The organism is Chitinophaga sp. W2I13 (assembly GCF_050434005.1).
Lineage (GTDB): Bacteria > Bacteroidota > Bacteroidia > Chitinophagales > Chitinophagaceae > Chitinophaga.
The window spans coordinates 1,555,907-1,613,577 of the sequence record NZ_JBNPWD010000001.1; the positions used below are offsets into that span (position 1 = coordinate 1,555,907).

General features: G+C 47.3%; 47 protein-coding genes (2 of these 47 running past the window's edge). 17 read left to right on the forward strand and 30 right to left on the reverse strand.

Going from position 1 to position 57,671, the window contains the following annotated elements; translation table 11 throughout:
- The 5 genes from QFZ48_RS06210 to QFZ48_RS06230 all read right to left on the reverse strand — a co-directional run.
- Nucleotides 1-186, reverse strand: partial view of an enoyl-ACP reductase FabI gene (locus tag QFZ48_RS06210; protein WP_079469311.1) — the 5' portion only. Its footprint begins 627 nt before the window's first position; the window shows 186 of its 813 coding nt (coding positions 1-186); it begins with the start codon at nt 184-186; the stop codon falls past the left edge of the window.
- 144 nt (nt 187-330) lie between these two features.
- Nucleotides 331-1,986, reverse strand: coding sequence for a DNA repair protein RecN (gene recN / locus QFZ48_RS06215; RefSeq protein WP_429061608.1), 1,656 nt, complete (start codon nt 1,984-1,986; stop codon nt 331-333).
- Nucleotides 1,987-2,018: 32 nt separating this feature from the next.
- On the reverse strand, nt 2,019-3,506 hold the full coding sequence (locus tag QFZ48_RS06220; protein WP_429044899.1) for a tetratricopeptide repeat protein: 1,488 nt from the start codon (nt 3,504-3,506) through the stop codon (nt 2,019-2,021).
- A gap of 282 nt (nt 3,507-3,788) precedes the next feature.
- Nucleotides 3,789-4,541, reverse strand: a complete 753-nt coding sequence (locus QFZ48_RS06225) for a zinc ribbon domain-containing protein (protein ID WP_370909391.1) — start codon at nt 4,539-4,541, stop codon at nt 3,789-3,791.
- 3 nt (nt 4,542-4,544) lie between these two features.
- Entirely contained in the window at nt 4,545-5,639 is a 1,095-nt protein-coding gene (locus tag QFZ48_RS06230) for a Nif3-like dinuclear metal center hexameric protein (protein WP_429061610.1), read from the reverse strand.
- 60 nt (nt 5,640-5,699) lie between these two features.
- On the opposite strand from QFZ48_RS06230, the gene QFZ48_RS06235 reads away from it, so the two are divergent.
- The gene (locus QFZ48_RS06235) at nt 5,700-7,211 is read left to right on the forward strand and encodes a carboxypeptidase M32 (protein WP_429061612.1); all 1,512 of its coding nucleotides are present in this window, start codon (nt 5,700-5,702) and stop codon (nt 7,209-7,211) included.
- 67 nt (nt 7,212-7,278) lie between these two features.
- On the opposite strand, the gene QFZ48_RS06240 is transcribed toward QFZ48_RS06235, so the two are convergent.
- Nucleotides 7,279-7,971, reverse strand: a complete 693-nt coding sequence (locus tag QFZ48_RS06240) for a rhodanese-like domain-containing protein (protein WP_429061614.1) — start codon at nt 7,969-7,971, stop codon at nt 7,279-7,281.
- Nucleotides 7,953-8,552, reverse strand: a complete 600-nt coding sequence (locus QFZ48_RS06245; RefSeq protein ID WP_429044891.1) for a methyltransferase — start codon at nt 8,550-8,552, stop codon at nt 7,953-7,955. The genes QFZ48_RS06240 and QFZ48_RS06245 overlap by 19 nt, the downstream gene beginning before the upstream one ends.
- A 131-nt stretch (nt 8,553-8,683) precedes the next feature.
- Between QFZ48_RS06245 and QFZ48_RS06250 the strand changes: the two genes are divergently transcribed.
- From QFZ48_RS06250 to QFZ48_RS06270, 5 genes are all read left to right on the forward strand, one after another.
- Nucleotides 8,684-9,199 (forward strand): PKD domain-containing protein, encoded by a 516-nt coding sequence (locus QFZ48_RS06250; RefSeq protein WP_429061616.1) that lies wholly within the window; start codon nt 8,684-8,686, stop codon nt 9,197-9,199.
- Nucleotides 9,120-13,556, forward strand: coding sequence for a PKD domain-containing protein (locus QFZ48_RS06255; RefSeq protein WP_429065475.1), 4,437 nt, complete (start codon nt 9,120-9,122; stop codon nt 13,554-13,556). Before QFZ48_RS06250 ends, QFZ48_RS06255 begins: the two co-directional genes overlap by 80 nt.
- Nucleotides 13,557-13,718: 162 nt before the next feature.
- A complete protein-coding gene (locus tag QFZ48_RS06260) occupies nt 13,719-16,574 on the forward strand; it encodes a PKD domain-containing protein (RefSeq protein WP_429061618.1) in 2,856 nt (951 codons plus the stop codon).
- Nucleotides 16,575-16,594: 20 nt separating this feature from the next.
- The gene (locus QFZ48_RS06265) at nt 16,595-17,626 is read left to right on the forward strand and encodes a PorP/SprF family type IX secretion system membrane protein (RefSeq protein WP_370909384.1); all 1,032 of its coding nucleotides are present in this window, start codon (nt 16,595-16,597) and stop codon (nt 17,624-17,626) included.
- Between the two features lie 188 nt (nt 17,627-17,814).
- Nucleotides 17,815-18,168 carry a T9SS type A sorting domain-containing protein gene (locus QFZ48_RS06270; RefSeq protein ID WP_370909383.1) on the forward strand — a complete coding sequence of 118 codons (354 nt, stop codon included), beginning with the start codon at nt 17,815-17,817 and terminating at the stop codon, nt 18,166-18,168.
- An 81-nt stretch (nt 18,169-18,249) separates the two neighbouring features.
- On the opposite strand, the gene QFZ48_RS06275 is transcribed toward QFZ48_RS06270, so the two are convergent.
- Nucleotides 18,250-19,422: a class I SAM-dependent rRNA methyltransferase gene (locus QFZ48_RS06275; protein ID WP_429044886.1), complete on the reverse strand. Its 1,173-nt coding sequence runs from the start codon at nt 19,420-19,422 to the stop codon at nt 18,250-18,252.
- 206 nt (nt 19,423-19,628) lie between these two features.
- Between QFZ48_RS06275 and QFZ48_RS06280 the strand changes: the two genes are divergently transcribed.
- The 3 genes from QFZ48_RS06280 (at nt 19,629) to QFZ48_RS06290 (ending at nt 22,589) form a co-directional block, all read left to right on the forward strand.
- Nucleotides 19,629-20,135: a nucleotide exchange factor GrpE gene (locus QFZ48_RS06280; protein ID WP_429061620.1), complete on the forward strand. Its 507-nt coding sequence runs from the start codon at nt 19,629-19,631 to the stop codon at nt 20,133-20,135.
- 112 nt (nt 20,136-20,247) lie between these two features.
- Complete coding sequence (dnaJ, locus tag QFZ48_RS06285; RefSeq protein WP_370909380.1) at nt 20,248-21,423, forward strand: molecular chaperone DnaJ; 1,176 nt, start codon at nt 20,248-20,250, stop codon at nt 21,421-21,423.
- A 224-nt stretch (nt 21,424-21,647) separates the two neighbouring features.
- Nucleotides 21,648-22,589 carry a class I SAM-dependent methyltransferase gene (locus QFZ48_RS06290; RefSeq protein ID WP_429044883.1) on the forward strand — a complete coding sequence of 314 codons (942 nt, stop codon included), beginning with the start codon at nt 21,648-21,650 and terminating at the stop codon, nt 22,587-22,589.
- Between the two features lie 4 nt (nt 22,590-22,593).
- Here the strand turns inward: QFZ48_RS06290 and QFZ48_RS06295 are convergent, their stop codons facing one another.
- From QFZ48_RS06295 to tgt, 15 genes are all read right to left on the reverse strand, one after another.
- On the reverse strand, nt 22,594-24,339 hold the full coding sequence (locus QFZ48_RS06295; RefSeq protein ID WP_429061622.1) for a YfbK domain-containing protein: 1,746 nt from the start codon (nt 24,337-24,339) through the stop codon (nt 22,594-22,596).
- 45 nt (nt 24,340-24,384) lie between these two features.
- A complete protein-coding gene (hpt, locus tag QFZ48_RS06300; RefSeq protein ID WP_370909377.1) occupies nt 24,385-24,930 on the reverse strand; it encodes a hypoxanthine phosphoribosyltransferase in 546 nt (181 codons plus the stop codon).
- Between the two features lie 50 nt (nt 24,931-24,980).
- Nucleotides 24,981-26,417, reverse strand: coding sequence for a glucosaminidase domain-containing protein (locus tag QFZ48_RS06305; protein ID WP_429061623.1), 1,437 nt, complete (start codon nt 26,415-26,417; stop codon nt 24,981-24,983).
- A gap of 24 nt (nt 26,418-26,441) precedes the next feature.
- Nucleotides 26,442-27,083, reverse strand: a complete 642-nt coding sequence (locus QFZ48_RS06310; RefSeq protein WP_429061625.1) for an O-methyltransferase — start codon at nt 27,081-27,083, stop codon at nt 26,442-26,444.
- Nucleotides 27,084-27,244: 161 nt separating this feature from the next.
- The gene (locus QFZ48_RS06315; protein ID WP_370909374.1) at nt 27,245-27,943 is read right to left on the reverse strand and encodes a TIGR00730 family Rossman fold protein; all 699 of its coding nucleotides are present in this window, start codon (nt 27,941-27,943) and stop codon (nt 27,245-27,247) included.
- Between the two features lie 339 nt (nt 27,944-28,282).
- Complete coding sequence (locus QFZ48_RS06320; protein ID WP_429061627.1) at nt 28,283-29,428, reverse strand: TIGR03364 family FAD-dependent oxidoreductase; 1,146 nt, start codon at nt 29,426-29,428, stop codon at nt 28,283-28,285.
- Between the two features lie 21 nt (nt 29,429-29,449).
- Nucleotides 29,450-30,127, reverse strand: coding sequence for a phosphonatase-like hydrolase (locus tag QFZ48_RS06325; RefSeq protein WP_429044876.1), 678 nt, complete (start codon nt 30,125-30,127; stop codon nt 29,450-29,452).
- Between the two features lie 289 nt (nt 30,128-30,416).
- Nucleotides 30,417-30,998, reverse strand: coding sequence for a hypothetical protein (locus tag QFZ48_RS06330; protein WP_429061629.1), 582 nt, complete (start codon nt 30,996-30,998; stop codon nt 30,417-30,419).
- Between the two features lie 41 nt (nt 30,999-31,039).
- Nucleotides 31,040-32,449, reverse strand: coding sequence for an FAD-binding oxidoreductase (locus QFZ48_RS06335; protein ID WP_429061631.1), 1,410 nt, complete (start codon nt 32,447-32,449; stop codon nt 31,040-31,042).
- A 46-nt stretch (nt 32,450-32,495) separates the two neighbouring features.
- Nucleotides 32,496-33,521 carry a PorP/SprF family type IX secretion system membrane protein gene (locus QFZ48_RS06340; protein ID WP_370909369.1) on the reverse strand — a complete coding sequence of 342 codons (1,026 nt, stop codon included), beginning with the start codon at nt 33,519-33,521 and terminating at the stop codon, nt 32,496-32,498.
- A gap of 6 nt (nt 33,522-33,527) precedes the next feature.
- Nucleotides 33,528-37,154, reverse strand: a complete 3,627-nt coding sequence (locus QFZ48_RS06345; protein ID WP_429061633.1) for a PKD domain-containing protein — start codon at nt 37,152-37,154, stop codon at nt 33,528-33,530.
- A gap of 246 nt (nt 37,155-37,400) precedes the next feature.
- Nucleotides 37,401-39,539 (reverse strand): ATP-dependent DNA helicase RecG, encoded by a 2,139-nt coding sequence (recG, locus tag QFZ48_RS06350; protein ID WP_429061635.1) that lies wholly within the window; start codon nt 39,537-39,539, stop codon nt 37,401-37,403.
- A 65-nt stretch (nt 39,540-39,604) separates the two neighbouring features.
- On the reverse strand, nt 39,605-40,930 hold the full coding sequence (locus tag QFZ48_RS06355; RefSeq protein ID WP_370909366.1) for a citrate (Si)-synthase, eukaryotic: 1,326 nt from the start codon (nt 40,928-40,930) through the stop codon (nt 39,605-39,607).
- A 1,241-nt stretch (nt 40,931-42,171) separates the two neighbouring features.
- The gene (locus tag QFZ48_RS06360) at nt 42,172-43,251 is read right to left on the reverse strand and encodes an LptF/LptG family permease (RefSeq protein WP_370909365.1); all 1,080 of its coding nucleotides are present in this window, start codon (nt 43,249-43,251) and stop codon (nt 42,172-42,174) included.
- Nucleotides 43,252-43,289: 38 nt separating this feature from the next.
- Entirely contained in the window at nt 43,290-44,420 is a 1,131-nt protein-coding gene (gene tgt / locus QFZ48_RS06365; RefSeq protein WP_429061637.1) for a tRNA guanosine(34) transglycosylase Tgt, read from the reverse strand.
- A 140-nt stretch (nt 44,421-44,560) separates the two neighbouring features.
- Between tgt and QFZ48_RS06370 the strand changes: the two genes are divergently transcribed.
- Nucleotides 44,561-45,697 carry a glycosyltransferase gene (locus QFZ48_RS06370; protein WP_429044861.1) on the forward strand — a complete coding sequence of 379 codons (1,137 nt, stop codon included), beginning with the start codon at nt 44,561-44,563 and terminating at the stop codon, nt 45,695-45,697.
- Between the two features lie 53 nt (nt 45,698-45,750).
- Nucleotides 45,751-46,380 carry a 16S rRNA (guanine(527)-N(7))-methyltransferase RsmG gene (rsmG, locus tag QFZ48_RS06375; RefSeq protein ID WP_429044859.1) on the forward strand — a complete coding sequence of 210 codons (630 nt, stop codon included), beginning with the start codon at nt 45,751-45,753 and terminating at the stop codon, nt 46,378-46,380.
- Here rsmG and QFZ48_RS06380 read toward each other — a convergent pair.
- Nucleotides 46,370-47,254 (reverse strand): cation diffusion facilitator family transporter, encoded by an 885-nt coding sequence (locus tag QFZ48_RS06380; RefSeq protein WP_429044857.1) that lies wholly within the window; start codon nt 47,252-47,254, stop codon nt 46,370-46,372. The two genes, rsmG and QFZ48_RS06380, sit on opposite strands and share 11 nt — an antisense overlap.
- A 119-nt stretch (nt 47,255-47,373) precedes the next feature.
- Between QFZ48_RS06380 and QFZ48_RS06385 the strand changes: the two genes are divergently transcribed.
- The 5 genes from QFZ48_RS06385 (at nt 47,374) to QFZ48_RS06405 (ending at nt 50,408) form a co-directional block, all read left to right on the forward strand.
- Complete coding sequence (locus tag QFZ48_RS06385; protein ID WP_429061639.1) at nt 47,374-47,931, forward strand: RNA polymerase sigma factor; 558 nt, start codon at nt 47,374-47,376, stop codon at nt 47,929-47,931.
- Between the two features lie 15 nt (nt 47,932-47,946).
- Entirely contained in the window at nt 47,947-48,378 is a 432-nt protein-coding gene (locus QFZ48_RS06390; protein ID WP_429044855.1) for a hypothetical protein, read from the forward strand.
- 13 nt (nt 48,379-48,391) lie between these two features.
- Complete coding sequence (locus QFZ48_RS06395) at nt 48,392-48,601, forward strand: hypothetical protein (RefSeq protein WP_079469342.1); 210 nt, start codon at nt 48,392-48,394, stop codon at nt 48,599-48,601.
- A gap of 195 nt (nt 48,602-48,796) precedes the next feature.
- Complete coding sequence (locus QFZ48_RS06400; RefSeq protein ID WP_370909358.1) at nt 48,797-49,363, forward strand: DinB family protein; 567 nt, start codon at nt 48,797-48,799, stop codon at nt 49,361-49,363.
- Nucleotides 49,364-49,400: 37 nt separating this feature from the next.
- Entirely contained in the window at nt 49,401-50,408 is a 1,008-nt protein-coding gene (locus QFZ48_RS06405; RefSeq protein WP_429061640.1) for a patatin-like phospholipase family protein, read from the forward strand.
- Between the two features lie 63 nt (nt 50,409-50,471).
- Here QFZ48_RS06405 and QFZ48_RS06410 read toward each other — a convergent pair whose 3' ends face one another.
- From QFZ48_RS06410 to QFZ48_RS06435, 6 genes are all read right to left on the reverse strand, one after another.
- Nucleotides 50,472-52,361: a M1 family metallopeptidase gene (locus tag QFZ48_RS06410; protein WP_429061642.1), complete on the reverse strand. Its 1,890-nt coding sequence runs from the start codon at nt 52,359-52,361 to the stop codon at nt 50,472-50,474.
- Nucleotides 52,362-52,450: 89 nt separating this feature from the next.
- The gene (locus QFZ48_RS06415) at nt 52,451-53,521 is read right to left on the reverse strand and encodes a winged helix DNA-binding domain-containing protein (RefSeq protein WP_429061644.1); all 1,071 of its coding nucleotides are present in this window, start codon (nt 53,519-53,521) and stop codon (nt 52,451-52,453) included.
- Between the two features lie 79 nt (nt 53,522-53,600).
- A complete protein-coding gene (rsmI, locus tag QFZ48_RS06420; protein ID WP_370909354.1) occupies nt 53,601-54,269 on the reverse strand; it encodes a 16S rRNA (cytidine(1402)-2'-O)-methyltransferase in 669 nt (222 codons plus the stop codon).
- A 102-nt stretch (nt 54,270-54,371) separates the two neighbouring features.
- Nucleotides 54,372-54,617, reverse strand: a complete 246-nt coding sequence (gene purS / locus QFZ48_RS06425; RefSeq protein ID WP_142683702.1) for a phosphoribosylformylglycinamidine synthase subunit PurS — start codon at nt 54,615-54,617, stop codon at nt 54,372-54,374.
- A gap of 46 nt (nt 54,618-54,663) precedes the next feature.
- A complete protein-coding gene (locus QFZ48_RS06430) occupies nt 54,664-55,431 on the reverse strand; it encodes a CDP-alcohol phosphatidyltransferase family protein (RefSeq protein WP_429061646.1) in 768 nt (255 codons plus the stop codon).
- 119 nt (nt 55,432-55,550) lie between these two features.
- Entirely contained in the window at nt 55,551-56,846 is a 1,296-nt protein-coding gene (locus QFZ48_RS06435; protein WP_429044845.1) for an aminopeptidase P N-terminal domain-containing protein, read from the reverse strand.
- A 323-nt stretch (nt 56,847-57,169) separates the two neighbouring features.
- On the opposite strand from QFZ48_RS06435, the gene pckA reads away from it, so the two are divergent.
- Nucleotides 57,170-57,671 carry the beginning of a phosphoenolpyruvate carboxykinase (ATP) gene (pckA, locus tag QFZ48_RS06440; RefSeq protein ID WP_429061648.1) on the forward strand. It continues 1,100 nt past the right edge of the window, so the window shows 502 of its 1,602 coding nt (coding positions 1-502); it begins with the start codon at nt 57,170-57,172; the stop codon falls past the right edge of the window.

A 57,671-nucleotide genomic window follows, 5' to 3' on the forward strand; every position in this document is an offset into this window, starting at 1 on the left:
AACAGGTGCCTTACAGGTTTCCGCCAGTTTGTTGATCTCACCCATACGCAGGGCAATAGGGGCATTGGTAAGCACAATTTCAGCGCCTTCTTCCACGCAACGCAGTGCAGTTCTCCAGGCAATAGACTTGTCGTCCAGTGCGCCAAAGATGATACCTTTCTTCCCTTTTAATAAGTTATGAGCCATTTGGTCAAAAATTAATTTCGGCAAAAATAGTCGTTATAGTTGAAAAAAAAAGCTGTTAGCTGTCAGCGACCAGCATTTAGACGGTTAGTCTTTAACTAAATGCAGCCTGCTAAAGGCTAACAGCTATTATGAGATAGCAGTTTATTAATGTACGGCCAGCATTTCGCGGGCGTTCTCCAGCGCAGCGGCAGTAGGCCGTTCTCCACTCAGCATCTGGGCAATTTTATTCACCCGCTCGTCCTGCGACAATAAACGTACGCTGGTAGTTACTTTATCCGCTTTAGCGTCTTTATATACAAAGTAATGTGCATCTGCTTTCCCGGCTATCTGTGGCTGATGGGTAATACAGATGATCTGGTGTGATTTGGCCAGATCTTTCAGAATAACACCCACCTGGCGGGCAGCTTCTCCTGAAATACCGGTATCAATTTCATCAAAGATCAGGGTAGGCAGCGCTACCGACTGGGCTACCAGCGACTTGATGCATAACATGATGCGGCTCAATTCCCCACCGGAGGCCACTTTGCCCACTGGTGCAAACTGGTTGCTCTTATTAGCGTCAAACAGGAATTCGATGGTATCCTGTCCGTATGAATTGAGTTCTCCGGGTATGATGTCTACTTTCAGGCGGGCGTTAGGCATACCTACCTGCGCCAGTAAAGTGTTTACATGTTTTTCAAAAGGACCGGCCTGCTCCTGGCGATGCCCGGTGATGACGGCGGCCGCTTGCTGCAGGCTTTCTTTCAGCCGGGTTTGTTCCTGCTCCAGTGATGCCAGCTGTTCGTCCAGGTTCAGTACATCCTCTACTTTCTGTGTCAGCACTTCTTTGATGGCCAGCAATTCGGCAGTGGTATGCACCCCATGTTTCTTGAACAAACGGTAACCCAGCGCCATTCTTTCATTCACCAGTTCTATCCGTTGCGCATCATATTGTACATGGTCGTTGATGCTTTCCACCTCACCGGCAATATCCTGCAGTTCGAGATAAGTGGACAATAGCCGTTCAGATACCGCGGGCATCTCTTTATGGAAGGCAGATAAGGCCTGCAGCGATGACTGCAGCTGTTTCAGCTGTTGAAGAATGGGTTGTTCATCTTCCTTCAGCTGGAAATAAACCCGGTTCAGGGTGTTCTTTATTTCTTCTGCGTGACTCAATGTTTGCAGTTCTGCTTCCAGTTCTTCTATTTCGTTGGCGTTGAAGCCTGCTTCCGCCAGTTCATCAAGCAGGAAGCGGTTATAGTCCAGCTCTTTGTTGGCATTGTCGCGGTTATCCAGCAGCTGTTTATATTTCTTCTGTACCTGTGTGTACTGAACAAATCCCTGGTGGTACTGTTGCAGTTCCGTTGGTTTGTTTACCAGGGCATCGATCACTTCGCGCTGGAAATCGGCGTTACCGAGCGCCAGTGTATCAAATTGTTGATGGAGGTCTACCAGGTATCCGCTGAGTTCAGCCAGCTGGGAGATGTTCACCGGCGTATCATTTACAAACGCCCTTGATTTACCGGCAGCACTCACTTCTCTTCTTATGATCAGCTGATCTTCCAGATCCAGCTCATGCTGCTGGAAGAAGGCCGCCACCTGTGATTTCTTTACTTTAAAGAGCCCTTCTATGATGCATTTGCCGGTTTTATCGAACAATACTCCCGGGTCTGCTCTTTCTCCGAGTATCAGGGAAAGGGCTCCGAGGAGGATAGATTTACCTGCACCGGTTTCTCCGGTGATCACATTCAGGTTCCCTGAGAAGTCTACTTCCAGGTGATCGATAATTGCGTAGTTCTTGATGGTTAGTCGCTGTAACATAAGTAAGGAAATTCCTTTATGATGTTGAAAGCTCAGGTTCCGTTTACCCGCTGCATGCCTGCTTTGGCGCGCTGGTCAAGGGAATTCTTATAATCGTGGCCTTTCATGTTCAGACAACGCTGATAACATTCTATGGCTTTGGCTTTTTCGTTTCTCTTTTCATAAATGTAACCCATTTGGAGGGAAGCCCGTGCCGCATAATATTCCGGCCTGTTGCTGCCCACTTTCACGGTTACCTCGTACATGGCAATGGCCTGATCATCCTGCCCGCTTTCATCATATATGCGGCCCAAACGGTAGGCATATTCCAGCTTATCTTCCATTGCAGGGAATTCAGCCGCTTTTTTGGTAAGCAGCAATGCCAGCGCTTTATTGAAATATCCGCCATCGCTCAGTAAACGTACGCGCAACAGGAATGGGTTGGGCCATTTACCGGTTTTGGCTTCTTTCAGTGCCTGTTTGTCGGCGTCCGTTTCCAGTCCCCCTTTTGTGAGGATCAGGGCGCGGTATTTATCTGCCGCAGCCTGGTTTCCTTCCAGGTAATAATACCAGCTGAGTCGCTGCAAACACTCCTTCACATAAAACTTGCCTTTAAAATTACTGACAAACCGCTCCAGGTAAATATGTGCATCCGGATCCAGCCGTGTTAATTTCAGTAATCCCATTACATAATTGTAATACTGCATGTCCGCATACTCCGCTGTATCATTCCGTTCCTGCAACACTTTTATGCCGGTAGCTGCCCTTTGGTTGTTTAAAGAAAGGTTCGCCACCATTAAAGCAAACAGGTAGTTATTTTTAGTATCCAGTTGTTTTTTTTGTAAGAATTCCCACGTTTCTTCCGGTTTATTCACAATAAACAACATCAGGTAGCAATAATAGTAGTAAGATTCTTCCCGGAACATTCTGGCTTCGGGCGCATTGCTCTCAATGAACTTATTCACATTCGCCATCCCTTCTTTCATACTGCCCTTAAGGCCAAGGATATTGGTGATCCACTTATAGCCTTCCGGAATAGTGCCGAATACGGTTTGCATGGCGCCCAGCAGCAGGTTGTTGGGAACAAAGCCCGGAAACCGTTGCTGGTTTTCTTTCAGCATGATATATGCTTTCCGGATCTCCCAGGTCGCATCCCATTTTTCATCAAACTTTATTTTGATCAGGGCCCACTGGAATTTGATGGCCGCCTGTGTGTACAGGTAATAAGGCGAGTCCGGGGAACCTTCTGCCATTTTATTCAGCCGGAAGGAACGCAGACTCCTTTTCTTTGAATACTCTGCAGGGTCTTCATTAAAGAAGAGTGGGAAAAAATCTGCATAGTTATCCAGGAAATAGGGCGCCAGATTATCCGGATGCTCTTTTTTTTCTGCTTCCAGCAAAGCCTTACCGGTGTTTAACCTCAGCTGCATAATGGCATCATATGCCTGCTCGCAGCGGGTGTTAAAATCAAATACTTTCTGCCTGGCACTCACGTTAAATCCTACACTCAACAATAACAACAAAGAAAAAATAATACGCATACGGGGAAAAATTCCAAAATTAAAGGCCAAATCTCTCATAACATCCTCCAAATCCCAAATAACACTTCACATTTTTTAAAGTTGCATTGTTTTAGCTAAATCCCTGCCACAAAATAAAAGAACTACTACGCAAGGTACCTGCGCAACGGCAATGTACACAAAGCTAATATAATTAGTAAAACAAAACTAAATAAATTAGTATATTTTTTTATGCACATACACCAATAGAAAAAGGACATCCGGAGATGTCCTTTTAAATACTTATTGCTGAGGGACTATATTTTAGATAGTCACAGTCGCTTCGAGATCGTTATCCACCAGGATACGTCCGCAGTGCTCACAAACGATGATCTTTTTGTGCTGACGGATTTCTGCCTGACGCTGAGGAGGGATCGCATTAAAGCACCCACCGCAGGAATCACGCTCTACAGTTACTACAGCCAAACCGTTGCGGTAGTTCTTACGGATTTTTTCGTAAGCCTGCAATAAGCGGGGATCTACCTTGGTTTTAGCATCTTCACTTTCTTTGCGGAATGCTCTCTCTTCTTTATCTGTTTCGCCGATGATCTTTTCCAGTTCGCCTTTCTTGTGCTTCAGGTTCGCTTCTTTATCTGCCACCGCTTTCTTGGCTACTTCCAGTACGCGGCTTTTTTCCTTGATCTCTTCGTTAGCGTCCTTGATATGCTTTTCAGCCAGCTTGATTTCCAGCGCCTGCATCTCCATTTCTTTGGTGATGGCTTCAAACTCACGGTTATTCTTCACATTATCCTGCTGCTTCTCGTACTTCTTGATCAGCGCTTCCGCTTCTTTGATGGCGTTTTTCTTGCTGGCAACAAAGTCTTGTATACCTTTCATTTCATTCTCAATGTGAGACTGACGTGTGTTCAGGCCTTCGATCTCGTCTTCCAGGTCTTTTACCTCCATCGGCAACTCCCCTTTCAACACCTGGATCCCATCCAGCTTGGAATCGATCTTTTGCAATCTGAGTACAGACGCTAATTTTTCTTCAACGGAGTATTCTTTTACGGTTGCCATGTATTATAAATAATTTACCGGGTTTGTTTTAATCGTAGATTTAAGAGGCGCAAAATTACGGAATTTTTCGGTCAATATATGATAAAATAATTCCACTGTGAACTGCTCACTCTCAAAATGTCCGATATCTGCTATAATTAATTGATTGTCAGCGTCAAAAAATTCATGATACTTGAAATCAGCCGAAATGTAGGCATCTGCCCCGGCCGATATTGCCTGTTTCAACAGGAAACTGCCCGCTCCACCACACAACGCCACTTTTTTTACGGGACGCCCTCTCAAAGGAGTATATTTCACACAACCAGTCCGGAACTGCTCCTTTACAAACTGTAAAAATTCCAGCTCTTCCATTGCCTCCGGCAAAGTACCTATCAATCCCGAACCTACCTGCTGATAAGCATTTTCCAGGCTTACTATGTCATAAGCCACCTCTTCGTAGGGATGGCTGCTCAACAGCGCCTGTAAAATTTTTCCTTCCAAATATACCGGAAAAATTACTTCCAACTTTATTTCGGCTTCAAAATGTCGTTTTCCGGGCGTACCTACGTAAGGATCAGTGCCTTCCGCCCCTTTAAACGTGCCTTCCCCCGCGCCGTTGAAGCTGCATTCACTGTAATTGCCAATATGGCCGGCGCCCGCTTCAAACAAGGCAGCCCTTACCGTTTCTACATCTGCCGAAGGCACAAATGTGAATAACTTTTTTAATAATCCCCGCTTAGGCTGCAATACCCGCGTTTGCTCCAGCCCCAGTTTAGCCGCCATCTGCGCACATACCCCGTTCCGTACATTATCCAGGTTGGTATGCGCTGCATACACGGCAATATCATGTTTAATGGCTTTAATAGCCACCCGTTCTACATAATTCTTCCCATTAATCTTCTTCAATCCCCCGAAAACAATGGGATGGTGGGCAATCACCAGGTTACATCCGGTTGCAATGGCTTCGTCAATAACAGCTTCAGTGGCGTCCAGGGTAAGCAGGGCATTGGTCACCTCCACATCCGCCCGCCCGAAAATAAGCCCGGCATTGTCGTAGCTCTCCTGGTACTGCAAAGGCGCGAACTGTTCGATGGCCTGTATGATCTCTTTTATCTTCATATCTGCAAAAATTAATGGTTCATTCCCGGCATCTGCTAAATTTGCAAAAAAATATCTTTTATGCCCGGAAGCAAATCTACAGCAGAACAGTATGCGGATTACAAAATAAAAATGCAAAAAATTGCGGACGTAAGAAATGCCCTGGCGGTACTTGGATGGGACCAGGAAACCTATCTTCCGGAAAAAGGCGCGGGATTCCGCGGTCAGCAGATCACCACCCTCAGCTCTATAGCTCACGAACTATTCACCGCCCCGGAACTGGAAGCCATCCTCCAGGCCCTGAAAGGGAATACCACACTGAATCCTGTAGAACAGAAAAATATCATTCTTTCCACAGAAGACTTTGAAAAGAATAAAAAATACCCGGCAGCCTTTGTGGCAGAAATGTCAAGAGTGACCAACGAAAGCTATCACGCCTGGATAAAAGCCCGCAAAGCCAACGACTATTCCATTTTCGCCCCGGCGCTCGCCCGGATGGTTGAACTGAAAAAACAGGAAACGGATATCCTCGGCTATGAAGGACATCCCTACAACGCCCTCCTGAATGAATATGAAAAAGGCGCCCATACCGGTATGCTGGATACCATTTTCAATGAAGTGAAAACCGCCCTTTCACCACTGCTCAGCCAAATAGAACAACAACCCGCTATCAATAAGGATTTCCTTCATCTGCATTATAACCGCGATGTACAATGGAAATTTGGTCTCGCCCTGCTGGAAGGTATGGGATACGACCTGAAAGCAGGCCGGCAGGACGTTTCAGAACATCCTTTCACCACCAGCTTCAGTCCACTTGATGTAAGGGTAACCACCCGCATCGATGAAAATGATTTTGGTAACATGACCTGGAGCTGTATCCACGAAGGTGGCCATGCCCTTTACGAGCAGGGGCTTCCTACCGAACAATACGGCCTTCCCTGCGGAGAAGCCACCAGCCTTGGCATACATGAATCCCAGTCGCGCCTCTGGGAAAACAACGTGGGCCGGAGCCTTCTTTTCTGGCAATATCACTATCCCCGCCTGCAGCAACTCTTCCCCGAAAACCTCGGAAACGTGTCGCTGGATGCGTTCTATAAAGCCATTAATAAAGTGCAGCCTTCCCTCATCCGCACGGAAGCAGATGAACTCACCTATCATTTCCACATCATGATCCGGTATGAAATTGAAAAAGGACTGATCGATGGCAGCATTGATGTAAAAGATCTGAAACACACCTGGAATGAATACTACCGTCAATACCTGCACGTAACGGTACCCGACGATGCTCATGGCGTATTGCAGGACATCCACTGGTCGCACGGCAGCTTCGGCTACTTCCCTACCTATTCACTCGGCAGTTTTTATGCCGCCCAGTTTTTTGCTGCTGCACAAAAACAAGTACCTGGTTTGGACGCACGTATTGCCGGCGGCAATTACCAGCCGTTACTGGAATGGCTGCGTACCAACGTACATCCGTTTGGAAGATTTTATACCTCAAATGAATTGTGTGAGAAAGTAACCGGGAAACAACTGGTATTTGGCGAGTTCCTGGAATACGCGAAAGCGAAATATGCCGGGATATACGGTTTCTAAAATAAAAGTCCGGAACGATCTGTGAAAGATGGTTCCGGACTTTCCTGTTACTTGTAGTATACTTCGATTACAACCCCGCCTGCTTCTCCAGCTCTGCCAGCTCCATCACACCCTGCTTCCGCGCTATTTCTTTACCATCCTTATAAAAAATAAAAGTAGGCAGCTTAGTTGCATCAACAGATTTCATTACGTCCTGGTCGTTACCGCCATCTACCAATACCCTCTTTACCTGCGGATGTTTTTGGAAGAATTTTTCCAGCACCGGCTCCATCTGTTTACAGGGAGGACACCACGCAGCTCCAACATCGGTAAGTACCATTCCTTTTGCATGAACGGCGTTGTTATAATCCGCTATAGTAAGCTGCGGCTTCTTTTCAGCGACACCCTCCAATTGTTTGCCTGCCCGCTTCCATGCATTGATGCCGCCATCCAGCTCCACCACCTCCGTAAAACCATGCTCTCTCATCCATTTGGCGGCGGCGGTGCTGCGGCCGCCACTCAGGCAGTAAATATAAACGGTCTTTTTCTTGTCCAGGTACTGCGCCCGGTCCATGAATTCTTCTTTCTTTGTATAATCGGCCTGTAAGGCCTGCGGCAAATGCCCGGTACTGAATTCCCCGGCGGTACGCACATCAAACACCTGTGCATCCGGCTGTTGAATATCCTTTTCAAATTCCGCGGCATCCACTTCCTGCCGCTCCTGTGCCATTGCGGTAATGCCTGTGAGCATCAATAAGATGGCTAAGAAAACTCGTCCCATATCTTCTTTATTTTCGGCATAAAATTAATAAACAACTCTGCACCTTGCCTGGCCGGATGAGAATTATAACAGGGCTGTAACGTTTTTATATCAAATAAGTGAGAAAACAACTTGGTGTATTCCGCTGCTGTACCACCGAAGGGCGGCCCGTCCTGCGTAAAATGACGGTTAAATAACACCCCTGCCAGGTGCCCGCCAGGTTTGATCAGCGAATACATATGGTCCACGTAATCCATCCGGAGGAAAGGAGGCAACGCGCAGAAAAATGTTTGTTCCAATACCAGGTCGTAACTGCCTTTATGCGCAAAAAAATCTTCTTCCAGCACTTTCACACGGGTACGGGCAAACGTTTTTTTCAGTTGTTCCACCAATGCCGGTGCAATATCCAGCACCGTTACATCGCTGAAAGCCTGGCCTGCCAGGTAAGCAGCCTCGTAACTGTTGCCTCCACCGGGAATGAGTATACGAATATCCCGGTCCACCAGCTGATCAATATACTCTTTCAGGGGTGGCGACACCGCTCCCATATCCCAACCCGTATCTCCTTTAAGATAGCGGTCATTCCAATACTGACTATCCATATCCGGCATTGCTTTTTATGCTAAGTTACGGCCATTCAGCCACATACATAAATGCATCGCTTTTCCAAACATTATTACTATTTTTATGCTTTGAATATACCTGTGAAAAGGCCTTAACGCCAACCTATGCCATGAAAAGCCTACACAATTATTTGTGGATTGTCACAAAACATATTTTGCTTTGCCTGCTGCCGGTGATGGCCCTGGCCGTTGCTGCCCGTGCGCAGTCAGTTGCCATCAATGCAGATAAATTAGCAGGCTGTCCTCCTTTCCTGGTGAACTTTACCGCCACATTAGATGCAGGCTACCAACAGATAGAATGGGATTTCGGACTTGGCGCCAATGTGACCAACGACCTCACCCCCTCCAAAACATTCCAGGACCCCGGCATTTACCATGTTAAACTAACGGCTACCTACGGCGCCAATACCATCGTCAAACAACTTGACATCCAGGTATATAACAAACCCCTTGTCAACTTCACCATCCCCAACACCACCGGATGCGCACCCTTCATGGCTACTTTCAGGGACCAGTCTGCCCCCGGGAGACGGCAGCATTGCAGATATTACCTGGGACTTCGGCGACGGTGGAGGCGCCACAGGCGCAAATGTTACACACACCTATACGCAGGCAGGCACTTATAATGTACTCAGCGCTGTAACTAACAGCCACGGATGTACGGCATTTAAAGGACCCGAACCAGTGAAAATACAAAGCGCGCCTACGCCGGCTTTCTCGGCCGACAAAACACAAAGCTGCACCACGCCATTCATGGTAAATTTCTTTAACAATACAGTGAATAACTCGCCCGATCCGGTGACCTATACCTGGGATTACGGCGATGGCACTACCGGCACCGCCAACCAGCATACCTATACCAGGGAAGGCCGTTTCACCGTAAAGCTCACCGCCACTACCTCCGGTGGATGCTCCGCTCCTCTTACTAAAACGGCGTACATCGTCATTGAAAAAGTGAAACCGGCGTTTACTTTTTCAGCACCCTGTGCTGATCAACCGGTTAACTTCACCAATACCACACAACCTGTTCCGGACCAGGTGACCTGGGCATTCCCGGATGGCACTACTCAAACCACTGCAAACGCGGTGAAACAATTTGCCACGCCGGGCGACTATGTCGTGAAAATGCGGGCCACCCTCGGTACCTGCATGGAAGAGATCCAGCAAACTATTCACGTAGCTCCTTCTCCGCAAATCAACCCGGCAGCTACGCCACTCAGCGCCTGTAATACGCCTTTTACCACGCAGTTCAACGCGCAATCCGCCAACGCTACTGCATGGAACTGGAACTTTGGAGACGGCGCTACTTCTACGCTCGAAAACCCTTCACATACCTACACCCGCGAAGGATCATTCACGGTAAGTCTCACCGCCACCAATGCTTCGGGCTGCAGTAAAACAGTCACCAATCCTGGTTACATCAACATTGCCAAACCCAACCTGAGTATTTATCGCAGCGCAACGGAAGGATGTATCCCTTTACCGGCGGACTTCTACATAGAACTGGATGTTACCGATCCCATTGTCAGTTATCAATGGAACTTCGGTGATGGCAGCACGTCTACCGATGCAAGGCCCCATCATATTTTCACCACACAGGGAACTTTCACGGTTACCATTACCGTAACCACAGCAGGCGGATGTACTGCCAGCGGCACTACTATTGTTATGGCAGGAACAAGACCAGTAGTGGATTTTGTTGCCACCCCTCTGAAATCATGCGCTAAAGACCCGGTACAGTTCACCAACCTGTCTGTTCCCCGTGGTACTTCCTGGATCTGGACATTTGTACAGGATAACAGCACCAGTACAGAGGAAAACCCCAACCACACCTTCAATGAAATCGGCAGTCATGATATCATTCTCACAGTAAACAATAACGGCTGTATTGAGCAGTTAATAAAGCGGAATTATATCCAGATCATTCCACCTATTGCACGGTTTGAAACTGCACCGGATTGCTTGGATCCCTATCACCGTAAATTCACGGACAATTCCACCTTTGGGCCTATTCCCACCGCAGTAAAATCCTGGCTTTGGGAATTTGGCGAAAACGGCGCTACTTCCACCGATCAGCATCCGGATTTCCGGTACCAGACAACAGGTCTGAAACAGGTACGGCTCACCATCGACAATGGTATCTGTACTTCTACCACTACGCAATCGGTGAACATCATTGATGAAAAGCCCGTTATTACTGCTGATAAGCCCAGGATATGCAAAGGAGAAAACATCCACATTTCATTAGGACCGCTGAATAATGCCAATATCAACGAATATAACTGGGATTGGGGCGACGGCAGCGCCATTCAAAATATACCGGCATACAATTTTAATCCTGCCAATGGTATCACACATACCTATAACAAAACAGGCACCTTTACCATTAAGCTTACCATTACAGATAAAAACAGCTGTATCCGCGAGGCCCCACCCATTAGCATTGATGTAAACGGGGCTACACCTGATTTTGATTACACCGGCAAGAGATGTAAAGATGAGATTTTCAGCTTCACGGATAAGTCTACCGTAAACAGCGGCAACAGCATACTCAACTGGGAATGGGATTTCGGGGATCAGAGCAATAAAGAGAATTATACTACACAACCCATTGACATAAAACATACCTATACTAACGCGAACGATTACACGATATCATTAACCGTCACCGATCAGTTTAGTTGTGCAGTGAAAATCCAGAAAGTGATTCGTTTCGACCGGGTGAAGGCCGACTTTATGGTACCATCCAATATCGCTTGCCTGGATAAGTCGTTTACATTTATGGATCAGTCGCAGGGTACTATCCAAAACTACGCATGGGATTTCGGCGACAATACCACCGGCACGGGAAACAGACCTGTAAAGGTTTACAGCGCCCCTGGCCAATATAACGTAACACTCAAAGTAACCTCCCCCGCGGGTTGTACGGATGAAATCACCAAAACAAATGCCATCAGGGTTCCTGATCCGAAAGCATCTTTCACGATACCGGATAACCTGGACCTGTGCCCGCCGGTGAAAGTATTATTTACCAATACTTCTACTGATTTTGTAAACTCCAGCTGGAATTTTGGTGATAACGGCACTTCCGCCAAAAATGATCCCGATGTGCATATATACGCACGGGCACGCACCTACGACGTAGTGCTCACCGTATATTCAGAAGGAGGTTGCTCCAGCACTGCCACGCTTCCTATTACCATCAAAGGACCGGACGGCACCATGAAAACCACGCCTACACAGGGTTGCGTACCACTGGCAATCAGTATCAGCGCTACCTCTGTTAAAACCGACAGCTATATGTGGGACTTCGATGATGGTACCGTACTTACTTCTACCACACCGGTATCCCCGGCACACACCTACACCAAGGCAGGCATATATTATCCGCGTGTATCTTTACTGGACAATCAGGGTTGCGTGGTAAAAGCGGCAGGCAACGATAAGATTATTGTAGATCAAACAATAGCTGATTTTGCTACCAATGATTTCCAGGTATGTGGCGGTGGTGAAGTAACTTTTACCAACAAGAGTAAAACGTTAACCAAAGATTCACTTGCACTTGATTTCACCAATGCCTGGGACTTTGGCGCACCGGGTCATCCCGGCAACAGCGCTGCCACCGTGAACGGCTTGTTTAATTATCCACAGCCTGGAACTACTCATGTTAAACTGGTAGTAACCAGCGCCTATGGTTGTATAGATGAGAAGATCCTGCCGGTGGTAATTCCGCCGCAACCGGTGGCCGTCATTGCTCCTGTTTTACCGCTTTGTGTGTCTGGGAAAGTACAGCTGGCCGGCAGCGACAGCAAAAATATACCAGGCACCAAGTGGCACTGGCAGATAGGAACCGGGCAAACATACGACGTACCTGTTCCGCCGGAAATACTTTTAAACAGCACCGGCACCATACCGGTGGTATTAACGATCACCAACAGTGATGGTTCCTGTCCTTCAGAAACTACTACTCAGATGATCGTACATCCTTCACCTGTATTAAATCCCTCTCCGGTTTCGGCCACTATCTGCCGTGGTGCGGCATTACAGTTACAGGCGAATACCACCGCCAATGTAGCAGTAAACTGGACTGATTACAACATCTCCGACGTAACCAGCGTATCGCCGCAGGCAACGCCGGATATCGATACCTTATACCGGGTTACCGCCACTAACGAATACGGTTGTACGAATACTGGTGAAATAGCCGTTACCGTTACGCAGCCGTTCAAAATTTACGCGCAGGATGCCGAAATATGTGCGGGCGAAAGCGTGAAGATGAATGCAGGCGGTGCCTTACGCTACCAGTGGATTCCCGCCAGGGGCTTGAACCGCGCGGATATTGCCGATCCCGTTGCCAGTCCGGATGGCAATATCACTTACCAGGTAGTGGGTTATAACAACAGCACCTGCTTCACAGATACTGCGTTAGCAAGAGTTTACGTACGTGCGGTACCGGTAGTGAATGCCGGTCCGGATATGGTGATAGCTACCGGCTCTGTTATTCCATTGCCGGTAACAGGCAGCGGCGATATTATTAAAACTGAATGGACGCCGGTAACTGGTTTGAGCTGTTACGACTGCCTGACGCCTACGGCCACGCCCACAGACGATATTACTTACCATGTAAAGGTAACCAACCAGTTTGGCTGTGTAAGTACCGACGATGTAGCGATCAAGCTGGTATGCAATGAAGGTAATGTATTCATCCCCAATACATTTTCTCCCAATGGCGATGGACAGAATGATGTTTTCTATGTGCGGGGCCGCGGTATGCAGTCCATCCGCATTTTCAGGATCTTCAACCGCTGGGGACAACTGGTATTTGAACGTACCGGAGTGAATACCAATGATCCATCCTCTGGATGGGATGGCCGTTACAAAGGCGCCATCCTGAACCCGGATGTATTTGTATACTATGTGGAAGTAGTGTGTGACAAAGGTGCTGTAAACCTGTTGAAAGGGAATATTACCCTTATCAGGTAGAGACGCCCCGAACGGAATTTTTGATACGGATGTTGTTGATTTGCAGCCACTCTGCTGTATTTCCATCTTTCCTTATCAAAATTTCCGAAAATCAAAAAATTTATATATGTAATTTTTATTAATTTGTGTAGACATTTAGTCAATGGAAAACCTGTGTACCCTATGAAATACCGACAGGCAAAGTGTTTTTGGACATTGCTGCTCCTTATATCCCTTTTGCAGGCAAACTGCTTACTGGCACAGAAGGCGGACTTTACCTATACCGCTTCGCCGGGCAGCCTGTGTACACCCGTAACACTTACATTGAGAAATACCAGCACCGGCACTCCGCTTACCTATAACTGGGATTTCGGGGATGGCAGAACTTCACATGAGGAGCATCCACAGGTCACCTATACCAGTGGCGGACCCGTAAAAATCACCCTCGAGGCAGTATATAAAGTAAGCGGCGGAACAACTACCAGTACTTATTGGCGTAACCTGGTAGTAGGTGCTACCCCCCAGGTAATTTTTTCGGCAGATGTAACAAAAAGCTGCAAAGTATTCGCCGCTAATTTCACGGATGCCACGATAGGCGCGGCCAGTCGTACCTGGGATTTCGGCGACGGTACTGCACCGGTTACCACCAGTAATGCTTACATACCACATCAATACACCCGAGCGGGCAAATTTGATGTAACCCTTACCGTTACTAACACCAATGGCTGTACGGCCACATTAAAGAAAGATGCCTATATCGATATTTCATTGCCCCAGATCACCATGGCTACACCGTTATCCGGCTGTGTGCCTTATACCGCTGCGTTCACGGCTACTTCCGCCAACGATATCAATGATCCGGTGGTATCCTGGGCCTGGAATTTCGGGGATGGCAACACCCAATCCACTGCCAACGGAAATGTAAATCACATCTATACGCAAACCGGAACTTATAACGTAGGCGTTACCGTTACTACCCAGGGGCAATGCGTCGTAACTACAGCGTTCGATAAGTTTGTGCATACCGGCAATCCCCCGTCCAGTGTAAGCTTCACTGTATCTCCGGCCAGTACCTGTACCGGCGATCCGGTACGACTGCTCGCCAATGCCAGCTTTGCGGACACCTACAGCTGGGATTTCGGAGATGGAAAAACGGAATCAGGCAGCAGTAACGATATCCGTCATTCGTTTAATGCCAATGGCACCCTCACCGTGCAAATGAAAGCGGGCAGTAATGGCTGCTTCACAGCTGCGCCACCAGCTACTGTAAACGTAACCGGTCCGGTGTCACAATTCAGCGTGGTTCGCGATTGTGCCGATAAAAGTAAATTTATCTTTACCAACAACTCCATTGGTACCAGCGCCAACTCTACCTACCAGTGGGATTTTGGAGATAACTCTCCCCTGGTAAACACCATGGACGCAGTACATAATTATATAACACCCGGTAATTATACCGTTCGTCTTACTATTGGGGAAATAGGCAATAACTGCAACCATAGCAACTTCCAGACAATCTATTATTTCCGGGCCGATTTTACTGCCGGCGTCAACTCCATCTGCCGCGGAAGCAAGGCGACCTATGGTGTGCTGAATGTACCACTGGGACTGGTTTCCAGCTACACCTGGCAATTTGGCGATGGCACCACTTTTACCACGACTGACCAAACCTATATAAAAACATGGGCCGCTGCGGGTACATTCGATAACCAGCTGACCATTCGTTATAATGATCCCGCTTATTGCGACGACATTGTGTATAAACCGGATGATATTGACATCCTCGCACCACAGGCCGACTTTACCACCGGCCCGGTTACCTGTGCAGGCCAGGCGGTAAGCTTTATCAATAACACCATTACTTCTCCCAATATCCCGATTGCCAACTGGTACTGGGATCTGGGCAATGGCCTTAGTTCCACCGCTCAAACACCGCCAGCGACTAAGTACAGCACTTCCGGCGGACAGGCGGTGAAACTGGTGGTGACAGATGCCCGCAATTGCAGGGACTCTGTCAGCAAAACCATCAACATTCATCCCACCCCGGTGTTGAAAGCATCGGCACAACAACCAAAGATTTGCGAGGGCAACAGTGTTAACCTGAATGCCTTATCAGACGGCACGGTGCAATGGCTCACCACCAACCAGCTCAGTTGTGTTTTCTGTACAGATCCGGTGGCATCGCCACTTACAAATACCCGTTACCGCGTGCAGGCTTCTAACGTATACGGATGTACGTTATTTGATTCCACTGATGTAGTAGTGGTGCCGAAAGTAAATCTTACCGTAAGCAATGATACCATTGCCTGCTACGGCACTTCGGTACAACTGAAAGCAGCCGGCGCTACCATCTATAACTGGACGCCCGTTACCGGCCTGACCAACAACACTATCGCTAACCCGGTTACCACACCCATAACAGACATCACTTACCAGGTAACCGGCACCAACGACGCTATTTGCCCCATGAGTGCGCCGCTTGCTGTGAAAGTATCCGTAAAACCGGTACCACAGGTAGATGCCGGCAAGGACCAGACAGTGATGGTGGGAGATATTGTGCGACTGATGGCCAGCGGAAGTCCTGACATTGTGAAATGGAAATGGAGCCCGGATGATTACCTCGATAACACCAGTTCTCCTTATGTAACGGCTGCCGTACGTAAGCCTATCACTTACAGCATTACCGGTACTAACCAGTTCGGCTGTACGAAAAGCGATATCATGAACGTGGACCTCGTTTGCAATACCGACGTGGTATTTATTCCAAATACTTTCAGTCCCAATGGCGACGGGCAAAATGATATATTCTATCCACGCGGAAAGGGCATCAGCCTGATAAAGTCTTTCCGGATTTTCAACCGCTGGGGACAGGAAGTACATCATCGCGAAAGAATCAACATTGATGATATCAGCACCGGGTGGAACGGCTCCTTTAACGGCAAGCCGCAGCCTGCTGATGTGTATATCTACTTTATTGAGGCTTACTGTGATACCAACGAATTTTTCCAGATGAAAGGCAACGTAACATTACTCAGATAAATATTTTTAACCTGGCTAACATGAAAACCATATACCGCGTATTACTGGCGATAGTTTGCATCACGCATGCAGCACCGTTGTATGCCCAGGATATACATCTGTCGCAGTTCTATGAAACGCCTATCCTCCGCAATCCTGCGCTGATAGGCATTTTCAACGGCGATGTGCGCGTGCAGGCTGTATATCGTAACCAGTGGAACAGCGTTACCATTCCTTACCAGACCGGTACCGTGAGTGGCGAAATAAAGTTCCCTGTGGGTCGCAGCAACGACTATGTGACTACCGGTTTGCAGGTTACCTACGACCGTGCAGGTACTTCCAAACTGCAGTCCACGCAGATCTTCCCGGCTATCAACTATCATAAATCGCTCAATGAAGATAAGAGTAGTTTCCTCTCTGTAGGATTCATGGGCGGCTTTGTGCAGCGGCAGTTCGATCCCACCAACATGACCTTTAACAACCAGTATACCAACGGCCGGTTTGATCCTGCTACCGCTACCGGGGAAGAAGGCAAACTGGCGCTGAAAGGCTACAGTTACCTCGATGCTGGAGTGGGCCTGAGTTACAACAGCGTGATCGGAGAAGATGTGAATTACTTTATCGGGGCCGGGTACTTCCATTTTAACCGAGCCAAAATATCCTTCTATAACGATCAGAATATTGAGTTGCAGCCGAAACTTACGTTTAACGCGGGTATCACAATCCCGGTAGATGAGCGGGTAAAAGTAATTGCACATTACAACCAGTTGCACCAGGGCACTTATACAGAATATATTGGCGGTGCTTTAATCGGTTATGGTTTAATGGACCAGGGACTGGAATCGACCCGGGCCATTTATGGCGGCCTCTTCCTGAGGTGGAATGATGCTATTATCCCAACCATCAAAATTGACATGGATAAATACGAGATCGGAATGAGTTATGACACCAATATTTCCAAACTGAGAACAGCCAGCCAGACATTTGGCGGCTTCGAAATTTCATTGGTTTTCAAGGGATTTCTTAACAGCCGGAATTCAACGCTGGAAAGCGTAAACTGTCCCAGATTTTAATCTATTATAAATCAATTAATTATGAAAATAAATTACCAAGCGTTAAAAATTACATAAAATATGCGGAAATACTAACAAAATGGCCTGTAGTTTGTTATTTTTATGTAGAAACATAGGCGCTCGAATGAGCCGAATTTGTCAAACAAAAATTAGGAAATATTTGAAAAAAACTTTATTTTTATAATACTATGTGGAAAACCTCTACCCTGATTCTCATAATGGTTTTCAGCCTTTTTACCAGCATAGGCAAGGCTCAAAGCGAAAAATCCCAACCTGCCACGGAGGGGGGTAGCAAAATCGTGAAGCTATATCCCAATCCAGCTACTACCGTCATAACATTTGAAGTTCAACAACATAATAACGATCGCTTATACGATCTTATTGTATATAATTTCCTCGGAAAAAAAATAGATCAGTTAAAAGGCATCAGTTCCAAGACAACGGTGAGCCTGGATAATTATTATAACGGTTTGTATATTTTCCAATTAAGGGACCAGCGGGGTAACCTGGTGGAATCCGGGAAATTCAATGTAGTGAAATAGCTTAGATATATCTGGCATCAAAATAAAAAAGGAAAAGTCACGATTTACATCGTGACTTTTCCTTTTTTATATCTTCTGTTATCAGGAAACTTCTACAATCAGGAATTTCAGGTACGTAGTATTCTCAATATTCCGCAGGATGGGATGGTCCTGGGCCTGTGTCTGGAAAGTAACCTGGCGCAGTCTTTTCTTCGCATCTTTTGCGGCCGCATCTATGGTTTGCAGGAACAGGTCCGGCGATACCAGGTTGGTGCAGGAAGCTGTTACCAGGAAGCCTCCGGGTTTCAGCAGTTTCATTCCACGAAGATTAATTTCCTTATAACCGGTTACTGCCTTCGAAATATTTTCGCGGCTTTTGGTAAAGGCCGGCGGATCCAGTATTACCACGTCGAACTTCTTCTCTTCCTTTGTCCATTGCTTCAGCTGATCAAACGCATTCACCGCCTGGAACCGGCAGATATCCTGCAGGTTATTCAGCTCGGCGTTTTTGCGGGCAGTAGCAACCGCTGTTTCGGAAATATCAAGTCCAAGTACGCTTTTAGCGCCATAAAAGCCGGCATGACAGGAAAAAGTACCGGTATAGCAAAAGGCTTCCATCACATCGGCGCCTTTTACAATATGCTTGATTTCGCGGCGGTTGTCTTGCTGATCCAGGAAATAGCCCGTTTTCTGACCGTTTACGATATCCACATGAAACCGCAAACCATTTTCATTGATGATCAGGTTGGTGTCGAAAGGCTCGCTGAGAAAGCCTTTCTGCTGGGTCATGCCTTCCAGTTCCCTTACAGGCACGTCATTTCTTTCGTAAATTCCTTTGGGTGAAAAAATGCGGTTGATAGCATCTACGATGGCATCTTTCCATTTCTCCATACCCAACGCGAGGGTTTGTATCACGAAATAATCGTTGAATTTATCGATTACCAGTGCCGGCAGGTCATCTGCTTCCCCATATACGAGGCGGCAGTTTTCCACATAGCCCAGTTTCTGGCGGTATTCCCAGCACTTGAGGAGACGGCGGTAAAAGAATTCAGGGTTTATTTCTTCGTTCTTATCACGGGTAAGAAGCCTTACGAGGATCTGGGATTGAGGGTTGATATAACCACGACCCAGGAAAAAACCTTTATGCGTATATACATCTACGATATCACCGGCATTTACATCTCCTTTTATTTCGGCCACTTCATTGCCAAAAATCCAGGGATGCCCTTGTAATACCCTGTTCTGTATCTGTTTCTTTAAAAAAACTTTAGTCATTTATTGTATTTCGAGGGGCAAAGGTAGCTATTTAGCGGTTAGCCTTGGGGATTTCACTTTCAATTCTGCCTTTTTGTCGGCAAAACCGCTGTTGGCAAAGAAATTGACTGGATACCTGCGCAGACAATTATTACTTATTATGACAGAAAACGAAAAAGACATGCAGACAAACGGGTCAGGCTAACACTGGTAGCGAAAACGAAGGCATGCCAGAAGAAAATATAAGCAATAGTTCAAATACGAATAATGAATCAGGTGAAGTGAGTGAGCTGGAGAAGAAAGAAAAGGAAGTAAGTGAAATCCGTGATAAGTACCTCCGGTTACAGGCAGAATTTGACAATTACCGTAAGCGTACTGCTAAAGAGCGTATAGAACTGATGCAAACAGCCAGCAAGGAGGTTATCATATCTTTGCTGGATGTGCTGGATGATACCGACAGGGCTGAAAAGCAGTTGGAAAACACAACAGATGTTGCGGTCGTTAAAGACGGCGTAATGCTGGTTTTCAATAAACTGAGAAACACTCTGCAAGCGAAAGGACTGAAGCCAATGGAGAGTATACATACCCCATTTGATCCGGATCTGCAGGAGGCTATTACCGAAATCCCTGCTCCCACGCCAGAGCTGGTTGGTAAAGTAGTAGATGTGCTGCAACCTGGTTATTACCTGAGTGACAAATTGATCCGTCATGCTAAGGTAATTGTGGGCAAATAAAATGACGATGTGGCATAATCTCTAAGGATGCCCTATGCTAAAAGCTGACGTAAAACAATATTTTTTACCGGACAAGAGCTGGTGCCTGCACCAGCATTAAGTGATTATTATAATGTCTACCAAGAGAGATTATTACGAAATACTGGCTGTTGCCAAATCTGCTTCACAGGATGAAATTAAAAAAGCCTACCGCAAGGTGGCGATGCAGTTTCACCCTGACCGCAACCCCAATAACAAAGAGGCAGAAGAAAAATTCAAAGAAGCAGCTGAAGCTTATGAAGTATTAAGCGATCCTGATAAAAGGGCGCAATACGACCGCTTTGGCCATGCCGGCATGAATGGCAACCGTGGTGGCGGCGGATATGGCGGTGGTGGAATGAACATGGACGACATCTTCTCCAACTTCGGTGACATTTTTGGTAACGATGACATTTTCGGTAGCTTCTTTGGCGGCGGTGGCGCCCGTGGTGGCGGTGGAAACCGCCGTGGACGCGGTACCCGCGGCTCCAATCTCCGGGTTAAGATCCGTCTTACCTATGAAGAAATCGCCAAAGGCGCCAACAAAAAGATTAAAGTAAAAAAATATGTACCCTGCCAGCATTGCGGTGGCCTGGGTGCAAAAGATAAAAACGCATTCCAGTCATGTAATACCTGCGGCGGTTCTGGCCAGGTAAGAAAAGTTACCCAAACTTTCCTCGGACAAATGCAAACCGTTACCACCTGCCCCACCTGTCATGGCGAAGGCCAGATCATTACCAGCAAATGCGGCCACTGTAAAGGTGAAGGCCGTATGTACGGTGAGGAAATGGTGAGCATCGACATCCCGGCAGGCGTTCAGGAAGGCATGCAGCTGAGCATGAGCGGTAAAGGTAACGCCGGCGAAAGAGGCGGCGCACCCGGCGATCTGCTGATCCTCATCGAAGAAGAACCACATCCGGAGCTGCAACGCGATGGACTCAATGTAGCCTTCGATCTGCACATCTCCTTCCCCGATGCAGTATATGGCACCTCCCTGGAAGTGCCTACCATCGACGGAAAAGCCAAAATTAAAATCCCACCCGGCACACAGAGCGGTAAAATATTCCGCCTGAAAGGCAAAGGATTCCCTTCCGTAAATTCTTATGAAAAAGGCGATCAGCTGATTCATGTGAACGTATGGACACCACAACACGTGACCGCGGAAGAGAAAGAAATGCTCGACAAATTACAATCGTCCGATAACTTCAAACCAAATCCCGAAAAATCTGATAAAGGATTCTTCGAAAAGGTAAGAGATATTTTCAGCTGATGCGGATTTTGTCTTTCTCGCTGATTACGCTGATTTTACTGATTAGTTTGATTTTACTTTTTGGATTTTTTTGATTTTCTTAAGATATAATTAAGGGAGATAAAAGCGAATATCCGCTTCTATCTCCCTTAATCCTTTATAAAATCAAAAGTAAAAATCAAACTAATCAGTAAAATCAGCGTAATCAGCGAGAAAGACAAAATTCGCGCGGTAAACACTACACCATGGAACAAAAACTGCAGATGTTCGAAAACCGGCTGACGAAAGTTTTCCGGCATACCTCCAAACTGGCCAGACGACAAAACATCACCTGCTACCGGGTGTACGATGATGATATTCCTGAATTTCCCTTCAGTATAGAAATGTATGAAGACCATGTTTACATCGCAGAATACCACCGCAAACACGGCATGGAAGAAGATGCACATGAAGAATGGCTCGATACCTGCCTGGAACTGATTAGCAAAGTACTGGAAGTAGCACCCAATAAAATATGGGTTAAACAACGGCAACGCAAAGAAAACAGGAAAAGCCAGTACGAAAAACTCAGCCTGGAAAGCCATATCATGACGGCTTACGAAGCTGGACTGCAATTTAAAGTGAACCTTTCCGATTATCTCGATACCGGCCTGTTCCTCGACCATCGCATTACCCGCAGCATGGTAAGGGAAGAAGCAAAAGACAAGAAAGTACTTAACCTGTTTTGTTATACCGGCTCGTTCTCCGTATACGCCGCCGCTGGAGGCGCAACAGAAGTAACTTCTGTGGATCTGTCTAAAACCTACCTGGCCTGGGCAGAAGAAAATATGAAGCTGAACGGGTTCGATAACCCGAAACATACTTTTGTACATGCGGATGTACTGCAATACCTCGACACCCTTAAACTTAATACCTACGACCTCGTGATCATAGACCCGCCTACTTTCTCCAACAGCAAACGGATGAAGGATTTCCTCGACGTACAGCGGGATCATGCGGATATGCTCAATAAAGTGCTGCTGGCCACAAAAAAAGATGGCATTGTTTACTTCAGTAACAACTACCGCCGGTTTGTACTGGAAGCCGATAAGATCAGCGCCTCCAGCATAAAGGATATTACCAATCAAACTTTACCATTTGATTTTCAGCAGAAGATGATCAGGAAGTGCTACCGGTTAATAAAATAAAGGATCAATGCTTTCCTTTGCGTACCATTTTTACCATCTTCAAAAACTCTGAGCGATAGTTGCCTTTGTCGGCGCCCAATGCCTGGCGGGCAATATCGTTCACCATTTCTATATTGCCTTTGCCGCAGTAAGACGACTTGCGCAGCAGCATCCCAAATAAAGCCACGCCGGCAGCAAAGCGGCAATCATCGGAGGCCTTATCAAAATTTTTCATTTCTGCGGATATAACACCGGGTAAATATTGCATCGCCGTATCCTGCGGATCCCGCCAGGATATTTTTATCTTTGCCAGCACTGTATCGACGGCAGCAGCTTCCGGTGCGGGAATAATTTCATACAAGGCCACAGAACAATGCCCGCTGCCAATGATCCCTCCGCCAAATTCCCCCTTCTCCGAGCTGTCGGCAGGCAGTATTTTATTTTCATAACCGATAAGCCTGTACGATTTTACGAGTGCCGGGTTAAACCATACCTCCGACTGCACATCGCGGGCAATCGTAAACAAGGTGCTGCCGAATTCACGGGCAAATATTTTATTGGCTTCTTCCAGGTCATCTATATAGGCAAAATTACCATTCCCTTTACTGGACAGGGATTGCAGCTTTGAATCTTTATAATTCTTCATCCCAAAACCCAAACAGGTAAGCAATACTCCGCTTTCCTTTTGCTGAACGATCAGCTCTTCCATTTCATTATCACTGCTGAGGCCTACGTTGAAATCGCCGTCGGTGGCCAGTATCACGCGGTTATTGCCCTCAGGGATATACTGCTCTGATGCGATCCGGTACGCCAGTTTGATGGCGGCTTCCCCGGCAGTGGCGCCGCCGGCACTGAGATTATCTATTGCGTTCAGGATCTTCTCTTTCTGATCGCCGGGCGTAGCCGGTAAAAGAACACCGGGTTCGCCTGCATAGGCTACTATCGCTACTTTATCTACCGGACGGAGATTATTGACCAGGATGCGGAAAGCTGCCTGTAATAAAGGTAATTTATTGGGGGTGCCCATAGAGCCGGAAACATCCAGCAGGAAAACCAGGTTACTGGCGGGAAAACTATCTGTCTCCAATGCGCGGGCCCTAATGGCGATCTGTAATAACCGGTGGGTAGTTTCCCAGGGGCAGGTGGTGTAATTACTATACATAGCCATCGTTTCGCCGGCTAACGGTAACGGATAATCGTAGTGAAAGTAGTTGATCATCTCTTCAATACGAACGGCATCTACCGGCACTGCTTCTTTCAGCCGCAGGAAGCGGCGGATATTGCTATACGCGGCCCTGTCCACATCCACGGCGAAGGTAGATACGGGATGGTTGGCCGTACGGACAAATTTATTTTCGTAGGTGGCTCCGTAAGTTTCATTGTAAAAGGAGTGTACTCCCATGCCGGTATTACCGTAATTGGGATTGCTGCTATGCAACAGTTTTGACCGGGCTTTGGCAAGGGCCACCGGATCTGCATCTTTTCGTAGAGGCGATAACGTTATTAACAGCCTGTCGTATTTGCGCACCGTTATCTCTTTGGATTGATAACCGTTTTGTGTAAGCAATAACGTGGCCGATGCCGTGGGGATTGAAATTTTAAAAAGACCGAAAGCGTTTGTGACCACATGGACTGTGTCATCCATCACCTTCACCTGTACTCCTGCAACGGGGCGGTGGGATAAACTGTCTTCTACCGCTCCCGATACCCAGATTGTTTGCGCCTGCAGCCCTCCACCCCACAAAAGAAAGAGTAAAAGGTACTTGAGCATGTATTAAGTTAAGATTTTTTCCGGGCAAGCGCCCGGAAAAAATAATTACTGCCCGGATTCCACCAGTTGATAAATGGCTGGCAGGTTCCGGCCCAGGCCATCGTAATCGAGGCCGTATCCCAGCAGGAACTTATCGGGAACGGAAAAGCCCAGGTAATCTATTTTGATAGGATGGATCATCGCATCCGGCTTTGTGAGCAGGGCGGCCACCAGTAATTTTTTCGGTTGCTGATGCTCCAGCTGGGGCAGGAACTGGCTCATGGTCCGGCCGGTGTCCACAATATCCTCCAGGATTACTACGGTGCGTCCAAAGAGATCTTCGTCCAGGCCAATGGCCTGTACCACATTACCCGTAGATTTGGTGCCTTTATAGGAAGCCAGCTTAATAAACGAGATCTCCGCCTCAATAGTGAGGTATTTAAACACATCTGCGGCAAACATAAAGGAGCCGTTAAGAATGGCAATAAATAGAGGGCGCTCTCCCTCCAGATCCTTATTGATTTGTTCCGCCATCTCCTTCACCCGCTGCTGCAACGCCACTTCATCAATATAGGGCTGGAACTCTTTGTCATGCACTTTGATCAACGACATAATACGCTCATTTCCTTATTTAACAATCATCAGCAAAAAAAGATCGCTGCTTATTTACTTACCAGTAAACGCTGGCCGATTTTAATATCAAAACCCTGCAGGTTATTCCATTCCTGCAACTGTGTAACAGACCGGTTGTACATTTTGGCAATACCATACAACGTTTCCTTCGGCTGTACATCATGGTACTGCATACCTGATTTCTGCACTGGTGCAGGTGTAGCAGGCCGCGGAGCCGGTTGCGGCACGGATGTTTTTGGTGTACCTGTATTCCCGGTGGTGGTTACCTGGCCGGCTTTCTTCAGGTCTTCTATCATGGCTACCGGCACACCACCCTGTTGCGGGGCTGGTTTTGTTTCCGGTACAGCACCAGCGCCTGCTGCGTTTTGGGCCACTTCTTCCTTAATACCCTCCAGTGCTTTACGGGGAGAGAAATCTTCCGGTGGCTCCTGGTCTTCTTCTTTCAGTACCCGGGTATTTTTAGCCAGCCGTGGTGCGGCGGAAGCAAAACCATCAAGCGTTAACCGCTGACCCGCAGCAGGTTCTTCCCCTTCGTTCATTTTATTACGGCGGCGTAACCATCTTAACTGTACGCCTTCTGCCTGGGCTACGTCGTGCATGGTTTCCCCGTTAACAACGCTGTGGTATTCCCTGCTTCCTCTTTTGCTTTTCTTTTGTAAGAAAACGATCATATCCTTTGCAGGCGGGTTATCATTTTCCAGGTCGTTGTAACGTACCAGCTTACGCAGGCGCATATTACGCTGGTCGGCTACCTGGATGAGGGAGCTGCCTGCCTTTACATACACTGCTTTGCGGCCGTTGATTTCAAAGATACCTTTCGGATAGCTGGCAGTTTGTTTGGTGCCTGTACTTTGATTTTTCCTTCCGGGAGATGTTTTGCTTCCCTTTTCGGTTACTTCTGCATACATCGTTCCATCGGTTGCTGCGCCACCAGCAGAAGGATCTTTCCCCATAGCAATCATCGTATATTGCTGAAGGTTATAATCTTCAATTACTTTAATCAGCTGTTGTGGGTAAGTTTTATTAGTAGCGTATCCGGCTTGTTTAAGACCAAAAGCCCATGATTTATAATCCTCGCCATCAAACTGGAAGAGGAAGGCATAGCGCGGGTTGGCGTGCAGAAAATCGGAGTGATCACGGTAGGAATCGGTGGCGGATTCATATACACGGAAACACTCCTGGGCTGCATCGTCATCGTATTTGATGGTTTTGCCGGTCCAGGTATTTTTGCATTTAATACCGAAGTGGTTGTTCGATTGTAAACACAAGGTGCCGTTGCCGGACTGTGTTTCTATAATCCCCTGCGCCAGTTTGATGGCGGCAGGCACGCCTGAGCGGCGCATTTCCTCAATGGCTAAGTTTTTATAGGTGGCGATGTACTGCTGCGTTGTGATGTTCTGTGCGTGCAGTACGGTAACGAAGCCAATAAGAAAACTGACTACCAATAAGAATTTTCTTACTTGCATGTATGTTCGGATTTAATGGGCGTTTTATTTCTTCCTGATCATCAGTACACCATCCCGCATGGTGAGTAATACCTGTTCTGCACGGTCATCTGCCAACACTTTTTCACAAAAACTGATCATGGCTTTTGCCTGGCGTCCCTGTTCGTTTTCAGGCAGCAGTACCTGGCCGTGATACAACACGTTATCTGCCAGGATAAATCCGCCGGGACGCAGTTTATCCCAAACCAGGTCGTAGTACTGTTCATATCCGGATTTGTCCGCGTCAATAAACACCAGATCAAATACTTCATCCAGTTGTTCAATGACATCGGCCGCTTTGCCGATATGCATTTTTATTTTATCTGCATTCCCGCTTGCCGAGAAATATTGATGACAAAGGGCTTCCAGTTCTTCGTTGATATCTACGGTGTGTAATATGCCATCGGGTGCGAGGCCTGCGGCCAGGCAAATCGCTGAGTACCCGGTGTAAGTGCCCAGTTCCAGGATACGGTGCGGCCGGATCATATGGCTTATCATACTGAGGAACTGGCCCTGTACCTGCCCGCTCAACATATGCGGCAACGCTACCTTCAGATGTGTTTCCCTGTTCAGCTGGTACATCAATTCACTTTCCCGGCTGGTATATTTTTCTGAATAGGCCTCTACTGCTGCCGGTATGAGCTCCATATATTAAAATTTCTGCAAAGCTAAGGAAAAGCGGCTAACCGACAGCCTGTTGCTTTCAACAGAAAAAGCGGATATATCCATAAACGCTATTCTGCCGGGTTTTATTCTCTCCGGGCGTACGTTCACGCATATCCGCTTTTCCGGCCTGAAGGGAGGCTTTATTAGAAATTCGGTCTTAATTTATTGGTGGTATAGAAAACACGGAAATATTCCACTACTTCATCTGCTGTGTCAAATAACTGCAGCAGGTCGAGGTCCTGCGGGTTAATATTGCTTTCCTTTTCCATCATTACATTACGGATCCAGTCGAGCAGGCCACTCCAATACTCTTTCCCTACCAGCACCATCGGCGTTTCCTCCATTTTCTTGGTTTGAATAAGGGTGGCTACTTCAAAGAATTCATCCATCGTACCAAAGCCACCAGGCATCATCACAAAGCCCTGGGAATACTTGGTAAACATTACTTTACGGACAAAGAAGTAATCGAAATTGAGACTATTCTCCGGGTCTATATAAACATTGGGATGTTGCTCGTGCGGCAGGGTGATATTGGCGCCCACTGATTTGCCATGTGCTGCCTGCGCGCCTCTGTTGGCGGCTTCCATAACACCTGGTCCGCCACCGGTGATAATGCCAAAGCCTTCTTCTGCCAGCCTGGTGGATATTTCCTGGGCCAGGTCGTAATAACGGTTGCCCGGTTTGGTGCGGGCCGATCCGAATATGGAAATACAGGGTCCTATTTTAGCCAGTTTCTCAAATCCTTCAACAAACTCCGCCATTATCTTGAATATCTGCCAGCTGGAATGCGCTCTTGTTTCCGTCCAGTCTCTTTCTTTAAGATTCTTTATACTACTGTTCATGCAACTGCTTTTTTATTATGCTATAAAACACCTTCCCCCGTGCAGGCACGCGGAATGATGTAATTTATATAATAATTGGCTTACAGTAACAGCTTTACGCATAAAAAAAGCAGGTAACTATATAGAAACCTGCTTTACATTTAACACGTTATGAACGTGCAGCGATGTTAAATAAACATCGCTGCAGAAACGTTGCTAATGCTGGCAATCAAAAAAATAAATAATGTTGAAATTTAGTAAGATAGTACTACCGTTTTAATCAACAGATGTTCTCATAACGCTTAATCTCCATTAATTTATTAATTATTTAAGCAATAACCTAATTTAAATTTATCAAGGTTACGCAAAGGTATGCGCGCCTGCCACTACTTCTTCGGCCAGCCCGAAAGACAATGTCATCCCGGCTCCGCCAAGACCATTTACGATCGTTACATTTTTTTCGGGAGAGAATACCAGGTCCGTTTTGCCGTTGGTTAGTTTTGGGTAGATGCCATGCCATTGTTCCTGGATGGTATACTCCGGCGCCTGTAAAAAGGTATGCATATACTGCAGGATGAGTTCATTGATAAATGCTTTATCAAATGGTTCGAAGTCCGGACCATATTCATGTGAGTCACCAATGGTGAGTTCGCCTGCGCCATTTTGAGAAATCAGCAGGTGAATGCCCCATTTCACATACTCCGGCATTTCCTGTGCGAAGCGCTGCTTCAGTGGTTCCAGGGTTTTACAGCTTTCAAAGGCCGCATAGTGTCCCAGGGTTAAGCCTGCGCATAGTGCGGGACCCAGTTGCCAGTTGCCCGGTTGCGGAATGGTACGCATCATCTGCAGTTTGCATTTTTTCAGCGGTGCGGCCGCAAATTCAGCAGGGTAAAGCGTTTCAAAGTCAGCGCCGCTGCAAACAAATACTTCTTCCACTTTCCAGCGCTCATCTTTGGTTTCAATAAAGGGCATGCTGATGCCATTTACCGCGGTGCCGAAACGAACCGTTACGTTCAGGTGTTCCTCCAAATGCTTTGCGATAACGGCACTGGCCTGGCGTGGGTTCACGGTCATTTCGGAGGCACTCCACAATGCACCTTTCAACCCGTTTGTTTTAATCGCGCTGGTATATTTTCCTATTTGTGAGGGAGCAATCAGCTCACAGCTGTAACCGTTGCCGGGAGCGGCCTGTACAAATTCTTCCAATACCGCCAGTTCATCTTTTTCATACGCCAGGTGCAGTGATCCGGTTTCCTGGCACTGCAACCCGGCGGCAGCAGCCAGCTCTTTCCAGGTACGGCGGCTGCGCATAGCGCGGTCGTACATTTTACCTGCTGTTTGCCCGATGGGCCATACCAGTCCGAAATTGCGGATAGAAGCGCTGATCGCTTTACTGTTACGTTCAAACAGCACTACTTTTCTTCCTTTTTTTGCCAGGTGGTAAGACATGGCCAATCCCACTATTCCTGCGCCTATTACTGCTACATCTGCCTGTTGTTGTTGCATGATATCAAATGTAAAGTGTGATTAAAAGATAGACAGTAGTTCATCCAGGGATGCTACCAGGTGGGTATGCGGACCTTTCTCCAGCTCTTCCCGCGTATAAGCGCCGGTAGTAACCCCTATTACATAGCGGCAACCTGCGTTAGTACCTTCTTCCAGGTCGGAAATGGTATCGCCGGTTTTAGCGACCGACGCTATACTGCGGATTCCCAACTGTTCCATGATCCGGTATATCATATACGGGTATGGACGGCCGAAGGGTACTTCATCGCTGGTAGCCACGGCATCAATAAGTCCTTTTTGCTGCCAGCCCACCCTTTCCAGGATCACGTTGGTAATGGCCCTGTCGAAGCCCGTATCCAGTGCCACTTTAATACCTTTTGCCTTCAGTGCGGCAAATACCGCTGATACCCCTTCTTTTTCCCTTACCGCAGGATGTGTGGCATAATGCACTTTCATGTCCGCCACAAAACGGCTGTGCAGGTCGCCAATAAAGGTTTCATCGCTGTAGCGGCTATCCTTCTGCTGCTGCAACAGGTAACGGATAGCATACGGTTTGGCGTACCCCATCACCTCGTTCACCTGTTCCAGCGTTACTGTAACACCCGCCAGCCCGATGGCTTGCTGCAACACCTTTGCTACATTGGATTCATCATGCAGGGTAGTGCCTGCAATATCAAAAACAACTAATTGTATTCCCATCTTTTCCCATTGTTAATAGGTGGCAAAGATAAGGAGTTACTAAAAATAAGTTTAGCATTTATAAACATTTAACATGCGCGTAATATGCGAATTTTGTCTTTCCCGCTGATTACGCTGATTATACTGATTAGCTGGATTTTTGCTTTTGGATTTTGTAAGGATTTTAAATGATTTGGGGAGATATAAGCGGATATTTTCGCTTATATCTCCCCGAATCATTTAAAATCCAAAGAAATAAAATCCAGCTAATCAGTATAATCAGCGCAATCAGCGGGAAAGACAAAATTCGCTAGAAGCCGATTCCTGCACCCACCCGGTATATCAGGCTGTTGTTATAGGGCGAGCGATCGTCCTGGATCACATCATATAAAATGGAGATGCCAATACCTACCCTGCCGCCTACGTTTTGGGTGTAACCCGCGCCTACCAGTAAGCTGGGAACGCCATAGTTGGTTTTGTAGGTTTGTTTTTCGTTGTTGTTGAGGTAAACGGTAGAATTTTGTGTAACGAAATTATATTCCGGCTGAACATGTATAAATACCATCGGGAGCGGATATACACGGCCCCAGATACCACCACCAAAAATAGTGTACTTATCCCGCTGCACTATCTGGTCATAGCTCCACACTTTATACTGGCCGTATTGCGCATTGATGTTAACACCTGCAGCAATGTAGTCGGAGAAGCGGTAACCTACCAGCGGAGAGATATCCACGTTGGTAACATCGCCAAACACCATTCCCAGCGAACCGCCTAATACCAAACGGGAAGGATCAAAGCCCTTACGGGTAACCGTGTCTGTTTTATAATATTGGGCGTGTGCCAGCTGTACGCCAGCCAGCAGGAAAAAACATATCAATAAACGTTTCATGATCAGCTTTATTAAGTTTAACTATTTACCGGCAGAAAGGTTTAACAATCAAAAATTTTACCCCGGTTTAATATATTCTTCGGATCAAAGATCTGTTTTATTTGCTTCATGAGCTGCATGGAGGTCTGATCAAAAATGATATCCATATAGTTTTTCTGTACCAACCCAATACCATGCTCACCGGAGATGGTACCACCCAATGCTTTCACCAGCTGAAAAATTTCCCGTATACCTTCCGTGAGGGTCCCGTTCCATTGTTCTTCCGTGAGGGTGCCGCGGATAATATTTACATGCAGGTTACCATCGCCGGCATGCCCGTAGCATACTGAATGGAATCCATACCTGTTCCCGATTTCCTTTACTCCTTTCAGCAATACCGGCAGTTCTGCGCGGGGTACCACGGTATCTTCTTCTTTATATACAGAATTTGCCTTTACGGCTTCCGCTACCCGGCGGCGCAGTTTCCAGAGTTCTTCCTTCTGCTGGGAATCTTCTGCAAACAATATCTCCCCGATATCAAAACCTTCTACCACACCGGCAATACCTTCCATTTCCTGCATCAGCACTTCCGGGTAATTGCCATCTACTTCTATGAGCAGGTGTGCCTGTATATCGTCTTCTATTTTAACTGCGCTGCTTTGTACATATTTTGTTACCCAGTCGATAGCGTCGCGTTCCATAAATTCCATGGCGGAAGGTGTGTAACCCGCCCGGAAGATAGCGCTTACCGCTTCACAGGCGCTTTCAGCAGAGCGGAAAGGAACCAGCATCAGCAGATCTGTTTTGGGTAGTGGTATTAAACGCAATACTATTTTGGTAACGATGCCCAGGGTGCCTTCGCTGCCTACTACCAGCTGAGTAAGATTATAACCGGTGGCATTTTTTAGTACATTGGCGCCCGTCCAGATCACTTCACCACTGGGCAGCACCATTTCCAGGTTCAGCACATAATCCTTTACCACGCCGTATTTTACCGCTTTGGGACCACCTGAATTTTCAGCAATATTACCACCGATAAAGCAGGTACCGCGGCTGCTCGGGTCGGGCGGATAAAACAATCCCTTTTCTTTTACGGCGTTCTGTAATTCTTCTGTGATCACACCGGGTTCGGTGATTACCTGCAGGTTCCTTTCATCTATGAGGGTGATGCGGTTAAAGCGTTCCATGGATATGAGCACGCCACCAAACTGGGCGAGCGCTCCTCCGCTGAGCCCTGTACCGCCACCACGGGGAGTTACGGGCAACAGCGCTTCATTGCATAATTTCATGATACGGCTTACCTGTTCGGTGGTATCCGGCTTAACCACTACTTCGGGGAGATAATGCAGATCCTCGGTTTCATCCTGTGCATAACGGCTCATACTTTCTTCGTCGGCCAATACATATTGCGCTCCGGCTATTTCACGTAATGCCGCTACGTGAGCGGCAGTTACTTTATTGAACGTTGTCATGGAACAAAAATAATCATAATGCCGGTTAGGTGGTATATCCGGACTGTTAAAAAGAGGGACAGATCGTAGATCTTCTCGCATTGTTAAAGGTGCGGTTGCTGTAAAGTCCTGTATAAACGATGCCTATCTCATAAGCGCCACGCCGGTTGTTGGCGGCAGAGAGACTGGAGGTAGTGATATCATAGTTAAACATGAGTTTTATGGCGTTGATCTGGTAGCCAACCAGGAATACAGCCGCATCATTGGCGCGGTAATAAACGCCGCCATACAGTTGTTGTACGCCGTCGCCGGAAAGATTATAGGCAGCATTGGCGCCCAGCATCAGTTCCCGCGCGCCGGCCTGTGTGGCATAATACGCTGCAGGGTTCAGGATCACTTTATCGCTCATTTTCAAACTCGCATTCAGGAACCCGATATAGCGGCGGGGAACGGTGTTATTGCCATCAAAAAAGGTTTCCCTGGGTGTGTTGATATGTTGTACAGAGAAACCTGCATTTACATAAATATTATCGGTAGGAAAATAAGCATAATTCAAGCCTGCCTGCAGGTCGAAATAATTGACGCTGCTTTGGGTGATGGGTTCCCCGGTGGGGATCTGTGAATCAAAGAATTTACCATTCCACTGGTCGGCGAATGTGAGCTTGGTGATATCCACCCGTTTGCCGGCGGAGCCTACATTAAACCCTGCGGATAACAGGCTGCTGAAACCCAGGAGCTGGTGATAAGCGATCGAAGCGTATCCTTTGGTAGAGGTGAGGTTTCCTGCGCCGGCTACGTCGCGGAGCAATACACCCCCGATGCCTACCCAGCCATATTCCAGCTGATCGCGGAATAACTGGAAGTCGCCATATGCCGACATCGTCCGGTAAGGTATCGGAACGCTGGTCCACTGATCGCGGTAATTAATGCCAATACGGTAATTGCCGTCCGGAATGAATCCGGTATTGGCAGGGTTAGTTGTCAACGGCGAATTAAAAAACTGTGAAAAATGGAGGTCCTGTGCGTACGCCCCACCCATTGAAACAATTAATAAAATTGCCAGACATGTTGATAATTTAACGATCTGATTCATGGCTCATCATCTTAACAAGGTTACACTTCCTGATCTGCTGCCTTTGGTGCCATCCGTAAACTCCAGGTTTACGATATAGGCATAAGCATCCATGGGCTGAATATTTCCTTTAAACCGGCCGTCCCATCCGATTTGAGGATCCGAACTTTCAAAAACCAATTGTCCCCAACGGTTAAATATTTTAAGATTGAATTTGGTCGCTCCAAAAGCTTTTACATAAAACACATTGTTCTTACCGCCTGGTGCAAAGGCGTTGGGCACATCAAACAGCGGTACCACAATAGCGCTTACTTCCTCACATTTTGTATCCGTACAGCCTTCTGCGTTAGTAACAGTAAGACACACATTGTATGTACCTGTGCGCAGGTATTGATGGCTGGGGTTTGGCAGGGAAGAAGTATCCCCGTCGCCAAAATTCCAGAGGTAATGTATCGCGTTTGCCGAAGAACCATTCAGGAACTGTATCGGCGTATTTTCAATTGCTTTGGTGGGTGAAAAATCGAAGTCTGCTACAGGCGGCGCTGCCACATTTATTTCCTGTGTAATCGAATCCCGTTTGTTACAGGTGTTTGGATCGTCTACCTCGAGGGTTATTTTCCAGCGGCCTGCTTTATTAAATGTATGCACCGGGTAAGGGTCGTGTGAAACGGAACCATCATCTTCAAAGGTCCAGGTGAATGTTTCACCGCCTTCGGTGGTATTATCCATTTGTATTTCTGTGCCAACGCAAACCGTTCCCGGGTCGGTAAATTTCGCTATAACGTTCTCGGCTACACGCAGGGTGTAGGTAATTGTTTGCGGTGCATTACAGAAATTAGTATCCACCAGTGTAAGAGTAGCATTATAGATGCCCGCATTCTGGTAATAGTGGAATAGCGGGAAGGTATCTAAACCGGTATAGAATGGAGGTGTTCCATCGCCATAGTCGAGGATAAATGAGCTGTCCCTGAAATCCGCAGCTGGTGTGGATTCATTGACAAACATATACTTCAGGCTATCGCATGGATCCTGGCGTCGGGCTTCAAAATGGAGTATCGCTTCATTGTTGCCCAGTTTCACGGTTACGTAGGCGGTATCTGATCCGTTACAACTTTGCGGATCATATTTTACCATTCTTACGCGGAAGGTGCCAATTCTTGTAAAGATGTGCGTCACGGTATCTCCCTCTGGTCCGAAATTCAGCGTGGTGCCATCATCCGGGAAGAACCACTGATACGACTTACCTGGTAAACGGGTGGTATCCACAAAGGTGATGGTATCCGGTACGCAGTAGTTGGTGCGCCTGTCGAGTGTTTTGGCTCCTGCTTTCACCCCATCGAGGTTAAAAGCAATTTTCAGTGCTCCGAGATTACAGGAGGCTGGCGGTGTGCTGGAGTAGGCGCCCGGCGTGGTCGGGTACCGCGGTTTGAAGCCGCTGTTGCTCACGTTGCACCAGGCGCAGATCCCCTGGTAGATAATACCATTGCGGTCGAAGCGGCTGGTACCGCCATCTACGTGTTCATACAAACCGGAGCCGCCAAAATAACTGGCATACAATGGGCCCTGCGTGGGACTAAACCGTACGGCATCGCGCTGCAGCACATAGAAATAAAAATCCATCCCGTCTGTATTGCGTTGCAGCGCATCCGGGGTGGTCGTTAAACCGGAAGTTCCTGAATTCGGGTAGTGCAGGGAGGTATTGATACCTCCGCCCCATCCGGACACGTATACGTTTTCGCAGCGGTCTACCAGGAAGGCGGTGGGAGAAATATTAGGGGAAGAAACCAGTGTTCTTCTTTTTCCGAAAGTAGTGGAATACACGAATGCGGACAGGTTTGCCTGGAGCTTCGAGATAAACTGCAGTCCGTTTTCATTGTATCCATTGGCGCTTATTTGTATGATGGGCCATGCTCCTTCTGTGGTGCCCATTACGTATACAAATCCATTTTTATCCAGCTGGATGCCGTATACCTGGTCGGCAGCGGGATTATCAGAACCGAGGAAAGTACTCTGGATAATGTTTCTTCCGTCGTTAGAAATATGAGCAATAAACCCATCGCATACGCCGCCGCGGTACTGGGGGTATATGGTGCCGGCAGTAACGGGGAAGTCGTCGCTGGCGGTGCCCCCGGCCACATACAGGGTATTCAACCCGTTTAATGCAATTACATAAGCCGCATCTTCCTTGCTGCCTCCGAGGTAGCTGGCCCAAACCAGGTCCTGGCAAAGCGGGTTTATTTTCATAATCACGCCATCCTGCGAGCCTTTGTTGGTGCTCTGGAATACGCCGGCTGTTACGGGGAAATCGGTGGAGCGGGTGCAGCTGGCCACATAAATATAGCCTGCATTATCCACTACCACTTCGCTGCGGGCGTCGTCGCCATAGTTACGCAGCAGTACCCAGTCGCCGGCCTGACGGTCGGCCCGCATATTTACGCCGTCATCTCCGCCGCCGGCAATGATCAGTGAGCCAATGATAGCGGTGCCTGTGGCGTTTATTTTAGTAATGGCGATATCCCATCCTCCGCGGGTTCCTTTTACGTTGGTATTGGGATAGTCGTTGGAAGTGGTTCTGCCGGAGATCACGAGGTTGCCCTGCTGATCTACAAATAAGCTATGAGGTTGTTCCACGCCGCTGCCGCCCATGTAGGTGGCGTATACCAGCCTGGTTCCATTGGTGTTGAATTTTGAAATGGCGATATCAAACTGGCCGCCGCCGTAAACGCTTTGTACTGCCCCGGTTGTTATGGGGTAGCCCGGATTAAACACAATACCGCCGCCGTATAAATTGCCGGCATCATCGTAGGTGGCAGTGAAGCCCCAGTTATCCGAGCGGGCACCCGATACGGTAGAAAAAACGTAGATCGGATCTATGACCAGCGGGTAGGCCGCGTTATATTCACCGGATATTTTGAAGCCCAGTTTATTACCATTTAACCGGTAAGATACCTTTACGGTTACACGTTGATTATTGATATACTGGTAAGCAAAGGGCAGTTGTTCAATCACATCCCCCACAGAGGTGTGCACCAGCAACTGGCCTTTTTTCAGTTCCATACCGGTAGCGCCTTCATATACCATCTGGATATTATCCGGGTTAGCACCCGGATGCACAATCAGGTCATATTTCAGTTGGGAACCTTCAGAGTAAACATGCGCGTCGATGCCGGAATAAAGGGAGTTATAATTAACGCCCTGGAAGGAACCCACCCCGGTTGCCCATTTGGTTCGGTCGTTTCCGATGAAATAGCTGCTTTTGGCGTCCTGTTCTTTTTCGGGTACTATTTGTACGTCGGGATTGGCGTTCAAGAAAGTAACGTTATACGCATGCCCGCGCACATCAGGAATTTTGCCGGGCCGTGGAGGGGGCTGGCCATTCCCTGGCTGGGCAGGTGCTGGTTTAAAGTTGCTTTTCGGAACGTATACCGTATCACTCCGGTGGGAGTGTCCGTGCACATATTCGTTCAGGCTCCAGAGATCCTGCTGGTTCATCATCAGGAAAGTGAAGCCTGTTTTTTTGAGGAAGATAGCAGCGCCATCCAGTTCTGTTCTGTAGATGACATCTTTATCCCACTGGCCTTTGTTCTCAATAAAATTCAGCGGTGTGAAGTTCGCATGTTGCTGCTGCGCCTGGGCGGATCGTCCGGTGAACAAAAAGCAAATCATTAATCCAATAAGGCCGGTCGGGAAGGTAAATTTCAACGGGATTAGATTTTATTTTATTCTTAAAAACCAATATAATACTATTAAACGCAGAAGCCACTCAAATTGTTACGGTCGGGAAAGGCACAAAACTTCTGAATTGAGGAATAACAGGCTAAATGGGAAACAAGGTGAATCTCAGCTTCAGCAGCTTTATACTTTTTTAATTCATCCATCAGTTAATAAACGTAAAAACCATCAGGAAATTTTACTCCAGACAGATTTACTTCTCTGGGCAGCTAAAAATTCTTTTAGTGCCTGATTTTCAGGCAGAAGCAGATCGGTGTCTTCTTCCAGGATCTTTTCTGCGCTGGCGCGGGCGGCGTCGAGGATGGGTTTGTCCGCAACAATATCCGCCAGTTTAAAGTCGAGTACCCCGCTCTGGCGGGTGCCTTCAATATCTCCGGGGCCTCTCAGTTCCATATCTTTCTCCGAAATAATAAATCCGTCGTTGGTTTGCACCATTACGTTGATCCGTTCGCGGGAATCCTGGCTTAGCTTATTACCGGTCATGAGCACGCAGAAGGACTGTTCCGCTCCGCGGCCCACCCTTCCCCGCAACTGGTGGAGCTGCGACAGCCCGAAACGTTCGGTGCTTTCTATCACCATTACAGAGGCGTTGGGCACGTTCACCCCTACTTCAATAACGGTGGTGGCTACCATAATATGGGTATCGCCGGTTACAAAACGCTGCATGTTGGTTTGCCGCTGTTCGGCCGGCTGGCGGCCATGTACCATACTGATATAATACTGCGGTTCGGGGAAGAAAGCTTTCACCTCTTCATATCCTTTCATCAGGTTTTCATAGTCCAGCTTCTCTGAATCTTCGATCAGCGGGTATACGATGTATGCCTGTCTTCCTTTCTTTACTTCTTCTTTAATAAAATCCATTACCTGCGGCCGTTGATATTCGGTGCGGTGCACGGTAGTAATGGGTTTACGTCCAGGGGGCATTTCATCAATAACGGATACGTCCAGGTCGCCGTAGATGGTCATAGCCAGTGTTCTTGGTATAGGCGTTGCCGTCATAACAAGAATGTGTGGCGGGATGGTATTTTTTTCCCATAGGCGTGCCCGTTGTGCCACGCCGAAGCGGTGTTGTTCATCCACGATGGCCATTCCAAGATTTTTGAACGCCACTTCTTTTTCCAGCAGGGCGTGGGTGCCAACGAGGATATCGATGCTGCCATCGAGGGCGCCGGCCAGTATCTGCTTACGTGCCTTGCCTTTGATGCTGCCGGTAAGCAGTGCTACCTTTACATCCATCCGCTCCAGCAATTCGGAGATGCCTTTAAAGTGCTGCTGCGACAGGATTTCCGTGGGCGCCATAAGGCATGCCTGGAAGCCGTTGTCTTTTGCCAGCAACATGGATAGCAGTGCTACCATTGTTTTACCGCTGCCTACATCTCCCTGCAGGAGGCGGTTCATCTGCCGTCCGTGAACGGTATCTGTCCTTATTTCTTTCAGTACCCTTTTCTGTGCGCCTGTTAAGGAAAAGGGAAGATGATTGTTATAGAATTCATTAAAAGAATCGCCCACTGCACCAAACACAAAGCCGTGCGATTGCTTGTGTCTTTTGAGCTTTAACCGGCATATACGGATTTGTGCAATAAACAGTTCTTCAAATTTCAGCCGTCGTTGTGCCAGCCGTGCATCGTCTTCGCTGGCCGGCAAATGGATCCTGAAATAGGCCATCGCACGGGGCATGAGCCGGTATTGCTGTAATACTTCTGCGGGGATATTTTCCCTAATTTCCAGTGGAGATAATTGTTCCAGCAGGTTCTTGGTCAATTTTCCTATAGCCTTTGCCGTTAGTCCGCGGGCTTTGAGTTTTTCTGTGGTATAATAAACCGGTTCCAGGAATTGTTTACCGGTTGCAATTTCTTCTGTGAGCAGGTCCACCTCCGGGTGTGCCAGCTGGGTAACGCCATTGAATACGGAGATCCTGCCGAATACGAGGTAGGCCACATTTTCCTTTAGTGATTTCTGCATCCATTGCCAGCCCTGAAACCATACCAGGTCGATGGTGCCTGTTTCATCTTTAAAAGTAGCCACCAGTCTTTTCGACCTGTTTTCTCCCATTACCACCATGTTGATGATCTTTCCGCGGATCTGCACAAAATCTTCATACCCGCTGAGGGAGGCAATTTTATCAATCCTGGTACGGTCTACATAACGGAAAGGAAAATATTGCAGGAGGTCGCCAAAGGTATATACTTTGATTTCTTTACGCAGCAGTTCTCCTTTCTGCGGGCCTACTCCTTTCAGGTATTCTATCGGATTTGATAATATGGCAGTAAAAGTAGAAATGGTTATTTCGTTTTTTGTGAACAACAAAAATAAAAAAGGCAAGCGGTAAAAACTCACCACTTGCCTCTTTTACTAAAAAAACAATTATAAAACTATTCGGCTATTGCATCTACTTTTCCTTCCACGAACTGTTTCATCCACTCGGTGGTAACAGATTTCGGTCTTTCCAGGGAAAGTCCGAGTGCCCTGTCCCAGCAAAGGGAAGCCAGTACGCCTAATGCACGGGATACGCCAAACAACACGGTATAGAATTCATATTCCACCAGGCCGTAGTGTACCAGCAATGCGCCGGAGTGAGCATCTACGTTAGGCCATGGATTCTTTACCTTGCCCAGGTCCTGCAGGATTGGCGGCACGGTTTCATACACTTGCCATACAATTTTCACGAGTTCATCGTTTGGCAGGTGTTTTTTGGCAAACTCCATCTGTGCGGTAAAGCGTGGATCTGTTTTGCGTAAAACCGCGTGACCGTAACCGGGTACTACTTTACCATCGGCTAATGTTTTGCGTACGTAGGATTCAATTTGTTCTTTAGTAGGAACTCCACCACCCAGTTCTTCACGCATCTGGAGTATCCATTTGATCACTTCCTGGTTAGCGAGGCCGTGTAACGGACCGGCCAAACCGTTCATACCGGCGGCGAACGAGAGGTAAGCATCGCTCAGTGCGGAACCTACCAGGTGCGTCGTGTGTGCGCTCACGTTACCACCTTCGTGGTCGGCGTGGATCACCATGTAAAGGCGCATCAGTTCTTTGAAACCTTCATCAGAGTAACCGAGCATGTGTGCAAAGTTACCTGCCCAGTCGAGCATGCCGTTTGGCTGAATATGCTGGCCACCTTTATATTTACGGCGGTAAACATATGCTGCAATACGTGGCAGACGGGCAATGAGGTTCATGGTGTCCTCATAGGTATAGCTCCAGTAATCTTTTTTATTAATTCCTTCTGAGTAAGCCTGTGCGAAAGCAGATTCTGTTTGCAGCGCCATGATACCCACGTTGAACATGGTCATGGGATGTGCAGTGATCGGGAGAGCTTCAATAGCATCAAAAACGTGGTTGGGTACATGAGAACGGCGGCCCCACATGCTGGACAGATATTGTACATCTGCCTCAGTAGGCAATTCGCCGATCAGCATCAGGTAAAATAAACCTTCGGGTAAAGGTTCTGCGCCACCTGGTGCTTTTGGCAGGTGTTCTCTTAATTCAGGGATGGAATATCCGCGAAAACGAATTCCTTCATTGGCATCCAGCAGGGAAGTTTCTGTTACCAGGCCGGTTATACCGCGCATACCCTGATAAACCTGTGCCAGTGTTACCTCCTCAATTTTCTTGGTGCCGTGATTCTTTACCAGGTCTTTTACTTCAATGTTAAGTTCATCTGCTTTAACCTTGAATTTCTCTTTTATGTACCCCATTTTACTGCTATTGTTATTAATGAAAACAAAATCGATCAATAGTCAAAAGTAATGATTTGTTAACGAAGTTACCACCCTTTCGTGGTATTTAATGCCAAATTAACAACGATTCTCCGATGAAAAAGTAAGGCGATATAGTCGCAGCGGGCTTCATTAACAGCATATTTATAAGCCGATTACGAATATAACATATAACGCATCTATATAGACGTTAAAGAAATGTAAAATTTTCAGAATGAATTGAAAATATTGAAAGAAAAATAGCGGTGATTTTAGCGGAGGTTGTCTTGAGCGCTGATTACGCTGATTTTGCTGATTGACTTTTTGGGATTTGGGGAGATGGAAGCGGAGGTTGTAGCGGAGGTGGTCTTGAGCACTGATTACGTTGATTTTGCTGATTGACTTTTTGAGATTTGGGGAGATGGAAGCGGAGGTTGTCTTGGGCGCTGATTACGCTGATTTTATTGATTGGATTTTTGTGATTTTGAGGGAAGTTTGGAATTTTCAGGGTAATTGATGGGTAAATTTTATTGAATGAAATTGGGGGAGGATGGTGGTTGAATTAGGATTGAATAAAGGTTGAATAAGATGGGATTGATATTGACTGTGGAATACTTCATTTTTACTTTGCATGGGCTTAGCATATGCTTGAAAGATGCTTGATACATGCTTAATGTATGCTGATGACCCGGAGGTGATGTGGAGGTGACGTGGACTTGAAGCTAAGATTGTTTGTGGCAGGGCTTTACAGACGAGAAAGTATATGGCGCTTAGACGCAGTGCTATCATATAAGTGAAACGGTGTGCTAATATAACTGTGAAAATGACTCACCAGCATTCAATAAATCTTTACCGTTAAATACTATCCGCCTTTTTAAATTATCTATGGAATAATGATGGTAAAAGGCTTTTAAATTCATTGAATTTTCCGAAAAATCACATAAAAACGAAATTAAACCAATTCCCCAGAGAAAAACCAATAGACGAATTAAAATCTAACCAGCGTACTAATCTTCCTAAATCCCTGCCAAAATCACAAAAATCCAATCAATAAAATCAGCGTAATCAGCGCCCAAGAAAACCTTCGCTTCGATCTTCCCAAATCTCAAAAAGTCAATCAGCAAAATCAAGGGAATCCTGAGAAAGACAACCTCGGCTTCCATCTCCCCAAATCTCAAAAAAGTCAATCAGCAAAATCAGCGTAATCAGCGCTCAAGACAACCTCCGCTACAATCTCCGCGTCATTTGGGGGCCTGGCGATACAGGTAGAACGCCAGGGCGCCGAACAAAATATTGGGGATCCACACCGCCAGCAGCGGGTTCAGGTCTGCTTTTACGGAAAATACGGTGGCAAATTGCAGGAATATGATGTAGCTGGCACTGATCACAATACCTACTGCCAGGTGCAATCCACTTCCGCCCCTCACCTTCTTGGCGGCGATAATGCCACCGATCAGGGTAAGGATCACTACTGCGAAGGCGGCGGAGGTTCTCCTGTAATATTCTACCCAATAGGTATTCAGTCCTTCGGCACCACGGATGCTTTCCCGCTGGATGTATCGCCTGAGATCGGGCGTGGTCATGGCTTCCTGGATATTCTTTTCGTCGACCAGGTCTTTGGGGACCAGGGGTATTTTAAGCAGGGTATCCTGTTTGCTGGTCCAGGTTTCCTTCAGGCCGTTCATGGTGCGCATGGATACGTAGTCCAGTTTCCACTTTTTGGCGGTGGAATCCCAGCTGATACGGTCGGCTTTAAGTTTGAAAGTCATGGATTGTTTATTCACAACAGACAGTACAAAATTGCTCCCGCTTTTATAGTTGGGATCGTAAGTACCGAAAGTTACATAGGTAAAGCTATCGATACGGGTGGTGCGGTCGTATTGTGATTTCTCGTCGTCGTGACTATGGAGGTATTTATTTTCAAAGCTGGTACGGATGCGGTTGGCGTTGGGAACTACCCAGTAGTTGGCGAGCCAGAGTACTCCTCCGAACAGGAAGGCGCCCATCCAGTAGGGACGCAGAAAACGGCGAAAGCTTACGCCGGCAGCCAGTATGGCGATGATCTCCGAGCGGTAGGCCATCTTGGAAGTAAAAAAAATAACTGACAGGAATATAAACAGCGGAAACAGTAATGCCAGGATATGCGGGATAAAGCCGAAGTAATAATCCACTATGATTTCATGCAGCGACAGGTGATGCTTCATGAAGTCATCCACCTTTTCCGTAGTGTCGATCACTACAGAAATCAATAGGAATATCATCAGGGAGTAAATGAAAGTACCTATGAGCTTGCGTAAAATGTACCAGTCAATTTTAGTCATGACCCCAAAGATATTAGTTTATTTTATAGTCCGGACTTTTACAGGCGTGTTTTCAGCTGATTGATCATCCCGGTTTTCCAGGTGGCGAAAGTGCCGGCCAGTATTTGCCTGCGGGCTTCCTTCACGAGTTCCAGGTAAAAGGCCAGGTTGTGGATACTGGCTAATGTCATGCCTAAAATTTCGCCGGCTACAAACAGGTGTCGCAGGTAGGCCCTTGAGTAGGTGCTGGTAGCAAAGCAGGGGCTGTTAGCATCCACGGGGCTAAAGTCGGTTGCCCATTTTTTGTTCCGGATGTTGATAACGCCGTTCCAGGTGAACAGCATTCCGTTACGGCCGTTGCGGGTGGGCATTACACAGTCGAACATATCGATGCCGAGGCTGATGTTTTCCAGGATATTCCAGGGGGTGCCCACACCCATCAGGTAACGGGGTTTGTCGGCGGGCAGTGATTCGCATACCAGTCCGCACATTTCGTACATTTCATTTTCCGGTTCTCCTACGCTGAGGCCACCGATGGCATTACCGGCGCAATTGCGGGAGGCAATGTATTCCGCGGAGGCTTTGCGGAGATCCTTATAGGTGCTGCCCTGTACGATCGGGAACAGGGTTTGTTCATGACCGTAGGCAGGTTGGGTGTCGTTGAGGCGTGTGATGCAGCGGTCGAGCCAGCGGTGTGTGAGTTCCATCGACTTGCGTGCATAACGGTATTCCGACGGATAGGGCGGGCATTCATCAAAGGCCATAATAATATCGGCTCCGATGGTGCGCTGGATATCCATTACATTTTCGGGCGTGAAGAGGTGGCGGGAGCCGTCGATATGCGACTGAAAAACCACGCCTTCTTCTTTGATCTTGCGGTTGGCTGCCAGGGAAAACACCTGGTATCCGCCGCTATCGGTGAGGATGGGCCGGTCCCAGCCATTAAATTTATGCAGACCACCGGCGAGCGACAACACTTCCAGGCCGGGTCTTAAATAAAGGTGATAGGTATTGCCAAGAATGATCTGAGCCTGTACATCTGCACGCAGCTGTTCCTGGGTAACCGCTTTTACGCTGCCAACAGTACCTACCGGCATAAAAATGGGCGTTTCTATTTCCCCGTGGGCAGTGGTGATTTTCCCGGCCCTGGCATTGCTGCCGCTATCTGTAGTTATCAGTTCAAAATTCACTCGTCGATATTTCAGGCCGCAAAGATATTGAAATGAAGCGAAGATCGAAGCTGGTGGATTTTGCTGCGGGAGGCAATCTCTCCAATGTTCATAATTAATTCTTTTACAGATAATAAAAATATTATATTTTTGCGGTCATTATGCTAGACCATCTAGGTGAAATTGCCTTATACTCTTTTGCTGCCATAGCCGGGATACAGATCATTTATTTCCTTTTTGTGTTTTCCCGGGTAGCTTTCTATAGACGTAAATTTGACCTGGACCATGCACCGGACGGGCCTTTTTCGGTTATCATCTGCGCCAAGGATGAAGAATTGAACCTGCAGAAAAATCTGCCGGGCGTATTGCAACAACGCTATCACCAGCACATGAAACCCGAATACGAGGTGATTGTGGTAAATGATAACTCTGAAGACGACACCAAGTACTACCTGCGCTCCATTGAACCAGGTTATCCACATTACCGGCATATAGAGATCAAGCAGGCGGCTAAATTCATTCCCGGCAAGAAATACCCGCTTTCCATCGGTTTGAAGGGCGCCCAGTTTGAAAAGGTATTGCTTACGGATGCCGATTGCAAACCGGGCAGCACCTACTGGCTTTCGCTGATGAGCCAGGGCTTTACCGATAAAAAGGAAATAGTGCTGGGATACGGCGCTTATCATAAAAAACCGGGGTTCCTGAATAAGATTATCCGGTATGAAACCTTTTTCAGTGCGCTCCAGCATCTTTCCTTTGCCATGAGCGGTATGCCTTATATGGGTGTAGGCCGTAACCTGGCTTATAAAAGAGAGCTGTTCTTTAAACACAAGGGGTTTACAAGCCACCAGCATCTTGCCAGCGGGGACGATGATTTATTTGTGAACACGGCGGCCAACCGGAAAAATGTGGGAGTGGTAATAGACAAACAGGCTTTTACCTACTCCGAGCCGAAGCTGAGCTGGAGAAGCTGGTTCCAGCAAAAAACCCGGCATATGTCTACCGGTAAGCATTACCGTTTCGGTCATAAGTTTGTGCTGGGATTATTTTCGCTGACGCATTTCCTTTTTTACCCGGCGTTTATTTTCGCTTTATTTTTCCCGCCGCCCATACTCTGGTATGTGCTGGGAATTTTCGCGGGGAAAGTGCTGATACAGTCCATTATTACTTATGCCGCCATGCGCAGGCTGGATGAAAGCGATTTGTTTAAATTCAGCTGGCTGATGGATATTTTCATGGTATTATATTATATCATTTTTACACCGGCCTTGCTTTTCAAGTCAAAAAATAAATGGTAATAAGCAGCAGGCAATAGCTTTCTGCTTATTTGCTTTTGCTTTACTTTTGCCGCATGGAAGTTATTTTAAAGTATTTCAGCGACTTCACACCGGAACAGCTGTCGCAGTTTGAGGCACTGCAGGGATTATACCAGGAATGGAACGAAAAGATCAATGTGATATCCCGTAAAGATATAGACGCCTTATATGAAAAACACGTATTACATTCTCTCAGTATAGCCGCTATAGCGGAGTTCCAGCCAGGCACCCAAATCCTGGACCTGGGTACCGGCGGCGGATTCCCGGGTATCCCCCTGGCCATCTTTTTCCCGGAAGTACAATTTCACCTGGTAGATTCTATTGGTAAAAAAATCAAGGTAGTGGAGGGGGTAGCGGAAGCACTGCAGCTGAAAAACGTTACTGCGGCGCACAGCCGCGTGGAAGACATTAAGAACCGGAAGTTTGACATCGTGGTGTCCCGTGCTGTGGCTCCTTTGGGAGATCTCTGGCGCTGGAGCAAGCATGTATTAAAGAAATCCACCGTGCCGGGTAAGCAGTTTGAGAAGGGGCTGATTTGCCTGAAGGGCGGGGATCTGGCCCAGGAAATTTCCGACAGCGGCTTAAAACCACGCCTGGTAAAGGTGTATGATATTTTCCCCGAAGAAAGTTTTAAGGAGAAGTTTGTGGTATTGGCTAAGAGCTAAACCCGGTTTCCAGTGTAGTGTGGTGGATGCCTAGGTGTTCCAGTTCATGGCGCAGTTCTTTCTTCAAAGCTTCTGTGCCGGCAGCGTCCAGCTGCGGATCTATGGTTACCTGGGCCGTTAAAGCGTTTTCGGTAGTGCTGATCGCCCACACATGAATATGATAAATATCTTTCACCCCTTTCACGGCCAGTGCTTTTTTCCTTATTTCCTGTAAGTCGATATCCTTTGGCACCCCGTCCATCGACAGGCGCAGGCTGTCGCGCAGCAGCCCCCAGGTACCGATTACAATTACTACCATTACTATTATACTCAGCAGGGGATCCAGCCAATACCATTTGGTGTAGATGATCAGGATACCGGCAACTACGGTTGCCATAGATACCAGGGCATCTGCCGCCAGGTGGAGGTAGGCTCCTTTTATATTCAGGTCTCTTTCTTTGTCTTTGAAAAACAGCCAGGCCGTAAAGGCGTTGATGAAAATGCCGATGCCTGCTACAACGGCAATGGGGGTTCCGGGCACTTCGTAAGGCTGACTGAAGCGGCGGATGGCCTCGTATCCGATTACGCCTACCACAATAAGCAGCAGCATAGCGTTAAACAGGGAGATAAGAATTGTACTTTTGCGGTAGCCGTAGGTATAGCCGGGGTTGGAGGTGATTTTAACCAGGCGGAAACCCAGCAGTGAGAGGGCCAGGCTGGCTACATCGCTGAGATTATGACCGGCATCGGCCATGAGGGCCAGGGAATGGGTGAGGAAACCGGCGATAAACTCGGCCGCCACAAAAGCCAGGTTGAGGGAAATACCCCATATAAAAGCCCTGTTAACCTGGGCGTTGTTAAGTGCCGGCGTATGAGCGTGGGCATGATCATGCATAAACAACTGATTTCCTTGTACGTAATTTAAGAAGATTTTTTTTCGTCCTTATAAAATATCCGCTTCGCTGCTTCGTCATCCTTATTAAGATGAAACAGCTGGTCCTTACAAATAGCATTATGGCCATAGAGCAAAACGAACGCATACAGGCAACCGTGAAGCAGGAACGCAAGCGATTGCTGCATTTTATCCGGCAACGGGTAAATAATGCGTCCGATGCAGAGGATATTTTACAGGATGTTTTCTATCAGTTTACCGAATACCTGCGCCTGGGAAGCCAGGTAGATTCTATCACCGGATGGCTTTTTGCCGTAACCCGGAATAAGATTACCGATTGGTTCCGTAAGAAGAAAGAAACTCCTTTTTCCGAATTCACGCGCGAGATAGAAGGCGAAGAAGTGCTATTTCTCCCCGAACTACTTTCCGACAAAAACATGGAGGCAGATACTCCGATGGCGAAAAAGATTATGTCGGAAGCCATCATGCAGGCCATTGATGAGTTACCGGCCGATCAGCGGCAGGTATTCCTGCAGCACGAACTGGAGGGGAAATCCTTTAAGGAAATGAGTGAAGAAACCGGCATCGGGGTAAATACCCTTTTGTCACGCAAACGTTATGCAGTGCTATTCCTGCGGGAACGCCTGGCAGAGCTGTACAACGAATTACTTAACGACTGATTTAATTAAAAAGATATGAGAAACAATTTTGGCAGGAGAAGAGGACTACAGGTGCTCAAATTTGTGATAATGGGAGCGCTGTTTGTTACAGTTGTGGGATTTGCCACCATGCTATTATGGAACTGCCTGATCCCTGAACTGTTCCACGGGCCGGTCATTACTTTCTGGCAGGCGCTTGGCCTGATGTTACTGGGTAAGTTACTTTTTGGATGGCATAACCATCACGATAAATTTAACCGTGGCCGGGAATGGAAATCCCGCCTGAAAGACAGGATGGCGAACATGACGCCGGAAGAACAGGAGAAAATGAGAGAACACCTGCGCAACCGCTGCAGAACCGGGTTTGGCGCATGGAAACGTGACGACTGGCATCGTGATCCGGACAGCAGATGGGATCGTGACCGTGACCCTGAACAACCTAAAAACGAAGAAAAAGAATCACACTAAAAACATTTGTGCGATGATAGGAATATTCAAAACCAATATAGGCAGCCTGGAAGAGCGCCAGCAGATGATCCAGGCCATTGCTTCCAGCTTCCCCGTTGGGTCATGCCATGTAGACTTGGACGACTGCGATAAAGTATTACGTATTGCCGACTTACAGGTGGAAGAGAATATTATTATAGAATTCGTTCAAAAACAAGGTTTTGAATGCGCTGTGCTGGAATAATCTGAGATTTTTCCACAGCAAATCAATATTCCCGGGCCATGTGGCGGTTTTATTATACATAAATTCATTTTATATGTAATATGCTATTGGCCGGTTCGCAAATCTGACGTAACTTCAAAGAGAATGCAGCGGCCCGGGTATATTGTTTACAAAGCCAGGTATTGTGTATCTGAAACCCTCTAAATTTTGTTTCCTATGTACCTGAACCAGCACGAGATCAAATCTCTCTTAAATACCAGTTTCGATAACTTCGTGGATTTTGTGAATACGTTGCCGGATATACGTTTTACCGCTTCACCTTACGGTAAGTGGTCTGCCGGCCAGCAGCTCGATCATCTCACCAAATCCATCAGGCCTGTAAGCAGCGCCATGGGATTTCCCAAGGTAACCCTGCTGTATTTCGGCACCAGCGCCATGCCATCACGGTCGTACGACCAGCTGGTGGCTGATTATGAGCGGATACTGGATGCCGGCGCAAAGGCTACCAGGGCCTATCAGCCCGGGGTGATCTATCCTGCGCAGCGACCAGCGTTACTGCAAGGTTTTCTTCTTCAGAAAAATAAACTGATCAACAAACTGGCTGCCTGGTCGGAAAGTGACCTGGATAAGTATCGCCTGCCACATCCCCTGCTCGGAAAAATTACCATCCGCGAGATGCTGTATTACATTGCGCATCATAATGAACATCACCTGAACAAATTAAAGGACCAGGAATTACAGGGCCACACCTGGCAGAACCAATTACAGCAGCTGATATTCTGATTTTTTAGGTTAAATTGTTGCTACTTAAAAAATCATCATGGCTACAACTGCGTTAGTCATCAGCGGCGGCGGCTCCAGGGCAGCTTTTGCTGTAGGCGCCCTGAAGTACCTCTATTCACAACAACCAGCCATTGCATTCGACTTTTTTTGTGGCACTGGTATCAGCGCATTAATTGCTCCGCTTGCAGCTTTGGGAGAAATTGGCTTGCTGGAAAAATTGTTCACCAGCAACACCACCGCCGACCTGGTAAGCACCAGTACCATGTTGCAACGCTTCCCCCAAAACAACTCTCTTTACAACGCCACCGCCCTTACCCATAAAATTACCAACATCTTTACCGACGTCCGCTTCCGGGCGCTGCAACAGCTGAACAAAGAAGTATTTGTGACCGCGCGCTGCCTGCAAACCAATCGTATCACCTACTTTTCTCCATCGGGTACGGATATGGTGAAGAAGGATTATGACGTTATATCGCTGCACGACAATTATACATTCCGTGAAGCCATGCAGGCATCCTGCAGCATGCCGGTGTTTATGCCACCGGTGGAAGTGGCTTCCCTTCCCGATCATGTGCAGCAGTTCACCAATGCAGGAGGCGCACATTATCATCCCGTTAAACTGGCCATAGAAAAAGGCGCCGCCGAAATCTATGTTATCCTGCTCACCCCGGAAACACCCGGCGAAAATGATATCTTATTCAAAAATTTACTCGATATCCTCGAAAAACAGGTGGATAACAGCACCAATGAAATAGCTGCCACCGACCTGGAAATAACACAGCTCATCAACCAGTCGCTGACTTATCTTGATACAGTAAAAGATCACCTGAAAAAAAAGGGCATCCCTGCTGCCGATATCGATGCGTGTTTTGATCTTCCCGCCGCTAACCCGTTCAAAGGAAAAAGAACAGTAAAGCTGCATGTCATCCGCCCGAAAACAGCGCTGGATGTAGCTATGGGAGGACTCGAATTTATACCGCAGGCAATGAAAGAAATGATGGAAGCCGGGGAACAGCGGGCAGCAGAAGCGTTGCAACTGCTGTAAAAAAATACCGGGATGCTGCTTTTGCAAACAACATCCCGGCGCATGCTTTATTACTGGTGTGTGTTAAGACACTGCTTTGTTATTACTTCTGTCCACATCGGCCATACGCTGACTGGGATCTATTTCCAGCTCCTTAATATCTCCGAGCGGGGTATCCAGTTCCACTTCATAAACAGGATTAGTCCAGTACCAAACGGGATCGACTATACGCTTTACATCCGGGTATTCGTTAGGTTTTTCGCCATACATGATTGACAACGGAATATAGTGCAGCACTTTATTACCGCTCTTATCTGTTACCATAAAATCAATGGGCATCGGCATATATCCTACCCTGCGCAAACGCACTATTGTTTTATTTCCCTTTGCAAAAACACTGTCGATACCATAGTCGATATGTTTTACCGCATTGATAAAATATTGTTTGTACCAATCCAGTTCTATCCCGCTTTCTTTCTCCATTACCCGTACAAAATCATTTACGTTCGGATGTTTGAAACGCCACTCGTTATAATAGCGTAACAGGCCGTTGTCGCGGTTTTTAGCGCCAATTACATAACCCAGCTGTTCCAGGAACACAGCGCCTTTGGAGTAAGCGGTAAGACTGTAACCATAATTGGTATTAAAGTGATCGGCGTGTGTGGTAGCGGGTTCTTCGAAAGGACTTCTTGCCAGCGCAAAATAACCGGCATAAGCATCTTCCTGTGCATCGCGGCCTTTCAGTGAATCAACTGTGTTAAAGATCACATTGTTTTCCGCGAAGGTGGTAAAGCCTTCATCCATCCAGGGATACAGGCTTTCGTTGGTAGCCAGCATTCCCTGGTACCAGCTGTGCATCCATTCGTGCATGGCTACACCGTACAGGCCATCCATTTTACCGTTGCCCATGATGAGCGTGCCCATTGGATATTCCATACCGCCGTCGCCACCTTGTATGAACGAATACTGCTCATACGGGTAAGCGCCGTAATGTGCTTTGATATAGGCATAGGCTGCCGGCACCATTTTGGCCAGCTGAGGCCAGGTATTGTGCGTGTATTCGTTGTCGATATAAAAGAAGTGCGCCGTAAAGCCATCCACTTTCTGTGTGATGTGTTTGTAATCCGGGTCGGCGGCCCACATAAAATCATGCACATTGGGCGCAATGAAATGCCAGGTGAGCGTTTTGCCGGTGGGAGGCGTTACTTTGACGCCTGGTTTCTGGTAACCATGGCCAATCTGATCGGGGTTTTGCAGGTAGCCTGTACCGCCAATCACATATTTTTTATCGATGGTAATCTTTACGTCATAGTCGCCCCATACGCCATAAAATTCGCGGGCGATGTAAGGGGTGGCGTGCCATCCTTCATAATCGTACTCGCACATTTTTGGATACCATTGTGACATGGAGAAGTCCACACCTTCTGCGTTATTGCGGCCACTGCGACGGATCTGTACCGGCACCTGTGAGGCAAACTCCATGTCAAAAACGGCTTTGGAATGCGGGAGGATCGGCTTATCCAGCGGCACTTCCAGGATAGTTTCCACTACTTTGAAGTCCTGTGGTTTTCCATCGCGTTTCAGGGAGATGATTTTCTGGTAACCTATTTCATCTGGTTTCAGCTGGGAGATGCGATCACGTACGCGGTTATCCCAGTCGCGGCGTTCGTTCCCTTTCTTATCTTTTCCTATTACAATTTTGCCCAGTTCGCGGCTGCGTACATCCATCATGCTGCCGGGCTGAAAGGCGTTCCAGTAGAGGTGATAAAAGACTTTCTTTAATGTATCGGGGGAGTTATTGTAATATTCAAGGTGTTGTTGTCCTGTGAACTGATTAGCCGGCGCATCCACCTTCACATCCATCGTATACTTTACTCTCTGCTGCCAGCGGTCTGACTGAGCGCTTAGCTTTAACCAGCTGCCCGCCAGCAAAGCGATGGCCAGACAGCTACCTGTTGTAACCCGATACTTCATTCCGTTTCATTTGGTTTAAAACAGCTAAAATAAGGATGATTTGGCGATTTTGCCGTTGATATTTGATGAATGCGGGCGGTAGAAGTAAATCAGGAGAAACTGTGGAGGGTGAGTCCGAGAAAGTCCGCGTACTGTTGTGCGGCTGGTTCAAAAGTTTTGAATGTGGCTTTTTTTAGTGGTTTAAACGGATCGGTCATGATGGTGACGCTGTCTTTTTTAAAGCTGCGTTTCCAGGTGCCAATGATTTGCCCGTTTTGCACCATGATGGGGTTGAAGATCCCGTTGATCGTCATTACTTTTTTGGCGAACTGCATGTCTATCAGTGTGCTGCGGTCTTTATAACCGATGAAATATTCATCGAAGGCGGGCAGCAGCAGGGCGGTGTCATGTGTGGTTTGTTTTTTTCCGGGGGCCATCCAATAGGCCGTGCCGCTTACATCCAGTGGTTTTAATGCAGATTGGGCGCCTTCCAGTCCGGTTTTAGCATCTGTGAGCGACAGGCCGGCCCATTGGGCAAAGTCCGGTAAAGTAGCCGGGCCGTGGCTGATGAAGTAGCGTTTGGCCAGGGTAACCAGCGACGTTTGTTTGTTAAATGTTGCTGTGCCTGGCAGCCATTCATCCAATAAGGTGTAGGTAAATTGTTTTCCGCTGAGGGGGCCGTTGCAAATAATTCCGTCCGCCGCAGCATGATAAATGATGTGGTTCATGCGGTGGTCGTCGGTATTAATTCCTTTTTCCTGCAGCAGGGTGATGAGTTCTTTGCGGGTGAGGTGGTTGCCTCCCTGCAGTGCTTTGGCGATGTATTGATTGGTTTTCTGCAGGAGGGCGTTGTCCATGTCCAGTTTGCGCATCATGCTGCCCATGCGGGCTTTTATAGTAGGGGCAATGAGTTGGAGTATCCATCGTACATCGGCGGCGGCCAGGAGGTGCAGGGTACCGCGGAAGGCGGTAGTGCGGATAATGGATTTATTGCTGATCGCTTTTTCGATGTCTGCATCGGTGCTGCCGGGGAGCCGAACGCCAATACCCCATTTGCTGTTGGCATGCTCCTGTGCCTGCATGGCGCCGAAGAAGGCTACTATGTCCTGTGGTTTTTTGAAAGATGTTTTGAGCAACTGCTGATGCTGGAGTCTTAATGCAGCAATATCAATAACGGGCATGGCTAAATGATTTGTTATACAAAACAACAGCACGGGTGAGACAACGGTATGTCAGCAACGAACCTGAAGTTAAAGATAATTATTCAACGCCCTGAACCACTACTACGATTTCTCCTTTTACACCTTTTTCAGCGAAGTAATCGTGTACTTCCTGGAGTGTGCCACGTTTATTTTCCTCGAACATTTTGGTGAGTTCGCGGCATACGCAGCATGGGCGGTCTGGTCCGAAATACTGGATCAGGTCGGAGAGGGTTCTGAGCAGCCTCATGGGCGACTCATAAAAAACGATAGTCCGTTCTTCGGTGGCCAGTTTTGTAAAGAGGGTGTGGCGGCCTTTTTTGAGGGGGAAGAATCCTTCAAAGGCGAAGCGGGTCATAGGGATGCCGCTGTTTACCAGTGCGGGTACAAAGGCGGTGGCGCCGGGAAGGCATTCTACCGGTACGCCGGCGCGGGCGCATTCCCTTACCAGTAAAAACCCGGGATCGGAAACACCGGGTGTACCGGCATCCGTGAGCATGGCCATTGTTTTACCACCCTGCAGCTGTTGCAGGAGGTGTTGTACTATTTTATGCTCATTATGCTGGTGGTAGGGTGTAACGGGTTTATTGATCTGGTAATGCCGCAGTAATACGCTGGAAGTACGGGTATCTTCCGCGAGGATGAGATCAGCTTCTTCGAGTACTTTTACGGCCCGGTAGGTAATATCGGCGAGGTTGCCAATGGGAGATGGAACGAGATATAATTTCATAATTTAATTACGAATTACGAATTACGAATGTGTGGGGAGATGCAGTCCGGAGACTTTACCAGTCATCTCCCCACAGCTCCGTTATCCGCAATTCGCAATTAATTATTGTATTTGTACTTCAAAAGATTCCATTACCTGGTTTGCCAACAGTTTCTGGCAGGCATTTTCAGCGATCTGCCTTGCTTCTTCCTGGCTGGCGGCTTCAATTTGCAGAGTAATGTGTTTACCAATACGTACATCTTGTACCTGGCCCAGGCCGAGGTTCTTGAGACCACTCATTACCGCTTTACCTTGCGGGTCTAATAATTCTTTCAGTGGCATCACATTGATATGTGCAGTAAAAGTCATTGTGCTAGAAATTTTGCCGCAAACCTACATCAAAAAATCCAGAATGTTAAACCACTTCTATTTTGGGCGGCGCCACTACCGATAATATTACGTAACAAATAAATATAAAAGGAACAGCAGCGAACTTCAGGAGCGGTATGCTCACCAGGGTGAGCCCGATCAGTAAGAAGCGGGGCCAGTTGTGTGACAGGCTTTTGCTTTTAAACTTCAGGCTGATCATGGGTATTTCCGCCACCATCAGGTAGCAGAGCACGGCAATGGTGATATATAATACCCAGATATTCTGGAACCAATGTGCCAGGTTGAAGGGATTAAATAAAAGGATAAGTGGGAAAGAGGCCACCAGCAAGGCTACTGCCGGAGTGGGCACGCCAATGAAACTTTCGGATTGACGGGTATCTATATTGAACTTGGCGAGGCGGTAAGCAGCGAAACAGGGTACCAGTAAGGCTGGCGCCAGGTTGAGAATAGATACGTCAAATACGTCGGGTTGCTGAAAATAAGCGCTGCGCAGGAGGCGGTATAACATCATGCCGGGCACTACGCCAAAGGTAACTACATCGGCCAGTGAATCGAGTTCCTTGCCCATAGGCCCTGATACTTTGAGGAGGCGGGCTATCATGCCATCAAAAAAATCAAAAATTCCTGCAATCACTACCAGAGCAGATGCCCAGTATACAGGTTCAGGGCTGATAATCGTATAGTCGGTACCGTTAATTTCCGCGCGGTATTCAGGCGCATGCAGTATGCAGATAATGGCCAGTGCACCGCAGAAGAGGTTACATAGGGTAAGAATATTCGGTATTTGTTTCATTAACTGTGATTATGATGATTTTGTGATTATCCTGATGAGCGAAGATAGAATATTGACAATTATATTATATCATCTATCTTTTAATCTTTGCTAAGCAGGATAATCACAAAAAAACACCTTTATTTTTTCGCCATCAGGGCTTCAATTTCATCTGCCGTGATAGGAATATTCTTCATCAGGTCTACATTACCATCGGCGGTGAGCCAGATATTGTTTTCAATGCGGATACCCAGTTGTTCTTCTTCAATATAAATACCTGGTTCGATGGTCATTACAGCGCCTACCGGGATAGGTTGATGGAAAGAAGGGCCGAGGTCGTGCACATCCACACCCAGGTGATGGGAAATACCATGATACAGGTATTTGCGGTAGGCCGGTGTTTCCGGGTCCTGGTTTTTCACCTGTTCTTCTGTGAGCAGACCGATTTTTATGAACTGTTTAGTGGCTTCCTCTCCTACCATTTCGTGGTATTTGGCGATGGTGATACCCGGGCGGAGAATGGATTTGGCGTAGTTATGCAGGTGCAGGCAGGCATCATATACCTGGCGCTGGCGGGGCGAAAACTTACCATTTACCGGTACAGAGCGGGTAAGATCCGCATTGTATCCACCGTATTCTGCACCGAAGTCCATCAGGATTACTTCACCATCCTTACATTCCTGGTTATTAGAGATGTAATGCAGGGTGCGTGCGCGGTCGCCGGAGGCGATGATAGAACTATAAGCTTCACCGGCAGAGCGGTTACGCAGGAATTCGTGTAAAATTTCCGCATGGATTTCATGTTCCCATACGCCGGGTTTAATAAATTTCAGCAGGCGGCGGAAAGTTTTTTCCGTGATGTCCATTGCTTCCTGCATCACCTTGATTTCTTCCGGTGTTTTTACCGCGCGCAGTTCTTTAAAGATAACGGCTGCACGCAGGTAGTTATGGAGCGGGTAGCGTACTTTCATTTCCTGTACATAGCGGTAGTCTTTTACCGGTACCTGGTTTGCCTTGCGGTTATTTTCGTTGGAATTCAGGTAGATGTTGGCGGCTTCGTTGATCCACTGTTGTAAAAGCGCATCCAGGCTATCGAGCCATACTACAGTATTCATACCTGACACCGCATATGCCTCGTCTTTGCGCAGCCTGTGTCCATCCCACTTTTCCTTTAACTCGTTGGGCCGTACCAGCACCAGTACTTCGCGGTACTTCGGGTCGGGGTTATCGGGATATAGCACCACCATCGTATCCTCCTGATCAATGCCTGTGAGCCAATACAGATCAGCATTCTGTTTGAACTTGTACAACGCGTCGCCATTGGTGGGCAGTTCGTCATTGGAGTTGATAATAGCTATAGACTGTGGCTGCATTTTAGCCACAAAACGCTGGCGGTTCTTCACGAACAGCTGCGGATCCAAGGGCAGATTCTTCATATCGCTTAATTTCAAATGAGGCTTCAAACCTATGTAAAATTCGGGAGGTAGAAATATGAAAATGGCCGGAACCGGCAAATCGGTCAATATCTGCACCATTAAATGACAAAATCGTACTAATATTTCCTTACAATTATTTAATAGTATATTCTCTCAATTGTGGTTAGATAATTCCGCAATGAAAAGTAGACATTCTGAAGATATCGCAACAACTACCTCAAACCGCTATTTAATTTCTAAATTTCAATGGTATAACACCTATAAAATTTGACAATATCAAAAAATCGCTAGTTTTGCTTTTACACCAAAACAATCTTGCTTTTATGCAAATGAGTAGCGTAAGGAATCCTGTTGCTGACTTACGGGGACTTGGCATAGAGAACGTAACGAACGTCTATTACCAACTTTCACCCGAGCAACTGGCGGAGCAAACGGTCGCCCGTAAACAAGGGGTATATGCCGATTCAGGGGCATTAGCTGTAAATACCGGCGAATACACCGGCCGCTCACCTAAAGACAAATTCATTGTAAAAGACAACGTCACCACAGACACTGTTAACTGGAACGATTTTAACCTCCCCATTTCTGAAGAAAATTTTGATCGTTTATATAGCAGAATCACCCGTTATTTCAGCGGGAAAGATGTATGGGTACGTGATTGCTATGCGTGTGCCGACCAGGATTACCGGGTCAACATCAAAGTAATTACAGAACTGCCCTGGTCAAGTCTGTTTGCCTACAACATGTTTTTACGTCCTTCGGAAGATGAACTGGATTACATGCACCCCGACTGGACCGTGATCCAGGCGCCCGGCTGTTTGGCTG

Bases quoted from the DNA above. Each gene is read 5' to 3' on its own strand.
- QFZ48_RS06275 (WP_429044886.1), bottom strand. From the start codon at position 19,422: ATGACTAAAGTTTTTTTAAAGAAACAGATACAGAACAGGGTATTACAA.
- QFZ48_RS06435 (WP_429044845.1), bottom strand. From the start codon at position 56,846: ATGAAGAATCTGCCCTTGGATCCGCAGCTGTTCGTGAAGAACCGCCAG.
- QFZ48_RS06360 (WP_370909365.1), bottom strand. From the start codon at position 43,251: ATGACTAAAATTGACTGGTACATTTTACGCAAGCTCATAGGTACTTTC.
- QFZ48_RS06240 (WP_429061614.1), bottom strand. From the start codon at position 7,971: ATGGGACGAGTTTTCTTAGCCATCTTATTGATGCTCACAGGCATTACC.
- recN (WP_429061608.1), bottom strand. From the start codon at position 1,986: ATGTTACAGCGACTAACCATCAAGAACTACGCAATTATCGATCACCTG.
- QFZ48_RS06325 (WP_429044876.1), bottom strand. From the start codon at position 30,127: ATGGGAATACAATTAGTTGTTTTTGATATTGCAGGCACTACCCTGCAT.
- QFZ48_RS06430 (WP_429061646.1), bottom strand. From the start codon at position 55,431: ATGAAACAAATACCGAATATTCTTACCCTATGTAACCTCTTCTGCGGT.
- QFZ48_RS06315 (WP_370909374.1), bottom strand. From the start codon at position 27,943: ATGAACAGTAGTATAAAGAATCTTAAAGAAAGAGACTGGACGGAAACA.
- hpt (WP_370909377.1), bottom strand. From the start codon at position 24,930: ATGTCGTTGATCAAAGTGCATGACAAAGAGTTCCAGCCCTATATTGAT.
- purS (WP_142683702.1), bottom strand. From the start codon at position 54,617: ATGACTTTTACTGCACATATCAATGTGATGCCACTGAAAGAATTATTA.
- QFZ48_RS06370 (WP_429044861.1), top strand. From the start codon at position 44,561: ATGCTAGACCATCTAGGTGAAATTGCCTTATACTCTTTTGCTGCCATA.
- QFZ48_RS06270 (WP_370909383.1), top strand. From the start codon at position 17,815: ATGTGGAAAACCTCTACCCTGATTCTCATAATGGTTTTCAGCCTTTTT.
- QFZ48_RS06320 (WP_429061627.1), bottom strand. From the start codon at position 29,428: ATGCAACAACAACAGGCAGATGTAGCAGTAATAGGCGCAGGAATAGTG.
- QFZ48_RS06385 (WP_429061639.1), top strand. From the start codon at position 47,374: ATGGCCATAGAGCAAAACGAACGCATACAGGCAACCGTGAAGCAGGAA.
- QFZ48_RS06415 (WP_429061644.1), bottom strand. From the start codon at position 53,521: ATGCCCGTTATTGATATTGCTGCATTAAGACTCCAGCATCAGCAGTTG.
- QFZ48_RS06355 (WP_370909366.1), bottom strand. From the start codon at position 40,930: ATGGGGTACATAAAAGAGAAATTCAAGGTTAAAGCAGATGAACTTAAC.
- QFZ48_RS06290 (WP_429044883.1), top strand. From the start codon at position 21,648: ATGGAACAAAAACTGCAGATGTTCGAAAACCGGCTGACGAAAGTTTTC.
- QFZ48_RS06250 (WP_429061616.1), top strand. From the start codon at position 8,684: ATGAAAAGCCTACACAATTATTTGTGGATTGTCACAAAACATATTTTG.
- QFZ48_RS06330 (WP_429061629.1), bottom strand. From the start codon at position 30,998: ATGAAACGTTTATTGATATGTTTTTTCCTGCTGGCTGGCGTACAGCTG.
- QFZ48_RS06395 (WP_079469342.1), top strand. From the start codon at position 48,392: ATGATAGGAATATTCAAAACCAATATAGGCAGCCTGGAAGAGCGCCAG.
- QFZ48_RS06340 (WP_370909369.1), bottom strand. From the start codon at position 33,521: ATGAATCAGATCGTTAAATTATCAACATGTCTGGCAATTTTATTAATT.
- QFZ48_RS06280 (WP_429061620.1), top strand. From the start codon at position 19,629: ATGCCAGAAGAAAATATAAGCAATAGTTCAAATACGAATAATGAATCA.
- dnaJ (WP_370909380.1), top strand. From the start codon at position 20,248: ATGTCTACCAAGAGAGATTATTACGAAATACTGGCTGTTGCCAAATCT.
- QFZ48_RS06230 (WP_429061610.1), bottom strand. From the start codon at position 5,639: ATGAAGATAAAAGAGATCATACAGGCCATCGAACAGTTCGCGCCTTTG.
- QFZ48_RS06235 (WP_429061612.1), top strand. From the start codon at position 5,700: ATGCCCGGAAGCAAATCTACAGCAGAACAGTATGCGGATTACAAAATA.
- QFZ48_RS06295 (WP_429061622.1), bottom strand. From the start codon at position 24,339: ATGCTCAAGTACCTTTTACTCTTTCTTTTGTGGGGTGGAGGGCTGCAG.
- QFZ48_RS06265 (WP_370909384.1), top strand. From the start codon at position 16,595: ATGAAAACCATATACCGCGTATTACTGGCGATAGTTTGCATCACGCAT.
- QFZ48_RS06260 (WP_429061618.1), top strand. From the start codon at position 13,719: ATGAAATACCGACAGGCAAAGTGTTTTTGGACATTGCTGCTCCTTATA.
- QFZ48_RS06380 (WP_429044857.1), bottom strand. From the start codon at position 47,254: ATGCATGATCATGCCCACGCTCATACGCCGGCACTTAACAACGCCCAG.
- QFZ48_RS06410 (WP_429061642.1), bottom strand. From the start codon at position 52,361: ATGAAGTATCGGGTTACAACAGGTAGCTGTCTGGCCATCGCTTTGCTG.
- rsmI (WP_370909354.1), bottom strand. From the start codon at position 54,269: ATGAAATTATATCTCGTTCCATCTCCCATTGGCAACCTCGCCGATATT.
- QFZ48_RS06220 (WP_429044899.1), bottom strand. From the start codon at position 3,506: ATGCGTATTATTTTTTCTTTGTTGTTATTGTTGAGTGTAGGATTTAAC.
- QFZ48_RS06225 (WP_370909391.1), bottom strand. From the start codon at position 4,541: ATGGCAACCGTAAAAGAATACTCCGTTGAAGAAAAATTAGCGTCTGTA.
- QFZ48_RS06405 (WP_429061640.1), top strand. From the start codon at position 49,401: ATGGCTACAACTGCGTTAGTCATCAGCGGCGGCGGCTCCAGGGCAGCT.
- QFZ48_RS06305 (WP_429061623.1), bottom strand. From the start codon at position 26,417: ATGCAAGTAAGAAAATTCTTATTGGTAGTCAGTTTTCTTATTGGCTTC.
- QFZ48_RS06245 (WP_429044891.1), bottom strand. From the start codon at position 8,552: ATGGATAGTCAGTATTGGAATGACCGCTATCTTAAAGGAGATACGGGT.
- QFZ48_RS06335 (WP_429061631.1), bottom strand. From the start codon at position 32,449: ATGACAACGTTCAATAAAGTAACTGCCGCTCACGTAGCGGCATTACGT.
- rsmG (WP_429044859.1), top strand. From the start codon at position 45,751: ATGGAAGTTATTTTAAAGTATTTCAGCGACTTCACACCGGAACAGCTG.
- QFZ48_RS06390 (WP_429044855.1), top strand. From the start codon at position 47,947: ATGAGAAACAATTTTGGCAGGAGAAGAGGACTACAGGTGCTCAAATTT.
- QFZ48_RS06310 (WP_429061625.1), bottom strand. From the start codon at position 27,083: ATGGAGCTCATACCGGCAGCAGTAGAGGCCTATTCAGAAAAATATACC.
- QFZ48_RS06400 (WP_370909358.1), top strand. From the start codon at position 48,797: ATGTACCTGAACCAGCACGAGATCAAATCTCTCTTAAATACCAGTTTC.